The organism is Kitasatospora sp. NPDC094019 (assembly GCF_044764505.1).
Lineage (GTDB): Bacteria > Actinomycetota > Actinomycetes > Streptomycetales > Streptomycetaceae > Kitasatospora.
Window position 1 is genome coordinate 214,567 of sequence record NZ_JBIWIF010000012.1, and the last position, 40,762, is coordinate 255,328.

31 protein-coding genes (1 of these 31 cut by a window edge) are annotated in these 40,762 nt (G+C 74.8%); 20 read left to right on the plus strand and 11 right to left on the minus strand.

The genetic code is table 11. From position 1 onward, the window contains the following. Positions 1 to 1,385, minus strand: the 5' portion of a protein-coding gene (locus tag ACIQ9P_RS26280; protein ID WP_402360851.1) for a serine hydrolase domain-containing protein. Its footprint begins 28 nt before the window's first position; 1,385 of the gene's 1,413 nt are visible here — the first part of the coding sequence; its start codon is at positions 1,383 to 1,385; its stop codon lies beyond the left edge, outside the window. 310 nt (positions 1,386 to 1,695) lie between these two features. On the opposite strand from ACIQ9P_RS26280, the gene ACIQ9P_RS26285 reads away from it, so the two are divergent. The 20 genes from ACIQ9P_RS26285 (at position 1,696) to ACIQ9P_RS26380 (ending at position 26,985) form a co-directional block, all read left to right on the plus strand. Then, positions 1,696 to 2,679 carry an ATP-binding cassette domain-containing protein gene (locus tag ACIQ9P_RS26285; protein ID WP_402360950.1) on the plus strand — a complete coding sequence of 328 codons (984 nt, stop codon included), beginning with the start codon at positions 1,696 to 1,698 and terminating at the stop codon, positions 2,677 to 2,679. Then, a complete protein-coding gene (locus tag ACIQ9P_RS26290) occupies positions 2,676 to 3,332 on the plus strand; it encodes a hypothetical protein (RefSeq protein ID WP_402360853.1) in 657 nt (218 codons plus the stop codon). Before ACIQ9P_RS26285 ends, ACIQ9P_RS26290 begins: the two co-directional genes overlap by 4 nt. Positions 3,333 to 3,811: 479 nt before the next feature. After that, positions 3,812 to 4,840, plus strand: a complete 1,029-nt coding sequence (gene tdh, locus ACIQ9P_RS26295; protein ID WP_402360855.1) for an L-threonine 3-dehydrogenase — start codon at positions 3,812 to 3,814, stop codon at positions 4,838 to 4,840. Between the two features lie 38 nt (positions 4,841 to 4,878). Then, positions 4,879 to 6,072, plus strand: coding sequence for a glycine C-acetyltransferase (locus ACIQ9P_RS26300; protein WP_402360858.1), 1,194 nt, complete (start codon positions 4,879 to 4,881; stop codon positions 6,070 to 6,072). Positions 6,073 to 6,721: 649 nt separating this feature from the next. After that, positions 6,722 to 7,633: a LysR family transcriptional regulator gene (locus ACIQ9P_RS26305; protein WP_402360861.1), complete on the plus strand. Its 912-nt coding sequence runs from the start codon at positions 6,722 to 6,724 to the stop codon at positions 7,631 to 7,633. Between the two features lie 379 nt (positions 7,634 to 8,012). Further along, on the plus strand, positions 8,013 to 8,333 hold the full coding sequence (locus tag ACIQ9P_RS26310; RefSeq protein WP_402360864.1) for a hypothetical protein: 321 nt from the start codon (positions 8,013 to 8,015) through the stop codon (positions 8,331 to 8,333). Between the two features lie 121 nt (positions 8,334 to 8,454). After that, the gene (locus ACIQ9P_RS26315) at positions 8,455 to 9,015 is read left to right on the plus strand and encodes a helix-turn-helix transcriptional regulator (RefSeq protein WP_402360867.1); all 561 of its coding nucleotides are present in this window, start codon (positions 8,455 to 8,457) and stop codon (positions 9,013 to 9,015) included. Between the two features lies 1 nt (position 9,016). Further along, the gene (locus tag ACIQ9P_RS26320; protein ID WP_402360870.1) at positions 9,017 to 10,879 is read left to right on the plus strand and encodes a BTAD domain-containing putative transcriptional regulator; all 1,863 of its coding nucleotides are present in this window, start codon (positions 9,017 to 9,019) and stop codon (positions 10,877 to 10,879) included. 160 nt (positions 10,880 to 11,039) lie between these two features. Next, positions 11,040 to 11,171, plus strand: coding sequence for a hypothetical protein (locus ACIQ9P_RS26325; protein WP_402360873.1), 132 nt, complete (start codon positions 11,040 to 11,042; stop codon positions 11,169 to 11,171). 264 nt (positions 11,172 to 11,435) lie between these two features. Beyond that, positions 11,436 to 12,767, plus strand: coding sequence for a glycosyltransferase (locus tag ACIQ9P_RS26330; RefSeq protein ID WP_402360876.1), 1,332 nt, complete (start codon positions 11,436 to 11,438; stop codon positions 12,765 to 12,767). Continuing rightward, on the plus strand, positions 12,673 to 13,866 hold the full coding sequence (locus ACIQ9P_RS26335) for a DUF6895 family protein (protein ID WP_402360879.1): 1,194 nt from the start codon (positions 12,673 to 12,675) through the stop codon (positions 13,864 to 13,866). Before ACIQ9P_RS26330 ends, ACIQ9P_RS26335 begins: the two co-directional genes overlap by 95 nt. Beyond that, positions 13,863 to 15,053 (plus strand): radical SAM protein, encoded by a 1,191-nt coding sequence (locus ACIQ9P_RS26340; protein WP_402360882.1) that lies wholly within the window; start codon positions 13,863 to 13,865, stop codon positions 15,051 to 15,053. The genes ACIQ9P_RS26335 and ACIQ9P_RS26340 overlap by 4 nt, the downstream gene beginning before the upstream one ends. After that, positions 15,050 to 16,240, plus strand: a complete 1,191-nt coding sequence (locus tag ACIQ9P_RS26345; protein ID WP_402360884.1) for a DUF6895 family protein — start codon at positions 15,050 to 15,052, stop codon at positions 16,238 to 16,240. The genes ACIQ9P_RS26340 and ACIQ9P_RS26345 overlap by 4 nt, the downstream gene beginning before the upstream one ends. Then, the gene (locus ACIQ9P_RS26350) at positions 16,237 to 17,775 is read left to right on the plus strand and encodes an MFS transporter (RefSeq protein WP_402360887.1); all 1,539 of its coding nucleotides are present in this window, start codon (positions 16,237 to 16,239) and stop codon (positions 17,773 to 17,775) included. The genes ACIQ9P_RS26345 and ACIQ9P_RS26350 overlap by 4 nt, the downstream gene beginning before the upstream one ends. After that, positions 17,772 to 21,356, plus strand: coding sequence for an AAA family ATPase (locus ACIQ9P_RS26355; protein ID WP_402360890.1), 3,585 nt, complete (start codon positions 17,772 to 17,774; stop codon positions 21,354 to 21,356). Before ACIQ9P_RS26350 ends, ACIQ9P_RS26355 begins: the two co-directional genes overlap by 4 nt. Further along, complete coding sequence (locus ACIQ9P_RS26360) at positions 21,353 to 22,237, plus strand: S8 family serine peptidase (RefSeq protein ID WP_402360893.1); 885 nt, start codon at positions 21,353 to 21,355, stop codon at positions 22,235 to 22,237. Before ACIQ9P_RS26355 ends, ACIQ9P_RS26360 begins: the two co-directional genes overlap by 4 nt. Beyond that, on the plus strand, positions 22,227 to 22,898 hold the full coding sequence (locus tag ACIQ9P_RS26365) for a GAF domain-containing protein (protein ID WP_402360896.1): 672 nt from the start codon (positions 22,227 to 22,229) through the stop codon (positions 22,896 to 22,898). Before ACIQ9P_RS26360 ends, ACIQ9P_RS26365 begins: the two co-directional genes overlap by 11 nt. Continuing rightward, entirely contained in the window at positions 22,891 to 23,991 is a 1,101-nt protein-coding gene (locus ACIQ9P_RS26370; protein WP_402360899.1) for a RimK family alpha-L-glutamate ligase, read from the plus strand. The genes ACIQ9P_RS26365 and ACIQ9P_RS26370 overlap by 8 nt, the downstream gene beginning before the upstream one ends. A 699-nt stretch (positions 23,992 to 24,690) precedes the next feature. Beyond that, positions 24,691 to 25,920, plus strand: a complete 1,230-nt coding sequence (locus ACIQ9P_RS26375; protein WP_402360902.1) for an MFS transporter — start codon at positions 24,691 to 24,693, stop codon at positions 25,918 to 25,920. Positions 25,921 to 26,085: 165 nt separating this feature from the next. Further along, complete coding sequence (locus tag ACIQ9P_RS26380; protein WP_402360953.1) at positions 26,086 to 26,985, plus strand: Gfo/Idh/MocA family protein; 900 nt, start codon at positions 26,086 to 26,088, stop codon at positions 26,983 to 26,985. Positions 26,986 to 27,182: 197 nt separating this feature from the next. Here ACIQ9P_RS26380 and ACIQ9P_RS26385 read toward each other — a convergent pair whose 3' ends face one another. From ACIQ9P_RS26385 to ACIQ9P_RS26430, 10 genes are all read right to left on the minus strand, one after another. Next, entirely contained in the window at positions 27,183 to 28,118 is a 936-nt protein-coding gene (locus ACIQ9P_RS26385; protein WP_402360905.1) for an NAD-dependent epimerase/dehydratase family protein, read from the minus strand. Between the two features lie 103 nt (positions 28,119 to 28,221). After that, the gene (locus ACIQ9P_RS26390; RefSeq protein WP_402360908.1) at positions 28,222 to 28,680 is read right to left on the minus strand and encodes a hypothetical protein; all 459 of its coding nucleotides are present in this window, start codon (positions 28,678 to 28,680) and stop codon (positions 28,222 to 28,224) included. 288 nt (positions 28,681 to 28,968) lie between these two features. Next, positions 28,969 to 30,345, minus strand: a complete 1,377-nt coding sequence (locus ACIQ9P_RS26395) for a M14 family metallopeptidase (RefSeq protein WP_402360911.1) — start codon at positions 30,343 to 30,345, stop codon at positions 28,969 to 28,971. A gap of 138 nt (positions 30,346 to 30,483) precedes the next feature. Then, positions 30,484 to 31,701, minus strand: a complete 1,218-nt coding sequence (locus tag ACIQ9P_RS26400; protein ID WP_402360955.1) for a VWA-like domain-containing protein — start codon at positions 31,699 to 31,701, stop codon at positions 30,484 to 30,486. A 197-nt stretch (positions 31,702 to 31,898) separates the two neighbouring features. Continuing rightward, positions 31,899 to 33,125 carry an AAA family ATPase gene (locus ACIQ9P_RS26405; protein ID WP_402360914.1) on the minus strand — a complete coding sequence of 409 codons (1,227 nt, stop codon included), beginning with the start codon at positions 33,123 to 33,125 and terminating at the stop codon, positions 31,899 to 31,901. Positions 33,126 to 33,247: 122 nt separating this feature from the next. Then, positions 33,248 to 34,585 (minus strand): hypothetical protein, encoded by a 1,338-nt coding sequence (locus ACIQ9P_RS26410; protein ID WP_402360917.1) that lies wholly within the window; start codon positions 34,583 to 34,585, stop codon positions 33,248 to 33,250. Positions 34,586 to 34,776: 191 nt separating this feature from the next. Further along, entirely contained in the window at positions 34,777 to 35,457 is a 681-nt protein-coding gene (locus tag ACIQ9P_RS26415; RefSeq protein WP_402360920.1) for a hypothetical protein, read from the minus strand. Then, positions 35,454 to 36,899 carry a hypothetical protein gene (locus tag ACIQ9P_RS26420; protein ID WP_402360923.1) on the minus strand — a complete coding sequence of 482 codons (1,446 nt, stop codon included), beginning with the start codon at positions 36,897 to 36,899 and terminating at the stop codon, positions 35,454 to 35,456. Before ACIQ9P_RS26420 ends, ACIQ9P_RS26415 begins: the two co-directional genes overlap by 4 nt. 277 nt (positions 36,900 to 37,176) lie before the next feature. Further along, positions 37,177 to 38,355, minus strand: coding sequence for an ARPP-2 domain-containing protein (locus ACIQ9P_RS26425; protein WP_402360926.1), 1,179 nt, complete (start codon positions 38,353 to 38,355; stop codon positions 37,177 to 37,179). Then, a complete protein-coding gene (locus ACIQ9P_RS26430) occupies positions 38,352 to 39,896 on the minus strand; it encodes a hypothetical protein (protein ID WP_402360929.1) in 1,545 nt (514 codons plus the stop codon). Before ACIQ9P_RS26430 ends, ACIQ9P_RS26425 begins: the two co-directional genes overlap by 4 nt. Positions 39,897 to 40,762 lie beyond the last annotated feature (866 nt).

The window sequence follows — 40,762 nt, forward strand, 5'->3', positions numbered from 1 at the left end:
ACCGAGGTCGACACCGACGCGTCGGCCGTCGCGGTCGCCGTCCCCGAGGGCTCGTCCCCGCCGGCCGGGGCCGCCGGCAGGTCGTAGACGTTCCCGGGCGACACGACCTGCGTGATCGCCTTCGCGAACAGCGTCGACGGCGCCGAGCCCTTGTACGTGATGTCGGTGTTCAGCAGCACCACCAACGACGCCTGCGCGGACGGCAGATACACCACCACCGTCTGGTACCCCGGCAGCGAACCGTTGTGCCCGATCCACCCGTGGTTGTAGAACAACCCCAGCCCGTACCAGGTGTCCGGCGCCGGCGAGGGCTGCGGCTGGAGCCGCTGCGCCTGCGTCTGCGGGCTCAACAGGGTGCCGGTGGCCAGCACCTTGGCCCACTTCTTCATGTCCGCCTGGTCCGAGATCATCGCCCCCGCCGCCCAACCCCAGGACGGGTTCCAGTCGGTGGCGTCCGCGATCGTCCCGTCCGCCGTCTGGTTCGTGTAACCGCGGGCGTGCGGCTGCGGGAAGGCGTTGGTGGTCGGGAACACCGTCCGGCCCAGGTCCGCCGGGTCGAACACCTCCTTCTTCAGGAAGTCGCCGAGCGGACGCCCGCTCAGCTTCTCGATCACCTGGCCCAGCAGCACCGTGTTGGTGTTGGAGTACTCGAAGTCGGTGCCCGGCGCGAAGCTCACCGGATGCTTGTAGGAGTAGGCGAGCAACTGGTCCGGTGTGAAGGCACGTTGCGGGTCCGACTGGAGCGCCGTCACGAAGTCCTCGTCCTGCGTGTACGGGAACAGGCCGCTGCGCATGTCCGCGAGCTGGCGCAGCGTGATCGTGCCGCCGTTCGGAACTCCGCCCAGGTACTTACCGATCGGGTCGTCCAGACCGGCCTTGCCCTGGTCGACGAGGCGCAGCAGTCCGGTGACGGTGAAAGTCTTGGTCTCGCTGCCGATCCGCATGTTGAGCCCGGTCACCATCGGGGTGCCCGCGACCTTGTCGGAGACGCCGAATGCCTTCAGGTAGTCGCCCTGCGGCGTCGACACGCCGACGATCACCCCGGGCACGGAGGCTTCGGTCAGCACCCGCTGCACCGCCGCGTCCAACCGGGCCGTCACGTCCGGCGTCAGCGGCAGCACCGACGGGCTCGCGGTGCTGGGGGTGGCGCCCGTGCTGGGCGAGGGGCTGAGCAGGGTCGCGCTCGCGCTCGGGCCCGAGGCCGAGGGGCTGAGCGCCGCCGGAACGGCCGTCACCGCCCCGGCCGCCGTCGAGCCCGTGGACCCACCGCCCGAACACCCGGCGGAGGCCAGCAACCCGGCCAGCGCCAGCGCCAGCGCGAGCGCCGTCGGGCCGGGCCGGGCCGCGCCCGGGCGGCGTGGGGCCGCGGCCCGGGTCGTAGTCACACGGTTCGGATTCGGATTCGGGTCCCGCACGCGGTCGTGGTTCGTCATCGTCGAGGCGCCTCTCTGGGCCGGACGGGCCCGGAGCACCGCTCCACGGGCCCGCAAGGGGGAGCGATCGCCACCGTATGCGCCGGTCACGGCCGCCGCGCGCCCTGCGGCGGCCCGCTGGCCCGAACGGACCCACCCGTCAGCCACCCGGCCCGGCCCCGCTCGCGCCACCACCGGAGTGGCCCGCACCATACCCGCCCCCTACCGGCGTCCGCGTAAGGTGCGCACCGCCGGAACGACGGAGGGGAACACCGAGGTGCTGCTGCACTGCGAAGCCGTGGGCAAACGCTACGGACGAGGCCCCTGGATCCTGCGCGACGTCGACCTGCGCCTCGCACCCGCCGACATCCTGGCCGTCGTCGGCGCCAACGGCTCCGGCAAGTCCACCCTGCTGCGGATCCTGGCCGGCCTCGCCCGCCCCACCACCGGCCGCCGCACCGGAACGGCCACCGCCCGAGGGGCCGCCGTCGGCTACGTCCCCGACCGCTTCACCGCCCACGAACGCCTCACCGCCCTCGCCTGCCTCACCCACCTCGGCCGGATCCGCGGCCTGCCCACCGCCACCGCCCGGATCCGCGGCCTGCCCACCGCCACCGCCCGGACCCGCGCCGGCCGGCTGCTCGAACGGCTCGCCCTGCCCGACGGCCCGGACACGGCGCTGCGCACCCTCTCCAAGGGCAACGCCCAGAAGGTCGCGCTCGCGCAGGCCCTGCTCGTGCCGCCCGACCTGCTCGTCCTCGACGAACCGTGGTCCGGCCTCGACGCCTCCGCCCACACCGTGCTCGCCGCGATCCTCGCCGAAGTGGCCGCCGACGGCGGGGCAGTGGTGTTCACCGACCACCGCGAGGCCCTCGCCCGGACGCACGCCACCGCCGTGCACATCGTCGCCGGCGGACGGGTCGCCCAGCGGCCCGCCGTCGCCCCGGGCGGGCCGGTTCCGCCCGCCGTGGTCGTCCTCACCCGCCCGGGCGGGCCCGACGGGCCCGACCCTGCCGGGGTGCTCGACCTCCCCGGGGTTCGTGTCGCCGAGCGCCGCGGGGCCGAACTCCACCTGCGGGTCGACCACGCCCGGACCGACGCCGTGCTGCTCGCCGCACTCCGCGACCACTGGTCCGTACGGGCCGTCACCCGGCCCGCGCCCGCGCCCGGAGCGGCCGGCGCACCCGAACCGGCTCCCGCATCCGGACCGGCTCCCGCACCCGTCCCGAGGACCACCGCACCCAGCCCGAGGACCACCGCCCGATGACCGCCCTCGTCCGCTACCAGCTCACCACCCTGCTGCTCTCCCAGCGCTACCTCGCCCCGCTGCTCCTGTTCACCGCCCTCGTCACCGTGCTCACCAGCGACGACACCGGCCCGCTCACCGCCACCCACGCGGCCTCCGCCCTGGCCGTGCTGCTCGCCGCCACCTGGCTCACCATGGCGCTCGCCGGGCTCGACGACCCGCCCCACCGCGCGGTGCTGACGGCCGCCACCGGCGGACCCCGGCGCCTCGCCACCGGGACCGTCCTCGCCGCACTGGCGGCCTGCCTGCCCCTCACCGTCCTCGGCCTGGTCCTGCCGCTCCTCGTCGGCAGCCACAGCCCCACCGCCGCCGATCTGCTCCTGGGCGCCGAGGCCCAGCTCACCTGCGCCTGCACCGGCTCCGCCGTCGGCCTGCTCGCCGCCCGGCCGGTGGTCCGGCGGCAGGGGCACGGGCTGGTGCTCGCCCTCGCGCTGCTGCTCGTGCTGACCCTCGGCAAGGGCCTGCCGCCGGTGAACGTCCTGCTCACCCGGCTCTCCGGCCACCACCGGTCGGCGGACCTGATCGGCTCCACCGGCCTGCTGCTCGCGCTCGCGGCCGCCCTGCTCGGGGCGGCGGCGGTACTGGCGCACACCGTCGCGGTCCGCCGCGACTGACCGGCCCGGGCGCGCCGTCCGGCCGCCCGGGCCGGTCACGGGGCTGCGGCCGCCGGGCCCGCACCACGCCTTGATCCGGTCCGGGTCCGGTTCACGTTCGGTCCGGGCAGCCCGGACCGGTCCCTTCCGCGCCCGGCCTGCGGTGCCCGCCGGACGGGCGCCTCGCACGCCCCGAACGCGCCCCGCGCGCTACGCCGTCGGGGTGCCGACCGGCACGCCGCGACGGCCCCCGGGCGCAGCTCGGGCAGGATCGTTCAGCCCAGCTGTCGCGGCCCTTAAGAATTCCTCGATGGACCGCACCCCCTCCGACCAGGCAGATTTCTGCCTGCCCGGACTACGGACGCCAGGACCTGCACCAGGACCGGGCCCCGTCACACCCTCCGGCCCTCCCGGGGGTCGCCACCGCCGGGCCCCGTCGGCCTGCCCACACCGGGCCGGCCTCCACCAGGCCGCCCCACCGTGCGTCAGGAGCCACCGCCGTGAAGGCACTCGTCAAGCAGAAGGCCGAGCCCGGACTCTGGCTGATGGACGTCCCCACCCCGGCGATCGGCCCCGGCGAGGTGCTGATCAAGGTGCTGCGCACCGGCATCTGCGGCACCGACCTGCACATCCGCAAGTGGGACGGCTGGGCGCAGCAGGCCATCAGGACGCCGCTGGTGCTGGGCCACGAGTTCGTCGGCGAGGTCGCCGAGATCGGTCCCGGCGTCGCGGACATCGCCGTCGGCGACCTGGTCAGCGGCGAGGGCCACCTGGTCTGCGGCAAGTGCCGCAACTGCCTGGCCGGGCGTCGCCACCTCTGCCGCAACACCGTCGGCCTCGGCGTCAACCGCGACGGCGCCTTCGCCGAGTACGTGGCCCTGCCCGCCTCCAACGTCTGGGTGCACCGGGTCCCCGTCGACCTGGACGTCGCCGCGATCTTCGACCCGTTCGGCAACGCCGTGCACACCGCGCTGTCCTTCCCGATGGTCGGCGAGGACGTGCTGGTCACCGGAGCCGGACCGATCGGCATCATGGCCGCCGCCGTCGCCAAGCACGCCGGCGCCCGGAACGTCATGATCACCGACGTCTCCCCGTACCGCCTCGACCTCGCCCGCAAGGTCGGTGTCACGCTGGCGCTCAACGTCGCCGAGCACACCATCGAGGAGGGCCAGCAGAAGCTCGGCCTGCGCGAGGGATTCGACGTCGGCCTGGAGATGTCCGGCCGGCCCGAGGCGATGCAGTCGATGATCGCCAACATGACCCACGGCGGGAAGATCGCCATGCTGGGCCTGCCCGCCGAGCAGTTCCCGATCGACTGGGCCTCCGTCGTCACCTCGATGCTCACCATCAAGGGCATCTACGGCCGCGAGATGTTCGAGACCTGGTACGCGATGTCCGTCCTGCTGGAGGGCGGCCTCGACCTCAGCCCCGTGATCACCGGTCGGTACGCCGCGACCGACTTCGAGGCCGCCTTCGACGAGGCGGCCGGCGGCCGCTGCGGCAAGGTCATCCTCGACTGGACCGCCTGAGCACCCTCGCCGATCCGACGATCCGATTAGGAGCAGCTGTGTTCGACAACGTGCGCGACGAGGTCGCCGCCACCCTCGACGAGATCCGTGAGGCCGGCCTCTTCAAGCCGGAGCGCGTCATCGGCAGCCCGCAGAGCGCCGCCGTCACCGTCACCGCGGGCGGTACCCCGGGCGAGGTCCTCAACTTCTGCGCCAACAACTACCTCGGTCTCGCCGACCACCCCGAGGTGCTCGACGCCGCCAAGGACGCGCTCGACCGCTGGGGCTACGGCATGGCGTCCGTCCGCTTCATCTGCGGCACCCAGGACGTGCACAAGCAGCTGGAGGACCGCCTCTCCGCGTTCCTCGGCCAGGAGGACACGATCCTCTACTCCTCCTGCTTCGACGCCAACGGCGGCGTCTTCGAGACCCTGCTCGACGAGCGCGACGCCGTCATCTCCGACGCCCTCAACCACGCGAGCATCATCGACGGCATCCGGCTGTGCAAGGCCCGCCGCCACCGCTACGCCAACCGCGACCTCGCCGACCTGGAGCAGCAGCTCAAGGAGAGCCAGGACGCCCGCCGCCGCCTGATCGTCACCGACGGCGTCTTCTCGATGGACGGCTACGTCGCGCCGCTGCGCGAGATCTGCGACCTCGCCGACCGCTACAACGCCATGGTCATGGTCGACGACTCGCACGCCGTCGGCTTCGTCGGCGCCGGCGGGCGCGGCACGCCGGAGCTGCACGGCGTCATGGACCGGGTCGACATCATCACCGGCACCCTCGGCAAGGCGCTCGGCGGTGCCTCCGGCGGTTACGTCGCCGCGCGCCGGGAGATCGTCGCGCTGCTGCGCCAGCGGTCGCGCCCGTACCTGTTCTCGAACTCGCTCGCGCCGGTCATCGCGGCCGCCTCGCTGAAGGTCCTGGACCTGGTCGAGAGCTCGAACGAGCTGCGGGAGCGGCTGGCGGACAACACCGCGCTGTTCCGTTCGAAGATGACCGAGGCGGGCTTCGAGATCCTGCCCGGTGACCACCCGATCGCGCCGGTGATGATCGGCGACGCGGCGAAGGCCGGCCGGCTCGCCGAGCTGCTGCTGGAGCGCGGTGTGTACGTGATCGGGTTCTCGTACCCGGTCGTGCCGCACGGCCAGGCCCGGATCCGGGTCCAGCTCTCCGCCGCCCACACCACCGAGGACGTCGAGCGCGCCGTCGCCGCCTTCGTGGACGCGCGCGCCGCGATGGGGGAGTAGTCCCCGCACCACCCCGGAACGGGCCCCGCCGGGCCGGTTCCCCCTGATCGCCCGTGGCACGTCCGCTCGGAACCGGACGTGCCACGGGCTCCCGAACCGCTGTGGGGGGGGGGGGGGGGGGGGCCCCCCCCCCCCCCCCCCCCCCCCCCCCCCCACCCCCCCCCCCCCCCCCCCCGGGGGGGGGGGGGGGGGCCCCCCCCCCCCCCCCCCCCCACAGCACCCAGACCACCTGCCCCACCCTCCCGCCACGGGAGTGGGAAGTCGGCCCGACCGACTTCCCACTCCCGTTCGCGGTTCCCGGGGCCGACCCGGCCACTGCCGCACTCACACCCACTCCCGCACTCACACCCACTTCTGTACCTGTACCTGCATTTTGCAAAGTGCCACTTTGCAAAATGCAGTAGCCGCACAAGGGGGCTGTGCGCCGGGGAACCGAGGGATCGCACCATGATCGACTTTGCAAAGTGCCGACTTTGCAAAATGGAGTATGGGGCTCCGGGGCAAGGGGCTCAGTGATTGCCGGCGTGTTCTGCGCGGCGGTGCCGGGAGTGGGAAGTCGGCGCCGCCGACTTCCCACTCCGCCGCTCGCCGACCGACGAGTTGGTCACCCCCGCCCCGGCAGCCCCACCGACGCTGGCAGAATTGGCCTGTGATCGACGCGAGACGGCTGCGGACCCTGCGAGCGGTGGCGGACCACCGGACGGTGACCGCCGCGGCGGCCGCGCTCTACCTCACCCCCTCCGCGGTCTCGCAACAACTGGCCGCGCTGGAACAGGAGACCGGCCACCACCTGCTCGCCCGCGAGGGCCGGGGTGTGCGCCTGACGGCGGCCGGGGAGATCCTGCTCGGTCACGCCGACGCCGTCCTCGCCCAGCTCGAACGGGCGGAGGCCGATCTCGCCGCCTACAGCGCCGGTGTCTCGGGCGAGGTCACCGTGGCCTCCTTCGCCACCGGCATCTCGCTCGTCCTCGCGCCCGCCATCGGTACCCTCGCCACCCGCGCCCCGGGCGTGCGGCTCAAGGTGCTCGACGCCGAGGGCGACGCCAGCCTGCCGATGCTGCTGGACGGTCGCGCCGACCTGGCCGTGGCCGTCGAGTACCGCGGTGCCCCACGCGCTGACGACGCCCGGCTCACCCGTGTCCCGCTCTACGCGGAGCCCTTCGAGGCCGTGCTTCCGCTCGCCCACCCGTTGGCCGCGGCCGAGGGTCCGGTCGCGATGGCCGACCTCGGGGACGATCCGTGGATCGGCCCCTACCCCGGCAATCCGTGCCACGACGTGGTGCTGCTGGCCTGCGAACATGCCGGTTTCCAGCCGCGCCTGGTGCATTCCTCCGACGACTTCCGCGCGGTCGTCGCCCTCGCCTCGGCCGGTGCCGGTGTGGCCCTGGTCCCGCGCTCGGCCCTCCTCGGGGTCGACCTGGCCCGGGTCGCCGTCCGGCCCGTCGACAGCGCCCTCGCCACCCGTAGGGTCTTCGCCGCCGTCCGCGCCGGCGCCGACGGTCACCCGCTGATCCGCCCCGTCCTCGACGCCCTCGCCGAAGCCGCCCCGGTCACCCCCTGACCCGTCCCCTCGGCCGCCCTCGGCCACGTCGGACGTCGCGTGCGCGCGAGCGAGCGAGGACTACGAGCCCGTGCGAGCGTGCGGGTGGTGCGAGGAAGGTCGGCACCGCTGGCGGACAGCCCGACGCATTTTGCAAAGCCACTAGCTGCTTTGCAAAATGCACTTTGCAGAGTGCTTGTGGTCCTGGCGTGCATTTGCAAAGTGCACGCCAGGACCACAGGCACGGACCTGGGCGACTCGTGACCCGTGCCGGTTACTTGAGGTGCCGAGGTGCCGAGGGCGCAGGGGTACCCGGGGGCGGTGCCTGCGCAGTGGCGGGTGGGCGGCCAGGGGCGGGCGACGGACGGTCGGTGATCGGCGAAAGGGTGGGTGGTGGCAAATGGGGTTCCTCGGGGAGACCTGGCGGTTGGCGCGGGAGGGGGAGGTGCTGGGGGAGATCGTGATCGACGAGGCGGACTTCCCCTGGCTGCACGGGCGCTTCGTGCCGACGTCGGAGTTCGAGGCGGTGCGGTCGTGGTTCGAGGAGTCGTCCGCGCTGCTCGACGCGGAGGAGTACGAGTGGTTCGACGCGAGCTACGAGCGGATCGCGAGCACGCTGTCGCTGGTGGCGCCGGAGGGTCCGGTCGCGGAGTTCCTGCTGCACGTCGACGGCGGACGCGCCCGGTTCCGGTGGAGCGACGAACCGTTCGACGGGGACTGACCACCGCTCCCCGAGGGGGCGGTGGCATGATCCGGGCACGTTCGACCTCTTGCCGGTGTTCGACGGGGGCGTCAGCATGAGGGCACCGCAGTGGTGTGCCGCCGGAGGGGGGATCCCGTCGATGGGTGGTGGAGATCCGGTGTGTCCGGCGTGCGGAGCGCCACGCGAGCCGGGGGTGCCGTCACCACCGGCGGCGGCGCTGCCGCTGACCCGGGCGCTGACGCCCCGGGAGCGGACCGTGCTGCAGCTGCTGGGCCTCGGGTACGACAATCGCTCGATAGCCTACGAACTCAATATCAGTGAGCGCACCGTCAAACGGTTCGTCACCGCCATTCTGGCGAAACTGGGACTCCGGTCAAGACTGCAGGCCGGACTGCTCGCACTGATTCTCGCATCGTCCCCCGCCGAGGGCGGTTTCTGGCCCAAAGGTCTCATGGACGGAGTCCCGGGCGGCGGTGATGATGATCTGGCATCCGAGAAGGAGGGGACCATGACATTCGACGCCCTCGCCGCCCTACGGCAGGCGGGCAACCCGGTCGACCTGCTGACACTGGAGCAACGGGACGTGCTGTCCCGGCTCACCGAGGGCGAGGTCGCCGTCCTCAATTCCGTGAAACAGCGGCTTGACGCTGTTTCGGACGCCGAGGTGGAAGGGCATTCCTTCGTCATCAAGTTGGCGTGAGATGGCGGTGAGATTCGGGATTCTCGGGCCGCTGCACGTGCTGGAGAACGGCCGGGCCGTCGATCCGGGATCACGGAAACAACAGATTCTCCTGGCGGCGCTGCTGTCCCACGCGAATACCCGGCTCTCGGCCGACTCCCTGGTCGAGGCACTGTGGGACGACGCGCCGCCACGCACCGCCCGCAAGAACCTCCAGGTCTACGTCTCGGGGCTGCGCCGCCTGGCCGGTCCCGAGTCCGGCCCGGCCCCTGACCCGGACTCCGGCCCCGGGCGGGCGCCCGGCCCCGGATGCACCCGGATCAGCCACCAGGCCGGCGGCTACGTCCTGCACACCGCCGAGGGGGAGCTCGACGCGCTCCGCTTCGAACAGCGGGCCAGGGCCGGAGCACTCGGCGAGGCGTTGGAACTGTGGCGCGGTTCGGCACTCGACGGGTTCCGGGACGTCCCGCTGATCGACAGCGCGGCGCAGCGCCTCGACCGCCGCTTCCTCGGCGTGTTCGAGGACTGGCTGGACGCCGAACTCGCCGCCGGGCGAGGGGCGGAGACGATCGAGCGGGCCACCGAGACCGCGCAGCGGCACCCGCTGCGCGAACGGCTGCGAATGCTGCAGATGACCGCTCTGTGCCAGGCCGGGCGCCGCTCCGAGGCGCTCGCCGTCTACGACGAGCTGCGGCAGGCACTGGCCCATGAACTCGGTCTGCCGCCGAGCCCGGCCCTCGCGCGTTTCTACCGTTCACTGCTCTGCGACGCCGGCCCCGTGCGGCCGCGCCCCGCGCCTCCCGCCGAGCTGGGGCCGCCGGTGCCGCGCCCGCGCCGTCCGGCGGCGCCGAACCTGTTGCCCACGGACCCGCCCGCGTTCACCGGTCGTGCGGCCCCCGTGCGGTGGCTGACCGAGGCGCTCACCGGCGGTGTCGGAAGGCTGGCGGTGGTGACCGGGCCGCTCGGCGCGGGCAAGACCGCGCTCGCCGTCCACACCGCGCACCGGTTGGCCGAACACTTCCCGGACGGACGGCTGTTCGTCCGACTGCGCGGGGAGGACGGCCGCCCCCGCCCGCTGGAGGACGTCCTGCGCCAACTGCTCGCGGCCACCGCCTGTGGTGAACGGGACGGGCCGGCCGGTGCGCGGCCGACCGTGGAGGTCGTCGACCCGCGCTGGGCCTGGCAGTTGTGGCTGACCGGGCGCCGCGCGCTGGTGGTCGTCGACGACGCCCGCCGTGAGTCCGAGGTGCGGCCGCTGCTGCCGGAGGCGGGGGAGAGTGCCGTCGTGGTCACCGCCCGGCCTCGGCTGATCGGCCTGGAGGGTGCCCACCGGCTCTGGCTTCCAGCCTTCACGGCGGGCGAGGCGGTGGAGTTCCTGGGCCGGACGATCGGCGCTCAACGGGTCGACGCGGACCGGGAGTCCGCCGCCCGGATCGTCCGGGCGACGGGGCTGTTGCCGCTCGGGGTGCGGCTGGTCGCCGACCGGCTGGCGTTCCTGCGGCACGTCCCGCTGGGCGAGTACGGCGCGCGGCTGGGCGACGGCCGGGCGCTGCTGGACGAGTTGTGCGGGGGCGACCCGCTGGTGCGGATGCGACTGGCCGAGTCGGTCGGCGAGCTGCCGGAGGCCGCGCAGTGGGCGGTGCTGAGGCTCGGCCTGCTGCCCCGGCCGGTGTTCACCCTGGACCGGGCGGCCGCGGTGCTGGACCGCGACCCGGGGACGGCCGTGCGGGTGCTGGAGGACCTCCTGGAGGCCAGCCTGCTGACCGTCGCGGGCGCGGAGGGACTCGCCCACACCGTGCGGTACGAGATGCCGGCGCTGCTGTACGCGTACGCCCGGGAGCGGGCAGGCCGGACCGTCGAGCGGGTACCGGCCCACCACCACTGAGTCGGGAACCGGCCGTCAAGGGTTGGGAACCATGAGTGGAACGGCATGTGACCAACCGTCATACCGAAATCGAACCGCCGCCGAATCGCCGCCATACCGGGGGTCCCTACGTTTCTCCCGGGCCGGCGTAGCGGACGCCGCACTGCAGAGGGAGGTCAGCATGAGTGACTCCATCAACCCGGAGCCGACCGAGGCCGAGGACGAGGTCGACGTCGTGGCGCACGGCATCGAGGTCGAGGACGACGGCCTCGTCGAGGACATCTGTATCATCAACAACAGTGCGGCGATGTGACGTTGACGCATCCGGTCGCACAGTCGTGACGCAGTGACGTCATGACGTCCGAGCGGGTCATCCGGTCCCGGCCCGAGCCGCCGGCGGCCGGGTGGCCCGTTCGGCCGGTTCCCCCGACTCCCCGGTTCCCCGGTTCCCCGGTTCGCCGGTTCCCGGGCATCCCGGGTTCCCCCCGGCCACCGCAGGCCGCCGCTCCCGACCGCCGTTCCCGGCCGGAGCCCCCGATCACCGCTCCCGACCGCCGCTTCCTGGCCCGGAGGCCCCGTGAACATCCTGCTCTGCCCGCTCAGTGACGGCGGCTACCTCTACCCGGCGCTCGCCGTCGGGCGCGAACTGCGCTGCCGCGGCCACCGGGTGTCGGTGCTGGGCCGCGCCGCCGCCGCACCGTTCGCGGCCGAGGCCGGTCTGCCGTTCGCGGCGGCGGAGGAGTTCGGCGGGGAGCGGGCCTTCTCCGCCGCCCGCTGGGGGGTCATGGGTCTCGCGCAGTACCGGGCGACCGTCCGCGCGGCCCGGCAGGCCCGGGCCGACCTGCTGGTGACCTCCGTCCTGTGCAACGGTGCGCTGCTCGCCGCGGAGGCGCTGGACGTCCCGGTGGTCGTGATCGGGCTCTCGATCCACCTGTGGACCTACCGGTCCGGGGGTGAGGGGGAGCCGCAGTACGGTCGCACCCGGGAGAACCGCACTCTGGAGACGCTGGCGCTCTACGACGCCGCCCGGGAGGAGGCCGGCCTCGCGGCCCGGCCGTCCCGTTGGTCGCGCGAATCGGTCGCCGCCGCCAACGCCGCCGCCACCGCGGACCCGGACGCGTCCCCCCTGCTCGGCGACGCGCTCCTGCTCCGCGGAGACCCCGAGCTGGAGTACCCGGGAGCCGAGTTGCCCCGGCGGGCGCACCACGTCGGCCCGCTGCCCTGGGAGCCGGCCGCAGACCTGGGCGAACTGGCCGCCGTCGACGCCGCGTTGGCACGGACCGGCAAGCCGGTCGTCTATGTGCACTTGGGCCGCTTCTTCGGCGGCGGCAGCCCCTGGCCCCGCCTCAACGCGACTTTCACCGGCGGTCGTTACCAGGCCGTCGTGGAACAGGGGCGCACCGCCGGGCCGAACCCCGCCCCGGACGCCGACATTCTGCTCGTCCGCAAGCCCTGGCTGGGGCCGCTCGTCGACCGGGCCGGGCTGGTGCTCACCGCCGGTACCTCGGCGCCCGTGCTCGGCGCCCTGCTGCGCGGGCGCCCGCTCGGCGTCACCCCGAACGGCTCCGAGCAGCCCGTCCTCGCCGGCGCCCTGCTGCGGGCCGGAGCTGCCGTCCACCTGCCCCGCACGGGAGAGCCGGACCAGGCCGGGCGGGTCGACGCGGCCTGGCGGGACGACCGGCTGCGCTCCCACGCCCACCGCCTCGGCCGACGGCTCGCCGCCGCGGCGGCGGACGGCCCCCGCCGCGCCGCCGACCTCGTCGAGCAGACCGCCCGCACGTCCGACCGGCAGCCCGCAACCTCAAGGGAGAACCATGGGTACTCGATCAGCCGCCCCGGACCTCGCGGCCGTGGAGAGCCTCTCGGCGGGCGCGCGGCGGTGGATCGGTCGGCACTGCGGCTTTCTTGACGAGCCGGCCGGCCGGGCCGAACTGCCGGTCACTCCGCGGGTCAAGGCGCTGCTGCAACTCGCCCTGCTGAACCGCTGCTGGGCGAAGGCCGCCGAGGTCGGCCGGCCGGCCGAGGCGGGCCGGTCCTTCGGGGGCGGCCGGCCCTCCGGGGTCAGCGGGTCCAGCGAGGTCGGCCGGTCCACCGCGGGCGGCGGGAACGGCGTCGTCGCCGACGCGGCAGAAGGCCCGGACCGCGACCTGGCCGCCGTCACCGCGACCGTCGAGCAGGTCTGGCGCAGCCGCGTCCACCCGCCCCTGCTCACTGTCGAGCCGCGCTACGCCCGGCAGTTCCAGCTGATGTACGGCGCGCTCGCCCCGGCCGGCCTCGACGCCGACGGCCCGCACCGGAAGGCCCTCGCCGAAGGAGTGGCGGGCGACCTCCTGACGCAGCGCCGCAAGTCGCCCTTCCTGCACCTGGAAACCCGCTACTACGCGGAACTGGCGGGCCTGAAGCACCAGTTGCTCGACTATCCGGAGCTGTACCGGATCAGTCGACTGGCCGCGCACGCCGACGGACAGCCGCTCGCCGAACTCGACGTCTGCGACGTGACCCACACCGTCTTCCACCTGGCCGACTTCGGCTTCCGGGACCCGGGCCTGGGCGCGGCCGACCTGGCCCACGCCAGAGACCGGGTCGAGCGCCTGACCGAGGAGTCCGTCCGGCGCGGCGAGTGGGACCTCACCGGGAAGCTCGTCCTCGCGCAGCACTGCCTCGGCCTCGATCCGCTCGCGACGCCCTCCGGCGCGGCCGGTCTGCGCCTGCTGTCCGAAGCCCAGTCGCCGGACGGGGCCTTCCCGGGCCGCTCCGCCACCGACCGGGTGCCGCCGGACGCGACCACCGTCCAGTTCTTCCGGAAATCCTTCCAGTCGACGCTGGTGGTGGCCCTGGCGACGGTGATCCTCGTGCGTCGCCGCCCGCGTACGGACACCGCCGCCGAACGTCCGCCCGCCCCGTCCAGCACCCCTGCCCCGTCCAGCACCCCTGCCCCGTCCAGCACCCCTGCTCCGTTCACCACCCCTGCCCCGTCGACCACCCCCGCTCCGGGCGGTGCCCGATGAGCCCGACGCCGGCCGGTTCCACCGGCGCCCGCCTCCTCCGGGGCGAGCGGAACTGGTGGTTCCTCGGCCCCGGCGGCGGCCTCGCCCGGCTGCGCCCCGGCCAGTTGGCCGAGGACGGCACCCTGCGCCCCGGCACCGAACGCAGCCTGCGCGAGCACGGCCTGCTGACCGCCCCCGCCCCGCGCAGCTACGCCCTGACCGTCCTGACCAGCACCCACTGCAACCTCGGGTGCGGCTACTGCTTCCAGAACACCGCCCAGGACAGCGACGGCGGCAGCCGCCCGCCCCGGATCGCCCGCAAGCGCCTGACCTCGCGGACCATCACCGAGATCCTCGATTTCACCGACCGGCAGATGGCCGCCGCCGAGTTGGAGAAGCTCCGCATCCTGCTGTTCGGCGGCGAGCCCCTGCTCAATCCGCGCGGCTGCCTGGAACTCCTCGAACGGGCCGCCGACCACGGACTCGCCTCCGCGTGGATGATCTCCAACGCCACCCTGCTCACCCCGGCGCTCGCCACCGGACTCGCCGACCGGGGCCTGCGCTCCGTCCAGGTCACCTTCGACGGCGACCGCCCCGACCACGACCGGATCCGGATCCGCCGCGCCGAGGGCGGCGGCACCTTCGACACCATCGTCGGCAACCTCGCCCGCGCCTCCGAAGTCTCCCCGCTGCGCTGGATCTTCCGGGTCAACGTCTCCCAGGAGACCTACCAGGGCGTGGACAGCCTGCTCGACCGGATCGCCGCGGCGCTCGAACCGGCCCGCTGCACCCTGTACTTCGCCCAGGTCGGCGACGTCGGCGTGGGTTACGGCAACGACCTCCGGCACACCGGGGACCTCTCCGCGCGCTTCACCCGCTGGCAGCGCCGCGCCCTCGACCTCGGGTTCGGGGTCACCCGCCCGCAGGCCCACCGCCCGTGCGCCACCTGCGGGCACGGGGACGGCCGGTACGGCGCGGTGGTGAGCGCCGACGGCACTCTCGCCAGCTGCTGGGAGACGGCGGGCAAACCGGACTGGGAGGTCGGTACCGCCGCGGGCGGCTACCTGCCGGGCACCCTCACCCGGGACCGCTGGATCGGTTGCGAGGACCTCTACCGGCGCGACGAGGACCGCCGCACGCTCGCCGCTTTCCACGACTCGGTCGACGCCGCGCTGCTCGACTACCTGGACGAGACGGGGCGCCTGTGACCACGACACCCGGTCTCCACGCCGATCCGACCCCCGGTCCTGCCCCTGCCCCTGCCACCACCGCCGCTCCCGTCTCCGGCCCCCGCCGTACCGACGAGTGCCCGCCCGACCACGGCCTCGAACGGCTCGGCGTCGGCACGCTCGGCTGGATCGGCCGCCACCTCGACCGGTTCGACCCGTTCACGCCCGGCCGCGGTGCCGCGGCGAGCCCCGATCCCGGCGCTGCGCACCGGCCCGCCAAGGCGGCGCTGGAACTCGCGCTGCTCACCCACTGCTGGACCCGCCTCGGCCCCGGTGACGATCCGCGCCGGGCCGAGGCGACCGCCCGGGTCCGCGGCATCTGGCAGCACCCCGGCTTCCCGCGCCTGCTCACCGCCGAGCCGCGCGGCGCCACCCAGTACCGGCTCGCGTGCGCGGCCCTGGCGCCCGCCGGGACGGAGGACGCGCCGTTCCGGGCCGGCCTCGCCCGGCTCACCGCCGCCGACCTCGCCGCGGCGGGGCGCTCGCCGTACCAGCGACTCGAACTGCGCTACTACGCGGACAAGGCCGGGGTGGCGCACACCATCGAGTCGTACGAGGAACTCGCTCGGCGCAACGTCCTCGTGGCGCTGCCCGCCACCGCCCTCGCCCGGGCCCGGCGCCGAGAGGTCCTCGACAGCCGCGGAGCCCTCGACAAGCAGGGCACGCAGCGAGCCCGGGACGCGCGGAGCCCGCAGGACATCCAGGACACCCAGGGCACGCAGGGCACGCAGGACACCCCCGGGCCCGGACCGGACGAGCCGCCGGTGACCGTCCCCGAGGCGTACGCCCTCACCCACTCCGCCTTCTACCTCAGCGACTTCGCCCGTACCGGACCGGGGTTGCCCGACGGCGCCGTGGCCGACGCGGCGGCCCTGACCGGCCGGCTGCTCGACCACAGCGTCCGCCACGACTGGTGGGACCTCACCGCCGAACTCGTCATGACCCAGGTCTGCCTGGGCCTGGACGCGGCGGCCACGCCCGAGGGCGCGGCCGCCATCGCCTGCCTGTCCGGCGCCCAACGCCCGGACGGCTCAATCCCCGGTCGTTCCGCCGCCACCCGTGCGAGCACCGCCGATCCGGCTGCCGAGTACTTCGCCAAGGCGTACCACACCACCCTGGTGACGGCCCTGATGACACTGCTGCTCGTGGCGGGGAGCACCTCGTGACCGCCCTCGGCCGGCTCCGGCCGACCCTCATCAACCCGACCTACACCCGACTCTGGTTCGGCCAGGCCGTCTCCTCGGTCGGCGACGCGGTGTTCAGCACCACGCTCGTCCTCTGGGTGGCGACCGTGCTGGCCAAGGGCAAGCCCTGGGGCCCGCAGGCGGTCAGCGGCGTCGTCCTGGCGACCAGCGCGGCCGTGATGTTCGTCGGGCCCTTCGCCGGGGTCTTCGTCGACCGTTGGGACAAGCGTGCCACCATGCTCGGCACCGAAGTGCTGCGCGGTGGGCTGGTCGCCGCCCTGACCGCCGTCGCCTTCCTGCCGACCAGGGAACTGCCGGCGGGCGTCTGGCTGGCCCTGATCTACGTGACGGTGCTGGTGCTCAACGCGGCCAGCCAGTTCTTCACCCCGGCCCGGTTCTCGATCATCGCGGAACTCGTGACGGACGAGGCCGACCGGGCCCGCGCGGCCGGAATCGCCCAGGCGACCGGGCAGACCGCCTGGATCATCGGCCCGCCGCTCGCCGCGCCGCTGCTGTTCGCGGTGGGCCTGCAATGGGCGCTGCTGTTCAACGCGCTGTCGTACCTGGTGTCGTACATCGCCATCAGCTCGGCGGACCTGCGGCCGGTGAACCCCGCGCGGCCCGGGGCGGCCGCTGCGAAGTCCGTCCGGAGCACCGAACGGCCGGGCCTGTTCCAGGACTTCGCCGCTGGCCTGCGCTTCTTCGCGCACAACCGGTTCCTGGTCGCGCTGCTGCTGCTCACGGTGATCGGCCAGCTCGGGATGGGCGCCCTGAGCACCCTGAACATCTTCTTCGCCACCCGGAACCTGCACGCCTCCGCCGAGTCGTACGGCTACCTCGGCATGGCCCTCGGCATCGGCGGGATCGCGGGCGCGCTCGCCGCCGGGCGGGTGGTGCAGTGGATCGGCGCCCGGCGGACGACGTGGATCGGGCTGATGGCGAGCGGTGTGCTGCTGGTGCTGTACTCGCGGCAGACCGGCTTCCCGGCGGCCGTGACGCTGCTGTTCGTCTTCGTGGTGCCGATCACCATGCTGAACACGGCGATGGCTCCGCTGCTGCTCGCCGCCACCCCGCAGGAGTTCCGGGGCCGGGTGATCTCGGTGTTCTACCCGGTCACCCGGCTCGCGGCGATGCTGACGGCGGTGCTGTCCGGCTGGTTGGCGGGCAGCGGGCTGCGGGACTTCTCGGGCTCGGTGGCGGGGCTGCGGTTCGGCCCGATCGACACGATCTTCGCGGTGTCCGGGCTGGTGGTCGTGCTCGCCGGGGTCTACGCGCGGGTGGGCCTCCCGGCGACCGGCGCCGCCCCGGCCGCCGGGCCCGCCGCGGTCGTACCCGACGACGAACCGGTGCCGGAGCCCGCAGCCATGGCGGTCGAGGCGCACGGAGAAGCACACGGGGAGGCGCCGGGGGAAGTGCTCGGGGAAACGCACGGAGAAGTACCCGGAGAGGCGTACGGGGAGCCGCCCGCCGAGGGTACCGCCGGCCCCACCGCTCCCACCCGGGAGGACCGGCCGTGAGCTGCGCCGCGTGCGGACGCCACACCGGCGAGGCGGACCGGTTCTGCGCCGGCTGCGGTACCCCGCTCACGGCGGCGGCCGGGGTGGCCGCCGCAGCCGCCGCCTCTCCCGCGTCCGCCGTTCCGCCCCCGCCCCCCGCCGAACCGCGCGAGTCGCGCCGCAAGGTGTCGATGCTCTTCCTGGACGTCGTCGGTTCCACCACCCTCGCCGAGCGGCTGGACCCCGAACCGCTGCGCCGCGTGATGGACCGCTACTTCGCCAGCTGCGGCGCCTGCATCGCCGAACACGGCGGTGTCGTGGAGAAGTTCATCGGCGACGCGATCCTCGCGGCCTTCGGCGCCACCGTCGCCCGCGAGGACGACGCGCTGCGGGCCGTCCGGGCCGCCACCGGCGCGCTCGCCGCTCTGGCCGACCTCACGGCGGACCTCGCCGCCGAGTACCGGGTCGAACTGGAGGCCCGGGCCGGGATCTGCACCGGCAACGTCGTGGTGATCACCCGCCCGGGGGACGACTTCCGGGTCGTCGGCGACTCCGTCAACACGGCCGCCCGGCTGCAGACCGCCGCCGCTCCCGGTGAGGTGCTGATCTGCGCCGACACCGCCGCCATGGTGCGGGCGCAGGTGGGCATCGAGCCGGTCGAACCGCTGCGGCTGAAGGGCAAGTCCCGTCCGGTGCCGGCCTGGCGGGTGACCGCCCCGGAGGCGACGGCCGCCGACTCGGACCCGGTCACCCCGTTCATCGGGCGGACGGACGAACTGGCCGCGCTCGAAAGCGGTTACCGGCGGGCCGGAGAACGGCGCGAGGTGTGCATGGCCACCGTTCTCGGCCCGCCGGGTATCGGAAAGTCACGTCTGGTCCGGGAGTTCCTCTCCGGACTGCCGGAGGGCGAGGCGCTGGTGCTGGCCGGGCGCTGTTCCCCCTACGGCCGGGGGATCACCTACCGGCCGCTTGCCGAGATGCTCGGCTCGCTGCCCGGCGGCCGGGCCGAACTGGTGCGGTTGTTCGCCGAGGACGCCGAGGACGCCGCGGACGCCGCCTCGGCCGGGCCGCCGGACAGCGCGGGCAGCCGGGCGCGACAGTTGGTCACCCGCACCCTCGCCGCCGTCACCGACCCCGCCGACCCGGGCCACCCCGCCGACCCCGCCGACCCCGCTGTCACCGACCCCGCCGACCCCGGCCACCCCGCTGTCACCGACGCCGCCGACCCCGACGCTGCCGCCGACCCGCCCCCCGGGCAGGTCGGCGTCGAGGACATCGCCTGGGCGGTGCGCCACCTCCTGGGGGCGCTCGGCCGCTCCCGGCCGGTGGTCATGGTCTGGGAGGACCTGCACTGGGCGGAGGCGACCCTGCTCGACCTCGTCGACGGGATCGCCACCTGGCTGCGTGGCGTCCCCGTCCTGCTGCTCTGCGTCGCCCGCCCCGAACTGCTCGACCAGCGCCCCGACTGGGGGAACGGCGGGCCGGGCGCCGTCACCGTCGATCTCGGCCCGATGAGTACGGAGCAGACCACCGCCCTGGTCGGCGCCCTGGCCCTGCGCGGTGAGGTCCACGCGCAGGACCTCCGGGCCGTCGACCAGCGTGAACTGACCAGCCGGGTGGTCGTGTTGTGCGACGGCAACCCGCTCTTCGCCGAACAGCTCATGGACGTCTTCGCCGAGTCCGATCCCGGCACCCGGGTGCCGCCCACCGTGCAGGCGCTGCTCGGCGCGCGGCTGGACCAACTCCCCGCCACCGAGCGCGGGCTGCTGGAACTCGCCGCCGTCGTCGGGCGCGAGTTCAGCCGTGGGCAGCTGCGGGCGATGGCCGAGGCCGACGGGGTGGTGCCGGCCGCCGCCGACGAGGCGACGGCCCGGCTGGCGCGCCGCCGGGTCTTCGAACCCGGGCCGGCCGCCACCTACCGGTTCGCCCAGGCGCTACTGCGCGACACCGCCTACGAGTTCACCCCGAAGACCCGGCGCGAACGCTGGCACGGGTTCCTGGCCGACCGTTTCTCCCAGGCGCGGCCGAGGGACCCGATGGCGGTCGCCTACCACGTCGAGGCCAGTTGGCAGCTGGGCCGCCAACTACGGCCCGGGGAGCGGAAGCTGCCGGTGCTGGCCGGGGCGGCGGCCGGGACCCTGATCGCCGAGGGACGACGCGCGCTGGCCCGGAAGGACCTCCCCGCCGCCGTCCAACTCCTGGAGCGCGGCCGCGCCTTGCTCCCGGTCGGGGACCCTCGGCACCTCGCGCTGGCGCTGCACGTCTGCGACGCCGGGGTCTGGCTCCAGGACGAGGCCCGCTGCCGGGCCGCGCTCGACGCCGCCGAGGCCGCCCTGCCCGGCAATCCGCGCGCCGCGGCGACCCTGGCCGTCCAGCGCGGGATCGTCGCGCTCCGGCTCGGCCTCGCCCCGCCCACCGCCGTCACCGCTGACGCCGACCGCCTGACCACCCTGCTGGAGCGCGACCCGGCTGACGACCGCAGCTGGTCCAGGCTCCACCAACTGCGCGCCCACCTCGAACTCGCCGCGGAACGCACGGCCTCCGCCGAGTCCTCCTTCCGGCTCGCGCTGGCCCGTGCCCGCTCCCTCGCCGACGGCTACGAGGAGGACCGACTCCTCTGCGCGGTCTGCGAGTTGGCCCAGTGGACGCCCACCCCGGTGGCCGCTTCGCTGGAGCTGTGCGCCCTGCTCGGCCGACGCTTCGCCGCCAACCGCTCGCTGCTGATCCCGGTCCTCGTCGCCCGCGCCCACCTGGAGGCGTTGGGCGGAGACGTGGACGCCGCCCGGCGCACCCTCGCCGAGGCACTCACCTGTTCCCACGACGTGCACGCCGACCTCGCGGACGCCGTCGTGCTGGACGCCTCGGGGTTCGTCGAGTCGCTGGCCGGCGCCCATGAGGCCGCCGAGGCCCGCTACCGGCAGAGCCTCGGCGTGCTGCGCGCCGCCGAGCACGCCCCGGACACCCGGACCACGGAGGTCGCCATCGCCCGCGAGCTGTTCGCGCAGGGACGGATCGAGGCCGCCGCCGGTGCCCTGGCCGCGCTCGACCCGGTCGAACGGCAGGGCGAGCGGTCCGCCGAGCGATTCACCGAGCGATTCACCGACGGTGACAGTGGCCGGGCCGGCGAACCGGACGGTGACCGCGACGGCGACCCGGACGGCGGGAACCCGCGCGCCCGGCTCGGGGCGACGGCGCTGCGCGGTCGCCTCGCCTCCGCGCGGGGCGACCACGCCGAGGCGGTCGCCGCCGCCACGGCCGCCCGGCGGCTGAGCGAGGGCTCCGACGACCCCTGTCTGGTCGGCGGGACGCTCCTCGATCTGGCGATCGTGCTCCGTGCGGCCGGCGAGGCCGAGCGGGCGACGGCTGAAGGGACCGAGGCGTTGCGGATGTTCGAGGCCAAGGGGGCCACTCTTCCCGCCGGGCGGGTCCGCGCCTGGCTCGCCGCCGGAGGGACGGGCGCCGCCCACCCCACCGGCACCGCCCACCCCACCGGCGCCGCCGGTCCACCCGCCCCCGCCGGTCCACCCGCCCCCGCCGGTTCTCGCACCACCCCGTCCGGTCCACCCGCCCCGCCCGGCGCCACGGGCGGTGACCGGCGATGACCGACCTCCACCTCCCGCCCTGGCGCCGCCCGCCGCGCGACCACTTCCCGGGCGTGCCCGCCTGGAGCATGCCGGTCTCCGTCGTGCCCCAGGAGCCCTTCGACATCAGCCCCCTCGGCGGCCACCTCACCCAGGACTGGGCCTGGGGCGGCGCCGACGGCTCCGGCGTCCGGGTCTGCGTCCTGGACAGCGGCGTGGACGCCGAACACCCGCTGGTCGGCGGACTCGACCGGGCCATGGACGTGGTGCGCGCCGAGGACGGCACCCTCACCGTCACCCCGACCGAGCCGGGCGACACCGCCGGCCACGGCACCGCCTGCGCCAGCGTCATCCGGTCCGTCGCCCCCGGCGCGGCGCTCACCTCGGTCCGCGTCCTCTCCGGCGGCCGGCACGGCAGCGGTGCCGCCCTGCTGGCCGGGCTCACCTGGGCCGTGGAGGAGGGGTACGACGTCATCAACATGAGCCTGTCGACGACCAAGCCGGAGTTCTGCGACGCGCTGCGCGACCTCGCCGACTGCGCCTACTTCCGTCGCTGCGTCATCGTCGCCTCCGCGCACAACATGCCGGTGCGCAGCTACCCGTGGCCGTTCGCCTCGGTCATCTCGGTGGCCAGCCACGACAGCCCCGACCCGATGACCTACTACTACAACCCGTCACCGCCGGTCGAGTTCTACGCCCGGGGCGTGCGGGTGCCGGTGGCCGGCCCCGGCGGTCGCCACCTGCTCAGCACCGGGAACAGCTTCGCGACCCCGCACATCGCGGGTATCTGCGCGCTCATTCTCAGCAAGCACCGCTCGCTCACCCCCTTCCAGCTCAAGTCCGTCCTCTACCTGGCCGCTGAGAACGTAGCCGTACCCGATGGAGGTGCGCGTGTCGACTGACCCGTTGAAGAGTGCCGAGCTGCGGCAACGCAGACTTCTGCAGTCGATCGTGGAGGTTGCCCGCAGTGTGTTCGGCGCGGCCGCGGCCTCCGTGCTGCTGGTGGACGAGGCCGACGGCGACCTCGTCTTCGAGGCGGTGGCGGGGGAGGGGGAGCACCACCTGCTGGGCAGCCGCTTCCCGGCCGGCACCGGGATCGCGGGCTGGGCGCTGATGACCGGCCAGCCGGTGGTGGTGGACGACGTGGCGGACAGCCCGCAGTTCGCCCGCTCGGCGGCGGAGTCCACCGGCTATGTGCCGAGCAGCATCATGGCGGCCCCGCTGATCTGCGAGGGCGACTGCATCGGGGTGCTGTCCGTACTGGACCGTGACAGCCGTCCGCGCTGCGATCTCGGCGACATCGCTTCGCTGGGGCTGCTGGCCACCGAGATGGCCACGGTGCTCGAACTCCTCCTGACGCTCCGCTCCGCCGCCCCCGCTCCCGCCCCCGCTCCCGCCCCGGTGCCGGCGCCCGTGCCGGGGAAGGGCGCGGCCTTCGACCTGGCGGTGCTGCAACGTGTCGCCGACCGTCTCCCCGGCGCCCCGGACCATGTGGCCGCGACCGTCGGCAAGCTGCTGGCGATGGCCGACGACCTGCTTGCCACCGCAGACGCCGATGCCTGACCGCCCCGTCCGGTCCTCCACCCCGCCTCCCGTCGCTCCCACCGCCCGGCGGTCCGCGCCAGGACCGGTCCCGCCCCACTCACCCCCGCCCCGCTCCCCGTTCCTCGCCCAGCTCGACGACCCCGCCCGCACCCTGGACGCCCGCCCGCGCCCGACCCCCTGCGTCCTGCTGCTCAGCCGCGCCTGCGACACCGACCTCGACCCGGTGCGGAACCTGCTCGCGGGCGCCGGCATCCGCACCGCCCGGCTGAACGCCGAGGAGCTCGCCGCCACCTCCCTGACCATCGCCCCCGACGGCCGCACCGTCCGTCTGAACGGGCGCGAGCTGATCCCCACCGTCACCTGGATCCGCCACTTCGCGCCCACGGCCTTCGATCCGGCCTCCCCGGTCTCGGACACCGCCTTGACGACCACGCGCGGTGCCTTCCTCCGCGACTCCTGGCAGGCGGCGACCGCGCAGCTGGCGGCGATCTCCGGCACGGCCGTCCGCCCCGACCGTCCCGGGGTGCTCTGCCAACTCGACCTCGCCCGCCGGTACGGGGTCGCGGTTCCGCGTTCCGTGCTGACCACCGATCCGCACCTCGTGCGCGACGAGTTCGACGGCCCGCGCGTGGTCGTCAAGGCGGCCGGCCACCACTTCGTCGAACCGTTCCCGGGCCGGCTGCACGGGATCTTCCCGACCGTCCTGGACCGGGCGGACCTGGCCGGTGGCCCACGCCCGGGGCCGCCGGTGATCGTGCAGGAGTACGTCGAGCACGAGGCTGAACTGCGGGTCTACTTCGTCGGCGGGCACCTGCACGCCTTCGCGGTCACCAAGACCACCCCGGCCGACCCCTGGACCGCTCCCGACCGGCTCGGTGTCCGCGCGCTGCCGTCACCCCCGCCGGACATCGCCGCCGCGACCCGCACCCTCGCCGCCGCGATGTCCCTGCGCTACGGCGCCTTCGACTTCCTCCTCAGCGGCGGCACCCCGGTCTTCCTGGAGGTCAACCCCGACGGCGACTGGCGCTGGGCCGAGCGCCGCACCCGTACCACCCCGGTCACCGTCGCCGTCGCCGCCATGCTGGCCGCCCTCCACCGCGCCGCCCTTTGAACCCCGACACTCTCTGCACCCCGACACTCTCTGCACCTCGCCGCCCTCCGGACCTCGCCGCGCCGAACCCCGGCCACCGAACCCCGGCCGCCGAGCGTCACCCGCGCGCGTCGTGCCCCGCGCCCCGCCGCCCCGCTCGACGCCGACCGGCGCGGGTGTCGGACACCGTCGACGGGGTAGCCGCGCGTCGGCAGAGTTTCCGGCCCCGGAGAGGAACGACCGGCCGTGGGAATCCCACCGAACGACCCCGTCCCGCCCAGTCCCACCCCGCCCCCGGGGCCGGGACCCGCGCCGGGGCCGGGACCGCTGCCCGGTCCGGTGCCCGGCCCCGGCGGGCCGGACCCGCTGCCGCCCCGCCCGCTGCCGCCGGAACCCGACCCGCTCCCGCCGCCCGCTCCGGGCCCCGACCCGTACCCCGGGCCGGGACCACTGCCGGGGCCCGGCCCCACCCCTGAACCGGTCACCCGCGTGGCCGCGCCCGGCCGCCGCTGACCGTCCCGGTCCCGACCGTCCCGCCGCCGACCGGCCGACCGGCCGACCGTCCCGGCCCGGCCGGAGCACGCGCTCCGCCCGGGCCGGTCACCGGTCACCGGTCGGCAGTCGCCGGCCGCCGCCGGTCTCGGCCCCGGCCTCGGCCATTCGGCGCAGCCTCCCGCCACCGGACCGCCACCGTCCCGCCCGGGCGCCTACCGTGGGCGGATGACCGACCGTCGGACCGGCCGCCCGCCCGCCGCCGGTGACCCCGGCAGCCCCGCCGGCCGTCCCGGCTACCTCGGGGCCGCCGCCGCCTTCGCCGTCTGCATGGCGGGCACCACCCTGCCCACCCCGCTGTACGGGCTGTACCAGGAGGAGATCGGCTTCTCCGAGCTGATGGTGACGGTGGTGTTCGCCGTCTACGCGTTCGGGGTGATCGGCGTGCTGCTGCTCGTCGGCAACGTCTCCGACAGCGTCGGCCGCCGCCCTGTGCTGCTCTGCGGACTCGCGCTCGCCGCCGGCAGCGCCGTCGCCTTCCTCAGCGAGGGCGGCCTGCCGCTGCTCTGCCTGGGCCGGCTGCTGTCCGGCCTGTCGGCGGGGCTCTTCACCGGCACCGCCACCGCCTACGTGCTGGAACTCGCCCCGCCCGGCCGCCGGGCCCGGGCCGGCTTCGTCGCCACCGCCGCCAACATGGGCGGCCTCGGTTGCGGCCCGCTGCTGTCCGGGCTGCTCGCCGAGTACGCGCCCGGACCGCTCGTGCTGCCGTTCGTCGTCCACCTGGGACTGCTGGCCGCCTCGTTCGCGGTCACCTGGTTCCTGCCGGAGACCGTCGACGGCGCCCGCCCGCTGCGCACCGCCCGGCCGCGACGCCCGTCGCTGCCGCCGGAAGTCCGGGGGGTGTTCGTCCCGGCGGCGGTCGCCGCCTTCGCGGGCTTCTCCCTGCTGGGCCTCTTCACCTCGGTCACCCCGGCGTTCCTGGGGCAGAGCCTGGGGATCCACAACCACGCGGTGGTCGGCCTGATCGTCTTCGCGGCCTTCCTCGCCTCGACCCTCGGCCAGCTGCTGGTGCCCCGGCTGGGCACCGCCCGGGCGGTCCCGCTCGGCTGCCTGGTGCTGATCGCGGGCCTCGCGCTGCTGGCCGCCTCGCTCGCGTGGACGACGCTCGCCCCACTGGTGCTCAGCGCGCTGGTCGGGGGTGCCGGGCAGGGCATGGGCCTGCGCGGCGCGGTCGGGGAGATCGCCGGCGCCGCCCCGGCCGAACACCGGGGCGGCGCCCTCTCCGCGCTCTTCGTGGTCGCCTACTTCGGCATCTCCGTCCCCGTCATCGGGGTCGGCCTGCTCGCCGAACCGCTCGGCCTCGCCGACGCGGGCCTGGTCTTCACCGCCTGCATGGCCGTCCTCGCCGCCGCCTCCGGCACCTACCTCCTCCGCCGCGCCCGCTCCCACCCGGCCTGACACCACGAGATCCCCGGCCTGACACCCCGAGGCCCCGGCCGGCCCCCGGTACCGGACCGGTACCGGGTTCGTGCGGTCCGGAGCCGGTGCATAGGGTGGGGGCGGTAGATGCCCCCGCGCACCGTGGAGATCCGGATGACTTCGACCGCCGACCCCGACGTCCTGCTGCCGGTCGGGGTGATCGGCCTCGGGGACATCGCCCAGAAGGCGTACCTGCCGGTCCTGACGGCACTGCCGGGCCTGGACCTGCGCCTGATGACCAGGGACGGCGCCAAGCTGGACCGGATCGGCGACACCCACCGGATCCCGGCCGAGCAGAGGTTCACCGACCTCGGGCAGCTGATCGGCAGCGGGATCCGGGCCGCCTTCGTGCACGCCGCGACCGACCAGCACGTGTCGATCGTGGAGCAGCTGCTGACGGCGGGCGTCGACGTGTACGTGGACAAGCCGCTCGACTACACCATCGACGGCTCCCGCCGCCTGGTCGACCTGGCGGACCGCACCGGCCGCTCCCTGATGGTCGGCTTCAACCGGCGGTTCGCGCCGGCCAATGTCCAGGCGAAGGAGCGCCCGCGCGACCTCGTCCTGCTGCGGAAGAACCGCGAGGGCCTGCCCGAGGCGGCGCGCCCGCTGGTCTTCGACGACTTCATCCACGTCGTCGACACGCTGCGCTTCCTGGTCCCCGGCGACATCGAGCACGTCGACCTCCGCGCCCGGGTCCGCGAGGGTCTGGTCGAGCACCTGGTCCTCACCCTCGCCGGTGAGGGCTTCACCGCCCTCGGTGTCATGAACCGCATGTCCGGCTCCACCGAGGAGATCCTGGAGGTCTCCGGCGGCGACTCCAAGCGCGAGGTCCACAACCTCGCCGACGTCGTCGACCACCGCGGCCAGCCCACCGTCCGCCGCCGCGGCGACTGGGTCCCCGTCGCCCGCCAGCGCGGCATCGAACAGGCCGTCCTGAGCTTCCTCGACGCCGTCCGCACCGGCAGGACCCTCGACGCCCACGACGCCCTCCGGACCCACGAGCTCTGCGAACTGATCGTCGAGCGCATCGAGGCCCTCTGACACGGCCTGCGCGGTTAAGCGACACCCGACGCCACGGTCACCCGACGCGGGGACCCGGCGTTCGTCACGGCTCCCGCTCCGAGGTCACGGCTGCGAGGGGGTGCACGCGGGTGAGGTCGCGCGGGGAGGCTCCGGGCCCAGGTTCTTTCGGGGTGTGCCCGGTCCGCCCGCCCCTCGGGAGGGGCGGACCGGGCGGTTCAGGACGCCAGGCGGGTGCGCCACCAGGTGAGGGTGGCGCGGAGCTGGGTGTCGAGGGGGGTGGGGCGGGTGGTGAAGGTGGCTTCCCAGGCGTTGGCGTCGATGACGAAGGGATGGTCGAACTGGTAGCGGGTCTCGCGGAGTTCGCGCAGGAGGGGAGTGACGAGGGCGGCGAGGGCGAACACGGTGGGGTTCAGGCGGCGGACGGGGACGGGGGCGACGCCGGCCTCGGTGGCGAGGAGGTCGACCATACGGCGGATCGGGACGGCGGGGACGGTCGGGGCGTGCCAGGCGCGGCCCCAGGCGCGTTCGTCGGTGGCGGCCTCGGCCAGGGTGCGGGCCACATCGGGGAGGTAGGTCCAGCTGTGCGGGGCGTCGGGGTCGCCGAGGACGCTGACCGGTTTGCCGGCCAGCAGGCGGGGGACGACGCGGCCGGCCAGGTGGCCGCCGTCGGTCACGCCGGGGCCGAAGAAGTCGGAGGCGCGGATCTCGACGGCGCGGATGCGGCCCGCCTCGTGGAGGGCGCGGGCCTGCTCCCAGAGCGAGGCCCGGAGGCGGCCCTTGGGGCCGGGTGCGGCGAGCGGGAGGTCCTCGGTGAGGGGGCCGTCCGCGGGGCCGTAGCCGTAGAGGTTGCCGAGCATGACGAGCACGGCGCCGGTCGCCTCGGCGGTGGCGAGGAGCGACGCGTGCAGGGGCGGCCAGTCGGCCGTCCAGCGGGGGAGCGGCGGTGCGGCGCAGCTGTGGATCGCGGCGGCGCCGCGGGCGGCCTCGGTCAGCCCCGCGCTGTCGGTGGCGTCCAGGGCGAGGTGCTCGATCCCGGGTTCGGCCGGTCGCCCGGACCGGGTGACCACCCGTACCGTGTGCCCCTGTTCGGCCAGCAGTCGTGCCGTGGCCGCTCCGGCCGGTCCGTGTCCGACGATCACATGAAGACTCACCGTCACACCATAGAGGTGCCGGACCAGCGGGAACGTGTTCGGGGTGGGCGCGCGGCCCGGGCCTGGAGCGGGCCGGGCCGCGCGGGTGGGAGCGGACGGGATGTCAGCAGGGCACGAAGGCCGAGACCGTCGCGGTCGAGGGCGGCCAACCACCGTTGTTGACGCTGAAGTTGGTGGTCACCGTGTTGCCGCAGGGCACGGTGAGCAGTAGATCGCCGACCGTGGTACCGCCGGCCGGGACCAGCGCGGTCAGGTTGAGGGGCGGCTGCGGCGGGAGTGCGGGGGTGGAGCCGGTGATGGTGAAGCCGACGTTCTGGGCGACCCAGGCCGGGTCGGTGGTGGCGACCTGGCCGTAGAGGCGGACGTGGGTGCCGCTGACCTCGATGCAGGCGCGGGTGCGCAGGAAGCCGGGCGCGCCCGGGGTCCCGCAGGTGACGGTGCCGGTGGGCCCGGCCGGTCCCACCGGACCGGTGGTGGCGGCGGTGGCGGTGGGGGCCAGGCCGACGGTCAGCGCGGCGAGGCCGGCGGCGCCCGCCAGAGCGGCGGTGGTGAGGCGGTTCATGGAACGGTTCCCTCCCTCGTGCGGCGCGCCGGGGGTGAAGTCCGATGCGCACACTGTGACATGTCACATTCCTTGGTGGGATCTTTGCATTCCGCATGGCGGTCCGTCCGTACTCGGGCGGGCGCGGGCCGGTTCTGACCGGTGGACGCAAGGGTTTGGCCGGAACGGAGTGACATGCACCGCTTCGTGGGCGACAGGACGGGAACGGGAGTGGGGACTGGGAGGCCCGGTCGGTGCTCCCCGGGGAGCACCGACCGGGTGCTTTCGTCAATCGCCTTCGTCAGTGGTTCAGTTGGCGATCCCGCAGTACTGCTGCTGCTTGCCGATGGCCCGGTAGACGCAGTCCGCGGTCTCCAGCAGCCGCAGCACCGCCTCCCGGTTGCGGCTGGTCTCGCGCCCGATCACCTCGTCGGGCGGGTAGAAGCCGCTGCTGCCGTTCGGTCCGGGGTACATCTCGAAGGTGTAGGCGAACACCCGCTGGGCGCCCCACAGCCAGTCGTCGATCGCGCCGTCGGTGATGTAGAGGTCGCTCGACTGCTCGGGCGTGTAGCCGTTGGTGGAGGCCATCGAGCGGCCGAGGGTGGCGAAGGTGTTGTACTCGTCGGCGGTCATGCCGGTGGTGGTGTTGGCGGTGGTCCAGCCGAACGGCCAGAGCACCAGCTCGCTGTAGGTGTGGAAGTCGATCGCCGCGGTGATCTGCTGCTTGCCGCCGACCACCCGGGTGCGGACGAAGTCGGCGACCACCTTGGTCTCCTTGGCGGACTCCGGCGCGCTGCCCCGGTAGGTCTCGCTGGAGGTGGAGCCGGAGGAGCCGCCGCAGCAGCCCCACTTGTAGTTCCAGTTGCGGTTGAGGTCGGTGCCGACGTTGCTGCTGCCGGTGTTCGGCTGCCGGTCCTTGCGCCAACTGCGGTAGCGGCCGGTGGCGATGTCGTACTCGCCGCCGTCCGGGTTCAGGTCCGGGATCACCCAGATCTCCCGGTTGTCGACCACGTTGGCGATCCGGCTGTCGGTGGCGTACTTGTCGCCGAGTTCGTGCAGCAGGTAGAGCGACATCTCGACGGTGAGGTGCTCGCGGGCGTGCTGGTGGGCGGTGAAGAGCACCTCGGGTTCGTTCTCGTCGGTGCCGACGTTGTCGCTGATCTTGACCGCGACGATCGGCCGGCCCTCGTACGAGGTGCCGATGACCCGCTTGCTCATGATGCCGGGGTGCGCGGCGACGACGGCGTCGATGTCGGCGGCGGCCTCCGCGTAGTTGTGGTAGCCGGAGTCTGCGGACGGGAAGTCGTAGAGCGCGGCCCCGGATTCGGCCTGTCCGGCGGGCCCGTCACCGTACGGGGGCCCCGGCAGCGGGACGGGCGCCCAGCCCAGCGCCCGCAGCCGGGCGGCCTCGGCCGGGGTGGCCGTGACCGTCACCGAGTCGGCCCGGACGGCGTCCACCGAGGCTCCGGTGGCGGCGACGGCGGTGCGCTCGGCGACGGTGCGCGGGCCGTCGAGGCGGTACTGCCGGGCGGCGTCGGCGTCGTTCGCCCGGGCTGCCGAGGCGACCGGGTCCGGCTGGACGGCGGCCGCCGGGGTGACGGCCTGGATGCTGAGCGGGGTGGCGAGGGCGAGTGCCAGCAGGACGGCGGTGGCCGTGGCGGGCTTCCCTCGGCGGGGCAGTCGCATGACTGTCCTCCTGTGGGGGGTCCGTAGGGACGGAACGTTGGAGGAGATGCGGCGCCGCGAGGTTGATGGTGCGTCAATGTCATGCTTTCGTCAAGGAGTTGGGAGAGCGGAAGGATCCGACGAAGGCCCCGCGGTTGCTCAGAAGACACCGCCCGCCGCCGAACCGAGCGCCACCACCCGGGCCCAGGCGGGCGGCGCCGGTGGGCGGTACTCGGTGGCGCTGTTCTCGTTCCACCGGGCCGGCCGGCCGAACAGGCCCACCACCGTCCGGCAGGGCGGCTGCGCCACCGGCCACGGGGTCCGGCCGTCCGTCAGCACCACCACGACGTCCGGCCGGGGCCAGGTCCGCAGGGCAGTGGCGAACCCCTGCCGGAGGTCCGTCCCGCCGCCGCCCACCAGGAGGAGGTCCTCCTCCCGGCAGAGCCGCCGCGCGGTCTGCGCCGCCGCGTCGCAGGACACCACGGTGACCAGGTCGCGACGGCCGCCGACGGCCCGGGCGATCTCCGCGACCTCCAGCAGCGCGGTCCCCAGCTCGGCGTCGGTGACCGATCCGGAGGTGTCGACGACCACGGTCACCCGGGGCGGGCGCCGCCGCAGCGAGGGCAGCACCGTGCCGGGCAGCGCGGCCGACCGGCGGGCCGGACGGCCGTACGAGTAGTCGCCGCCCGAGCCGGCGCCCGCCGCCGCCGAGCGGACCGCCGCTCCCAGCAACTCCCGCCACCGCTGCGGCGGATGGAACGCCCGCTCGGCCCACCGCCGCCACCCCGCCGGGGCGTCGCCCGGCCGGCCGAGGATCGCCTGCGAGACCCGGAACCGCACCGCGTCCCGCTCCTGCGGGCCGAGCCCGTGCGCCCCCTCCGGCCCGAGGTCCCAGCGGCGGGCCAGGCCGTCGGCGCCGCTGCCGCAGTCCAGCCAGGCGAACCGCTCGGTCAGCGGCCCGAGCCCGAACAGCCGGAGGTAGTCCTCCATCAGCTGGTCGTCGGACATCTCCAGGTCCCCGGGCAGGACCGCGCCCGTCGGCCGGACGAGCCCCTCGCCGTAGATGTCGTCGTTGATCTCGCAGTCCGCGGCGATGTTCATCCGCAGCCGCTCCGCGACGCCGTCCAGGCCCCGCTCACGGGCCACCCGGTCGCCGCGAGCATGGTGGTCGCGCAGCAGGTGCGACACCTCGTGCACCCAGACGCCCGCCAGCTCCTCCACCGGCATCAAGGCGACGAACGCGGGTGAGACGTAACAGCGCCAGTGCTCGTCCACGGCCATCGTCGGGACGTCGCGGGACTCGACGACGTGCAGGGCGAACAGCGCCGTGGCCAGGTAGGGGCGGACGCGGGCGGCGTACAGCCGGGCGGCGTACAGCTTGTCGAGGTCGAGGCGGCCGGGCCGGTGGGGATCCCGGTCCTGCTGATGCTGCCGTGCGTCCTGCCCGTCCTGCCCGCCCTGCCCGTCCTGCTCGACCTGCCGGTCCTGCCCGTCCTGCCCGCCCGGGCTCCGCCGCCCGGTCCGGCCGTTCCTCGTGTCCCGGGGAAGTGGCGCCGGCGTCGCGGACCGCCCGGTCACCGGCGCCCCCCGGCCGCCGTCGAGACCCGAGCCACCGCGCGGTCCGCCCGCCGGGACAGCGCGACCGCCCCCGCGAGCCGGTCGATCGTCGCCGGCACCTCCCAGTCCGCCTGCCGCAGCGCGGCGAGCGCGGTCGCCGGAACGACCGCGACGTCCGGGGCGCCGCTCTCCACCGCCCGCGCCATCAGCGCCCACGCCGCGTCCCAGCGCGCCCGGTCCGGACGGCGGCGGACGGCGTCCACGACACCCTCCAGCGTGGCCTGCCGGAGGTCGCCGCGTTCCGGCAGGACGGCGGCCGCCGGGTCGGCGAGCAGCACCTCCGGGTCGGGCAGGTCCATCCGGTCCATCGCCGCCATCAGCTCCAGGCCGGGGCCGTCCCCGACCGTGCCCCGGACCAGCAGCGCCAGCACCTCGCGCGAGGCTCCGGCCGCGGTGGCGAAGGCGATCAGCCGGACCGTCATCTCCCAACTCCGCGGCGACGGCCAGGCCCCGCCCCGCTGGGCGTCGTTGCCGGGCAGCCGGTGGACGAGCGCCGGGCGCACCGCCAGGAGTCCGCACACCGCGCGGCGGGCGAGGGCCACCGCCTCCGGCAGCCGCGCCGGGTCGAGCTCGGGCAGCACGGCGCGCGGCCAGGTGCCGCCGAGGCCGCGCACCACCACCTCGTGGTCGTGCTCCCAGCGGAGATGGACGAACCGGTTGGCCAGCGGCGGGCTCAGCTCCCAGCCGTCGGCCGCCGAGGACCGGGGGTTCGCGGCGGCCACGATCCTCACCCCGGGCGGGAGTCGGAGCGTGCCGATGCGCCGTTCGAGCACCAGGCGCAGCAGTGCGGCCTGGACGGCGGGCGGCGCGGTGGAGAGCTCGTCCAGGAACAGCAGGCCGCGTCCGGCGCGGACCAGCCGGACCGCCCAGTCCGGCGGGGCCATCGGGACACCCTGTACGGCCGGGTCGTCGCCGAGCACGGGCAGCCCCGCGAAGTCGGAGGGTTCGTGGACGCTCGCGATGACGGTGGTGAGCGGAAGGCCCAGGGTCTCGGCGAGTCGGGTGAGCGCGGCGGTCTTGCCGATGCCCGGCTCGCCCCACAGGAGCACCGGCAGGTCGGCGGCCACGGTGAGGGTCAGGGCCGCCAGCCGGTCGTCGGGGCGCGGTTCGGTGGTGGTGGCGGAGAGCAGTTCCAGGAGGTGTGCGGCGACATCGAGTTGGGGCATCGGGGCAGCAAGGGGCATGCGGTGTCGTCCTTTCGGGAGACGGGTGGGGCCGAGGGAGTGGTGCCGGAGCGTGTTTCGCGTGCCACGGGTGGGGCGAAGGGGGCGGTACCGGAGCGTGTTCGCGTGCGAGGGGGACGGTGTCAGCGGCTGTGCGCGCGCCGCGGGGGGACGCGGTACTCCTGCGACCGGGGTCGGCCGTCGACGGCCCGGCGCGGCGCCAGGCCGGACCGGAACAGGCCGTGGGCGAGCCGCCGTTCGGCGGCCTCCGTCAGCGCGTCCCGCAGCGGGCCGGTGCGCAGCGTCGCGTCCGGGCCGAGCAGGTCCTCGATCGCGGTCAGCGCGCCGGCGGTGTCGCCGTGGTCGAGGCGCGCGCGGATGTCGCCGAGGCTCTCCGGGCGGCGGTGGGCGTCGTCGATGGTCTGCAGGCAGGGCAACGGGGTGCCGGTGAGCGCCATCAGCAGTTCCTCGCGGCGCACTTCGTCCGGTGGATGGTCGAGCGCGGTGAGCACTCCGTCGACCAGGCCGATCCGGTGGAGGGCGCCGCGGCACCGCACGGTGCGCGGTCGGGCGGCGGTCCGGCCGGGGCCGTCCGGCACCGGGCGCCCCGATACCGTATGCCCCGATGCCGGATCGGCTGCGGCCGGACCGGCGGGCACCAGGGCCGCGGCGACCAGCGGATGCAGGCGCTCGGGGCCGATCAGCCCGGCCCGGAGCAGCTCCAGATCGGGCGGTACCCGAGCCGCCGCGTCGGGCAGCACCGGGAGCGCGCGGAGCCCCCGCCGCGCGGGCCGCACCCCCGGCTCGCCGGCGCCCGACCCCACCACCACCTCGCGCGCCCCGAGCCGTACCCGCACGGCCCCGTCCCCGTCGGCCCGGCCTTCGGCGCGGAGCAGGATCCGCGCCTCGGCCGCCCACCGGTCCGGGCCGCCGGAGCGGAACGGCAGTTCGCCGCTGCGCCCGGCGTCCCAGAGGTGCCGGTGCAGGTCGAGCCGGAACCGCGGATTCGGGTGCGGGTGGGGGTGCGACGCGTCGGCCGGCGGCGAGGCCGTCCGTCCGCGAGCGGACGGCCGGGATTCGGCCCGGTCGTGGAGGGAGAGGCTGAACCGCTGCCCGCCGCTCGCCCAGCCCGGTGGCGTGCGCACCACCAGGTGCGCCTCGCCGTACCTGGCGAGGGAGAGGGTCAGCCCGGGCCGCAGCAGCCCGTCGGGCGCGACCCTCGGCAGGTGCCAGCGCAGCAGGTCGGGCGCCAACGCCCGGAGATCACGGCGGAGCCGGTCGGCCAGCTCGCGCCCGTGGCGCCGAGCGGCGGACCGCAGATCGAGATCGACATCGACTCCGGCGGCGGCACAGGCCCCCGCCCAGTCCCCGGCGAGCCGCCGGGCTGTCGCAGTCTCGATGACCGAGGCCGGCACGGCGAACTCGCGCACGTGCGGCCAGAAGGAGAATCGGGGATCACCGGTCGCGAAGTGGGAGCGCATCAGCACTCACCTTGCGTGGACCGGACCCCCACTTCGTGAGGAGCGGAAGTCGTCATCGGGCCGGAGCCTAACCGTCCACGGTGCCCGAGCGCCACAGGTTTCTCGACCGGAGCCGGCCCGCGGCCCTGTCGCCCGCCGCCCTCGGCCGCCACGTCCCGTCCTGTCCCGTCCTGTTCCGCTCGCGCCGTCCGTCAGGCGACCCGGTGGCCCGTTCGCGGCAGGCGTTCGGTCTCGGCCCGGGCCTCCGTCTCCGCCCCGGCCACCGGCGGGGCCGGTTCGTCCGCGAGCAGGGGGATCCCGTTCCGCAGCCGCACCGCGCCGGGCAGGTCGTACCGGCGGCTGCGCCGGACGATCTTCTCCTGGTCCACGGTGAGCGTCCCGGTCACGGTGCAGCTGCCCGCGCGCAGCGCCACCAGACGGGCCTGTCGGACCACCGCGACGATGCCCGCCAGCTCGATGTCGACCGTCAGCTCCATCCGGACCGAGCCGACCGGTGCGCCGTCGACGAGCAGATCGACACGGGGGCTGTTGGCCGAGGAGATGCGGTGGTCGGCGAGCGCCACCACCTCTTCCGACGAGGGGTCGGCCCGGGTGCGCCGGGCGGCCGCGGTGAGCGCGGTGTACCGGGACCAGCCGGCGGCGGCGAAGCCGAACAGGTCACGCCCGAGCTGGCGGTCGAGCGCGGTGGCCACCTCGTGCTCGACCGCCCGTCCGGCCGCTCCGGTCAGCCGGGGGACGCCGCGCAGCAGGGTGGCGACGGTGTCCTGCCGGCGCAGGGACTGGGCGAGCGCGTCGACGGCGCCGCCGGGCTGGTCCGTGCCGAACAGCAACGCGCGTGCGGTCGCCGGATCGCTGAGGGTGGCGGTGGTCATGGCTCCTCCTCCGTCGCTTCCCCCTCCTCGGTACCGATCTCCTCACCGATCGCCCTGCCACCGAGCGTCGCGTCGTCGGGCGCCCCGCCGTCGGGCATCGCGCCGTCGGGCATCGCGCTTCGGGACGTCCCGCAGGCGGACGCACCGCCGCCGGGGGTCGCTCCGCCGGACGTCTCCTCGACGCGGTTCGTCCGGGGCCCTTCCCGGGACTCCAGCCGGACGGTGTGTCCGGGCCCGGCCGGGTCGTCCGTCCCGGTGACCAGCGGCCGCGGTGGCCCGCCGGCCACCGGAGCGACCGCGACGTGCGCCGCCGCCCAGTGCGGTCCCCGCCGTCGGCCGAGCACGTAGGTACCGGCGAGTACGGCGAGCACCACGGCGCCGCCGGCCGTAGAGCCGACCACCAGCGCGGTGGGCGCCGCGTCGCCCCCGTCCGGGTCGCCCCCGCCCGGGTCGGGGCCGACGTGGGCGGCCAGCACCTCGAAGTCCGTGGACCCGGCCAGCTCGGGACGGTTCGGGCAGACGGCGCGCAGCCGGTACTTGCCGGGCCTGGCGTCGTCCGCGATCCGTGTGGTCACCACGAACCCGCCGGCCGTCCCGGTGTCGACCCGCTTCCACACGACGTCGTTCCAGGTCAGCTCCGCCAGGGTGTCCCCGCAGGTGAAGCCGGTCCCGGTGAGCGCGACCTGCTGCCCCGGCCGGGCGGCACCGGGCTCCACCCGCAGGACCGGTCCGGCGGCCGGGTCCGGTGTCGGGTTGTCGCCACCGGACCGGAGAACGGTGAAGGCGGCCGTGGCCCGGCGCTCCGCCGCCGGCCCGCAGGAAGCCTCCACCGGGTGCGTGCCCGGCGCCGCGCCGGCGGGCACGGTGACGCTCTGCTCGAAGGCGCCGTCGGCGGGCCGGACCCGGCCCAGTTCACGCTGCTCCCAGCGCAGCACGACGGGCTCGTCGGCCGGGCAGGCGAACCCGGTGCCCCGGGCGGTGAACGCGTGGCCGGCCTGCCCGCTCGCCGGTGCGAGGACGAGGCTCTGCGGAGTGTCCGGGTCGACCACGAAGTCCCTGGAGACGGTCACGACGTCCGCCACCAGCCCCGGCGGGCCGGGCGAAACGGGTGAGCGGACGATCGGGCAGGTGGCGCGCACCAGGTGCGGGCGCGGTTCGGCGTTCGCCGGGACGTCGACGAACCCGTGGATCCGCCCGTTCGCGTCGACGGGCGCCGTCCCCGCGGGGGTGGTGTCCCAGAGCAGCTGCGCGGTCGGGGGCGGGGACTTCGGCCCCGTCCGGCAACTCGTGAACCCCGTGCCGTCGACCGTCACCCTGGTCCGCGGCGGTCCGTGGTCGGGGGACAGCGTCATCGCGGCCTGCGCCCACGCGGTCGGCGCGAGCAGCGCGCACAGCACCGCCACCACGGTGCCCAGCAGCACCGAGGCCAGCACACGGCCCACCGGCCGTCCGGAACCCGCCGACACGTCCGACCACCTACCGGCCGGACGCGCCGGACCGGGCCACGGAGTGTTCGACGGAACGGTGGGAATCGTCCTCGGGCAAGGAATGGCGCGGCTGTCGGGTCATCGCCGACCGTCCTTCCACGAACCTTCTCCCATCATCGCCCCGCCCCCCGCTCCCGCACCATGCCCCGGCCGGTCCGGAGTGGCCCGTCCTGGCCGGTGGCCGGTGGCACGTGGCCGGTGGTGGCAGGCGGCGGTTCGGAGCGGATCCGCCCTACCCGCGCGCCGCGCGACGGTAGTGGTCCAGAACGTCCTGGCGCAGCAGGCTCCCGAAGCCGGCGCCCTCCAGCCGCAGGCCGAGCTGGGGTTCGGTGAGGCCGAGCGCGGCGGCGGCCGTCGGCAGGTGCCAGTCGTGGGCGGCGAGACGGTCCAGCAGGTGGCCGCGCCGGACCTGGGCCTCGGAGAGGCGGAAGGTCTTGAGGTAGGCGAGCCGACCGTGCTCGTCGGTGATCGCCTCGCCGATGTGGTTCTCCAGCTTGGGCCGGAACTCCGGCCGGAACCGGTCGAGGCTGAACCGGCCCAGACGGCGCACCGTCCGCGCCCGGTAGGCGGGATCGAGCAGGCCACCGGCCATCGTGTCGTCGTGGAACGCCGCCCAGGCGCGCTCCTGACCGTCGACGGCGGCCCGCAGCTCGGCCGTCGAGGTGATCGGACCGGCCGCGCGCAGATCGGCCCGGAAGTCCGGGACGGGGGCGGACAGAAGGGCGTAGTGGTGGATCAGCTCGCCGTAGAGGTCGAGCAGCAGGGTCCGGTGCAGTGCGCGGTAGTCGTCGGGGTGCGGGACGACGAAGGCCGCTGCGAGCGCGTCGGCCACGTACACGACCAGGCCGCACTGGCCCGGGTGGATCTCGAACACCCGCAGCGCGTCGGCCAGACCCCGCACCCGGGCACCGCCGTACGCCTCCTCGGCGCGCGGCGAGAGGCCGTGCCGCAGCGCGCGCTCGGAATACTCCTCCCAGGCGATCGTGGGGCCGCCGAAGTGCAGGGCGAGATAGCCCTCCAGGGCGAGGTGCAGCGGCAGGAAGCGCAGCCGGGTCCGGCTCTCGCGCTTGGCGATCCGCCGCGGCACCTTGACCCGGACCCGCTCGGGCGGGGTGCTCGCGCCGATGGCGGAGGGCGTGTCGAGCCGGGTGCCGTAGGCGGCGGCGGGGGTGCCGTCGCGGGTCCAGTCCGCGACGAATCCGTGCGGGACGAAGGCGAGGTAGTCGGTGCGGCGGCCGACCGGGACGGCGGCGTACTCGGGCTCGTAGAGCTCCTGGTGGAGGCGGAGGTCCTCGATCGGCTCGGCGCGGACCAGCGGCACCAGGCGCACGCCGCCCCACACCTGGGCGGGCCGGGTGTCGAGGCCGGTGAGGTCGAGACGGAACGCCGGGGCGGCCGGGGTGGTGGTCATCGGACGGCCTCCTCGGCGGTCTCGGTCGTGTCGGTCGTATCGGTCTTGTCGGCGGTCTCGTCGGCGGTCTCGTCGTTGGTCACCGCGCCCGTCCCGGCGCCGGCCGCCGCGGCGAGGAACCGCTCGGTGCGGGCGGCCAGGTGCGCCGTCAGCTCCGCGAGGTCCGTGCGGCCCTCGGCGAAGCGGGCGAACTCGATCAGGGCGGGCAGGTCCTCGGCATCGCGCAGTCCCGCGGTGGGCACCGTCGGGGCCAGCCGACGGACGTCGAAGCCCTCCGCGTCGTACACCGGGTTGAGGTGCACGATGCTGGTCCGGTGCTCCGGGTCGAGCCGGGTCCGCCACACCCGCAGCACCTCGGCGGCCAGCCCCGGCGGGGCGTTGTCCCAGCCGTCGGAGACGATCACCAGCCGGTCCGGCGCGGTGTCCAGCGCGTCCAGGATGCGGCGCCCGAGTGGGGTCGGCCCGGACGGGCGGGCGAGCAGCGCGTCGCCGCGCCCGGAGGTCCACAGCGCGGTGTAATCGCCGGCCAGCGCCGCCAGCAGGAAGTGGCAGGCGAGCGCGGCGGCGAGCGGACGGCGGCGCTTGACACCAGAACCGTACGCGGACCAGCTGTCGTCGAGGACAGCCGTGACCCGGCCCCAGCCGCCCTCCTCGGCCCCGGCCGCGCGCACCGCCCGGCGCGCCGCGCCCCGCAGGGCCTCGGTGAGTTCGGCGCGGCGGGCGCTCCGGTCGGCGGGCGGCAGGCTCAGCACGTAGGAGGCGAGCCGGGTGAGCGGCATCCTGGCGAGCGCGCCGGCGTCGGCGGTGACGGCGGTGGCGCCGAGAGTGCGGGCGGACTCCTGGAGGCGCAGCCGCTCCAGGGCGGTCAGTCGCGGCTCGATCCGCTGGAGGAAGGCGGCCCGGGGGATGCCGTGGCGGTTCGCGAAGCCCTCCGCGACGGTGTACGGCAGCTCGTACAGGGCGCCCTGCTCGTAGTGCGCGCGCCGCCAGGCGTCCAGCAGCGGCGCGGCGTACGCGGTGCGCCGGCGCGGGGCGTACAGGAAGTCGCCGGTCTCCGCCGCGACGGGCCGCAGATGGGTGTGACGCAGCGCGAGCTTGAGTCCGGCCCGGTACTTGACGGCGTCGAGCGCCTGGTCGGGGCGGGCGGCGAGCCAGTCGCGCAGGATCGCCCGGGTGCGGCGGTTGTTGACCTTGGCGCGGCGCAGCTCGCGGATCAGCCGGTAGACCCGCTGCGGCGGCAGCAGCTCCAGTCGGCGGGCGATCAGTCGGCCCTCGGTGCGCCGCTGGCCGTCGGTGGCGTCGCGGGAGGATTCCAGCAGTCGGCGGACGATCAGGGCGGCGTTGTGGTCGTTGATGTCGAGGGCGAGCGCGGCTGCGTAAGGGCCGCGGTAGTTGACGAGCATGTACTCGTGCAGGAAGTCGAGCGACAACCGCTGCTCGTCCGCCCCGCTGTGGAACTCGCGCTGCCCGGTTCCGGTGATCGCCGCGTTGACGAACAGCAGCACGTCCTCGGCGGCGACGAGATCGCCGTACGTCTCCACAAGGACCGCCCCCGGTCGATCACGCTGCTGACCAGCCCCGGTACGACGCTCGTCCGGTCATCGGAGGCTATCGGGGCGAACTGTGCGCGTAAAGCCGGTTTTGTGGTGCCCGGAGGGGAGGGGACGCGGGGTGCCGGCCGGGGAATGGGGGCACGAACTGCGAATCATTGCGGTAAAGGCACATTCCGGAAGTCGCACCGTAGTCCCGCGGCCGGCAGGCCGACGGTAGCACCGGGTGGAGGGGGAGCCGCAACGGCTTTCCGGCGTCCGCGGCTGCGGCCACCGGGGGACCGGTCCCGCACGACGTGCCCTCGGGCCGAGAGCCCCTGCACCCGCTCCGGTGAGGACTCGCCCGGCCGATGCCGCCCAGGCCGAGGACCGCGTCCGCACGACCGTGGCACGACACCCCGTGCGACGAGGCGCACCGCACTGCACCACCGGTGCAGGTCCTGGCCGGGGAGTTTGCTTCCGGACCCCGTTCGGGTCTAGTGTCTCCTAGTCGCTCGACTGGGAGCACCGGACACGCATCGGCGCGGACGGTCCCGGAGCGGCCAATCCCTAGAAACACCACTTCCCGGTTCGGTCGGGTCGTTCCGCCTTTTCGGCGCTGCGGCTCGGGCCTTATTCGGCATGTCCGTTTATATGGATTGCGGCTGGATTCGCTTTTCGGGGCGGGGATCGGCTAGAGTTTGAAACGTCGGACGGGGCGTCAAGCCGCAGAAGACACCAGCGAGTTGGACGAAGGAAGCGCCGGGAACGGCACGGAAAACATCTGATAAGCTGGGAACACGAAAGAACGAAGCGCCCGGAGGGCCGGTGTGAAAGCCGCCTGAAGGAAGCGTCCGTTCCTTGAGAACTCAACAGCG

Bases quoted from the DNA above. Each gene is read 5' to 3' on its own strand.
- ACIQ9P_RS26315 (WP_402360867.1), top strand. From the start codon at position 8,455: ATGGGTGGTGGAGATCCGGTGTGTCCGGCGTGCGGAGCGCCACGCGAG.
- ACIQ9P_RS26370 (WP_402360899.1), top strand. From the start codon at position 22,891: ATGCCTGACCGCCCCGTCCGGTCCTCCACCCCGCCTCCCGTCGCTCCC.
- ACIQ9P_RS26310 (WP_402360864.1), top strand. From the start codon at position 8,013: ATGGGGTTCCTCGGGGAGACCTGGCGGTTGGCGCGGGAGGGGGAGGTG.
- ACIQ9P_RS26405 (WP_402360914.1), bottom strand. From the start codon at position 33,125: ATGCCCCTTGCTGCCCCGATGCCCCAACTCGATGTCGCCGCACACCTC.
- ACIQ9P_RS26320 (WP_402360870.1), top strand. From the start codon at position 9,017: ATGGCGGTGAGATTCGGGATTCTCGGGCCGCTGCACGTGCTGGAGAAC.
- ACIQ9P_RS26390 (WP_402360908.1), bottom strand. From the start codon at position 28,680: ATGAACCGCCTCACCACCGCCGCTCTGGCGGGCGCCGCCGGCCTCGCC.
- ACIQ9P_RS26290 (WP_402360853.1), top strand. From the start codon at position 2,676: ATGACCGCCCTCGTCCGCTACCAGCTCACCACCCTGCTGCTCTCCCAG.
- ACIQ9P_RS26335 (WP_402360879.1), top strand. From the start codon at position 12,673: ATGGGTACTCGATCAGCCGCCCCGGACCTCGCGGCCGTGGAGAGCCTC.
- ACIQ9P_RS26425 (WP_402360926.1), bottom strand. From the start codon at position 38,355: ATGACCACCACCCCGGCCGCCCCGGCGTTCCGTCTCGACCTCACCGGC.
- ACIQ9P_RS26375 (WP_402360902.1), top strand. From the start codon at position 24,691: ATGACCGACCGTCGGACCGGCCGCCCGCCCGCCGCCGGTGACCCCGGC.
- ACIQ9P_RS26360 (WP_402360893.1), top strand. From the start codon at position 21,353: ATGACCGACCTCCACCTCCCGCCCTGGCGCCGCCCGCCGCGCGACCAC.
- ACIQ9P_RS26340 (WP_402360882.1), top strand. From the start codon at position 13,863: ATGAGCCCGACGCCGGCCGGTTCCACCGGCGCCCGCCTCCTCCGGGGC.
- ACIQ9P_RS26325 (WP_402360873.1), top strand. From the start codon at position 11,040: ATGAGTGACTCCATCAACCCGGAGCCGACCGAGGCCGAGGACGAGGTC.
- ACIQ9P_RS26395 (WP_402360911.1), bottom strand. From the start codon at position 30,345: ATGCGACTGCCCCGCCGAGGGAAGCCCGCCACGGCCACCGCCGTCCTG.
- ACIQ9P_RS26410 (WP_402360917.1), bottom strand. From the start codon at position 34,585: ATGCGCTCCCACTTCGCGACCGGTGATCCCCGATTCTCCTTCTGGCCG.
- ACIQ9P_RS26415 (WP_402360920.1), bottom strand. From the start codon at position 35,457: ATGACCACCGCCACCCTCAGCGATCCGGCGACCGCACGCGCGTTGCTG.